This is a genomic window from Mycobacteroides sp. H001, assembly GCF_001440005.1.
GTDB lineage: Bacteria > Actinomycetota > Actinomycetes > Mycobacteriales > Mycobacteriaceae > Mycobacterium > Mycobacterium gwanakae.
Map to the genome: position 1 here is coordinate 57,672 of NZ_LJYH01000047.1, position 56,819 is coordinate 114,490.

At 63.7% G+C, this 56,819-nt stretch carries 59 protein-coding genes and 3 pseudogenes (2 of these 62 cut by a window edge); 35 read left to right on the forward strand and 27 right to left on the reverse strand.

The genetic code is table 11. The annotated features are described in order from the left end of the window. The 6 genes from AOT83_RS23635 to AOT83_RS23660 all read left to right on the forward strand — a co-directional run. On the forward strand, positions 1-489 hold the 3' portion of the coding sequence (locus AOT83_RS23635; protein ID WP_057963608.1) for a sensor domain-containing protein. The gene continues 198 nt to the left of window position 1, outside the view; the window shows 489 of its 687 coding nt (coding positions 199-687); its start codon lies beyond the left edge, outside the window; it ends in the stop codon at positions 487-489. Then, complete coding sequence (locus AOT83_RS23640; protein WP_057963609.1) at positions 489-1,169, forward strand: sensor domain-containing protein; 681 nt, start codon at positions 489-491, stop codon at positions 1,167-1,169. The genes AOT83_RS23635 and AOT83_RS23640 overlap by 1 nt, the downstream gene beginning before the upstream one ends. A 77-nt stretch (positions 1,170-1,246) precedes the next feature. Beyond that, complete coding sequence (locus tag AOT83_RS23645; protein WP_030097654.1) at positions 1,247-1,984, forward strand: glucose 1-dehydrogenase; 738 nt, start codon at positions 1,247-1,249, stop codon at positions 1,982-1,984. Then, complete coding sequence (locus AOT83_RS23650; RefSeq protein WP_057963610.1) at positions 1,981-2,646, forward strand: TetR/AcrR family transcriptional regulator; 666 nt, start codon at positions 1,981-1,983, stop codon at positions 2,644-2,646. Before AOT83_RS23645 ends, AOT83_RS23650 begins: the two co-directional genes overlap by 4 nt. Position 2,647: 1 nt before the next feature. Further along, a complete protein-coding gene (locus AOT83_RS23655) occupies positions 2,648-3,937 on the forward strand; it encodes an acyl-CoA dehydrogenase family protein (protein ID WP_046255361.1) in 1,290 nt (429 codons plus the stop codon). Continuing rightward, positions 3,937-4,986 (forward strand): phosphotransferase family protein, encoded by a 1,050-nt coding sequence (locus AOT83_RS23660; RefSeq protein WP_057963611.1) that lies wholly within the window; start codon positions 3,937-3,939, stop codon positions 4,984-4,986. Before AOT83_RS23655 ends, AOT83_RS23660 begins: the two co-directional genes overlap by 1 nt. Here the strand turns inward: AOT83_RS23660 and AOT83_RS23665 are convergent. Further along, the gene (locus tag AOT83_RS23665) at positions 4,976-6,361 is read right to left on the reverse strand and encodes an amino acid permease (protein ID WP_075908445.1); all 1,386 of its coding nucleotides are present in this window, start codon (positions 6,359-6,361) and stop codon (positions 4,976-4,978) included. The genes AOT83_RS23660 and AOT83_RS23665 overlap by 11 nt on opposite strands. A gap of 102 nt (positions 6,362-6,463) precedes the next feature. Between AOT83_RS23665 and AOT83_RS23670 the strand changes: the two genes are divergently transcribed. After that, positions 6,464-7,294 carry an LLM class F420-dependent oxidoreductase gene (locus AOT83_RS23670; protein ID WP_057963667.1) on the forward strand — a complete coding sequence of 277 codons (831 nt, stop codon included), beginning with the start codon at positions 6,464-6,466 and terminating at the stop codon, positions 7,292-7,294. A 54-nt stretch (positions 7,295-7,348) separates the two neighbouring features. Here the strand turns inward: AOT83_RS23670 and AOT83_RS23675 are convergent, their stop codons facing one another. The 5 genes from AOT83_RS23675 to AOT83_RS23695 all read right to left on the reverse strand — a co-directional run bounded on the left by AOT83_RS23675 (position 7,349) and on the right by AOT83_RS23695 (position 11,205). Then, the gene (locus tag AOT83_RS23675; RefSeq protein ID WP_030097648.1) at positions 7,349-8,440 is read right to left on the reverse strand and encodes an inositol-3-phosphate synthase; all 1,092 of its coding nucleotides are present in this window, start codon (positions 8,438-8,440) and stop codon (positions 7,349-7,351) included. A 41-nt stretch (positions 8,441-8,481) separates the two neighbouring features. Beyond that, the gene (locus AOT83_RS23680; RefSeq protein WP_030097647.1) at positions 8,482-9,027 is read right to left on the reverse strand and encodes a PadR family transcriptional regulator; all 546 of its coding nucleotides are present in this window, start codon (positions 9,025-9,027) and stop codon (positions 8,482-8,484) included. Positions 9,028-9,129: 102 nt separating this feature from the next. Beyond that, positions 9,130-9,975: a DUF1707 domain-containing protein gene (locus AOT83_RS23685; protein ID WP_057963612.1), complete on the reverse strand. Its 846-nt coding sequence runs from the start codon at positions 9,973-9,975 to the stop codon at positions 9,130-9,132. Positions 9,976-10,003: 28 nt separating this feature from the next. Further along, on the reverse strand, positions 10,004-10,789 hold the full coding sequence (locus AOT83_RS23690) for a DUF1707 domain-containing protein (protein WP_057963613.1): 786 nt from the start codon (positions 10,787-10,789) through the stop codon (positions 10,004-10,006). Positions 10,790-10,833: 44 nt separating this feature from the next. Further along, on the reverse strand, positions 10,834-11,205 hold the full coding sequence (locus AOT83_RS23695; protein ID WP_057963614.1) for a hypothetical protein: 372 nt from the start codon (positions 11,203-11,205) through the stop codon (positions 10,834-10,836). Positions 11,206-11,335: 130 nt separating this feature from the next. Between AOT83_RS23695 and AOT83_RS23700 the strand changes: the two genes are divergently transcribed. The 9 genes from AOT83_RS23700 to AOT83_RS23740 all read left to right on the forward strand — a co-directional run bounded on the left by AOT83_RS23700 (position 11,336) and on the right by AOT83_RS23740 (position 21,507). Next, positions 11,336-11,758 (forward strand): DUF5318 family protein, encoded by a 423-nt coding sequence (locus tag AOT83_RS23700; RefSeq protein ID WP_046256144.1) that lies wholly within the window; start codon positions 11,336-11,338, stop codon positions 11,756-11,758. Positions 11,759-11,777: 19 nt separating this feature from the next. Beyond that, on the forward strand, positions 11,778-14,147 hold the full coding sequence (locus tag AOT83_RS23705; RefSeq protein ID WP_057963615.1) for a transglycosylase domain-containing protein: 2,370 nt from the start codon (positions 11,778-11,780) through the stop codon (positions 14,145-14,147). Positions 14,148-14,175: 28 nt separating this feature from the next. Then, a complete protein-coding gene (locus AOT83_RS23710) occupies positions 14,176-15,768 on the forward strand; it encodes a glycosyltransferase family 87 protein (RefSeq protein WP_057963668.1) in 1,593 nt (530 codons plus the stop codon). A 112-nt stretch (positions 15,769-15,880) separates the two neighbouring features. Then, on the forward strand, positions 15,881-16,171 hold the full coding sequence (rpsF, locus tag AOT83_RS23715) for a 30S ribosomal protein S6 (protein WP_030097640.1): 291 nt from the start codon (positions 15,881-15,883) through the stop codon (positions 16,169-16,171). Between the two features lie 72 nt (positions 16,172-16,243). Next, positions 16,244-16,744 carry a single-stranded DNA-binding protein gene (locus AOT83_RS23720; protein ID WP_030097639.1) on the forward strand — a complete coding sequence of 167 codons (501 nt, stop codon included), beginning with the start codon at positions 16,244-16,246 and terminating at the stop codon, positions 16,742-16,744. A gap of 44 nt (positions 16,745-16,788) precedes the next feature. Beyond that, on the forward strand, positions 16,789-17,043 hold the full coding sequence (gene rpsR / locus AOT83_RS23725; protein WP_005064619.1) for a 30S ribosomal protein S18: 255 nt from the start codon (positions 16,789-16,791) through the stop codon (positions 17,041-17,043). Between the two features lie 17 nt (positions 17,044-17,060). Beyond that, entirely contained in the window at positions 17,061-17,516 is a 456-nt protein-coding gene (rplI, locus tag AOT83_RS23730) for a 50S ribosomal protein L9 (protein ID WP_030097638.1), read from the forward strand. A 451-nt stretch (positions 17,517-17,967) separates the two neighbouring features. Next, positions 17,968-19,344: a replicative DNA helicase gene (gene dnaB, locus AOT83_RS23735; protein ID WP_030097637.1), complete on the forward strand. Its 1,377-nt coding sequence runs from the start codon at positions 17,968-17,970 to the stop codon at positions 19,342-19,344. A gap of 321 nt (positions 19,345-19,665) precedes the next feature. Next, positions 19,666-21,507, forward strand: a complete 1,842-nt coding sequence (locus AOT83_RS23740; protein ID WP_057963616.1) for a hypothetical protein — start codon at positions 19,666-19,668, stop codon at positions 21,505-21,507. Between the two features lie 538 nt (positions 21,508-22,045). On the opposite strand, the gene AOT83_RS23745 is transcribed toward AOT83_RS23740, so the two are convergent. The 4 genes from AOT83_RS23745 to AOT83_RS23755 all read right to left on the reverse strand — a co-directional run bounded on the left by AOT83_RS23745 (position 22,046) and on the right by AOT83_RS23755 (position 24,380). Further along, complete coding sequence (locus tag AOT83_RS23745; RefSeq protein WP_057963617.1) at positions 22,046-22,648, reverse strand: hypothetical protein; 603 nt, start codon at positions 22,646-22,648, stop codon at positions 22,046-22,048. Further along, complete coding sequence (locus AOT83_RS28265) at positions 22,648-23,265, reverse strand: ATP-binding protein (RefSeq protein ID WP_234797742.1); 618 nt, start codon at positions 23,263-23,265, stop codon at positions 22,648-22,650. The genes AOT83_RS23745 and AOT83_RS28265 overlap by 1 nt, the downstream gene beginning before the upstream one ends. Positions 23,266-23,699: 434 nt before the next feature. Continuing rightward, entirely contained in the window at positions 23,700-24,047 is a 348-nt protein-coding gene (locus tag AOT83_RS28270) for a hypothetical protein (RefSeq protein WP_234797741.1), read from the reverse strand. 132 nt (positions 24,048-24,179) lie between these two features. Then, the gene (locus AOT83_RS23755) at positions 24,180-24,380 is read right to left on the reverse strand and encodes a toxin-antitoxin system (protein ID WP_234797740.1); all 201 of its coding nucleotides are present in this window, start codon (positions 24,378-24,380) and stop codon (positions 24,180-24,182) included. 341 nt (positions 24,381-24,721) lie between these two features. On the opposite strand from AOT83_RS23755, the gene AOT83_RS23760 reads away from it, so the two are divergent. From AOT83_RS23760 to AOT83_RS23770, 3 genes are read left to right on the forward strand one after another with little or no spacing between them, the layout of a single operon-like run. Continuing rightward, entirely contained in the window at positions 24,722-25,474 is a 753-nt protein-coding gene (locus AOT83_RS23760; RefSeq protein ID WP_234797739.1) for a TnsA-like heteromeric transposase endonuclease subunit, read from the forward strand. After that, positions 25,471-27,600 carry a DDE-type integrase/transposase/recombinase gene (locus tag AOT83_RS23765; protein WP_057963618.1) on the forward strand — a complete coding sequence of 710 codons (2,130 nt, stop codon included), beginning with the start codon at positions 25,471-25,473 and terminating at the stop codon, positions 27,598-27,600. The genes AOT83_RS23760 and AOT83_RS23765 overlap by 4 nt, the downstream gene beginning before the upstream one ends. Beyond that, entirely contained in the window at positions 27,597-28,667 is a 1,071-nt protein-coding gene (locus AOT83_RS23770; protein ID WP_234797738.1) for a TniB family NTP-binding protein, read from the forward strand. Before AOT83_RS23765 ends, AOT83_RS23770 begins: the two co-directional genes overlap by 4 nt. Before the next feature lie 24 nt (positions 28,668-28,691). On the opposite strand, the gene AOT83_RS23775 is transcribed toward AOT83_RS23770, so the two are convergent. Further along, positions 28,692-30,845 (reverse strand): TniQ family protein, encoded by a 2,154-nt coding sequence (locus tag AOT83_RS23775; RefSeq protein ID WP_057963620.1) that lies wholly within the window; start codon positions 30,843-30,845, stop codon positions 28,692-28,694. 80 nt (positions 30,846-30,925) lie between these two features. Between AOT83_RS23775 and AOT83_RS23780 the strand changes: the two genes are divergently transcribed. After that, entirely contained in the window at positions 30,926-31,183 is a 258-nt protein-coding gene (locus tag AOT83_RS23780; protein ID WP_057963621.1) for a helix-turn-helix transcriptional regulator, read from the forward strand. Between the two features lie 99 nt (positions 31,184-31,282). Here AOT83_RS23780 and AOT83_RS23785 read toward each other — a convergent pair whose 3' ends face one another. The 3 genes from AOT83_RS23785 to AOT83_RS23795 all read right to left on the reverse strand — a co-directional run bounded on the left by AOT83_RS23785 (position 31,283) and on the right by AOT83_RS23795 (position 33,834). Further along, positions 31,283-31,732, reverse strand: coding sequence for a hypothetical protein (locus AOT83_RS23785; RefSeq protein ID WP_057963622.1), 450 nt, complete (start codon positions 31,730-31,732; stop codon positions 31,283-31,285). Between the two features lie 103 nt (positions 31,733-31,835). Next, entirely contained in the window at positions 31,836-32,219 is a 384-nt protein-coding gene (locus AOT83_RS23790) for a helix-turn-helix transcriptional regulator (RefSeq protein WP_057963623.1), read from the reverse strand. A gap of 949 nt (positions 32,220-33,168) precedes the next feature. Further along, positions 33,169-33,834 (reverse strand): type IV toxin-antitoxin system AbiEi family antitoxin domain-containing protein, encoded by a 666-nt coding sequence (locus tag AOT83_RS23795; protein ID WP_057963624.1) that lies wholly within the window; start codon positions 33,832-33,834, stop codon positions 33,169-33,171. A 132-nt stretch (positions 33,835-33,966) separates the two neighbouring features. Here AOT83_RS23795 and AOT83_RS23800 point away from each other — a divergent pair, with 132 nt between their 5' ends. The 5 genes from AOT83_RS23800 to AOT83_RS28375 all read left to right on the forward strand — a co-directional run bounded on the left by AOT83_RS23800 (position 33,967) and on the right by AOT83_RS28375 (position 36,917). Then, entirely contained in the window at positions 33,967-35,223 is a 1,257-nt protein-coding gene (locus AOT83_RS23800) for an ATP-binding protein (protein WP_057963625.1), read from the forward strand. A gap of 140 nt (positions 35,224-35,363) precedes the next feature. Next, positions 35,364-35,546, forward strand: coding sequence for a hypothetical protein (locus AOT83_RS27680; protein WP_131727378.1), 183 nt, complete (start codon positions 35,364-35,366; stop codon positions 35,544-35,546). Further along, positions 35,539-36,255: a hypothetical protein gene (locus tag AOT83_RS23805; protein ID WP_057963626.1), complete on the forward strand. Its 717-nt coding sequence runs from the start codon at positions 35,539-35,541 to the stop codon at positions 36,253-36,255. The genes AOT83_RS27680 and AOT83_RS23805 overlap by 8 nt, the downstream gene beginning before the upstream one ends. 217 nt (positions 36,256-36,472) lie before the next feature. Next, entirely contained in the window at positions 36,473-36,778 is a 306-nt protein-coding gene (locus AOT83_RS27120; RefSeq protein ID WP_081343831.1) for a DUF2510 domain-containing protein, read from the forward strand. Positions 36,779-36,782: 4 nt separating this feature from the next. Beyond that, positions 36,783-36,917, forward strand: a complete 135-nt coding sequence (locus AOT83_RS28375; RefSeq protein WP_267888691.1) for a hypothetical protein — start codon at positions 36,783-36,785, stop codon at positions 36,915-36,917. Positions 36,918-37,191: 274 nt separating this feature from the next. On the opposite strand, the gene AOT83_RS27685 is transcribed toward AOT83_RS28375, so the two are convergent. After that, positions 37,192-37,449 (reverse strand): hypothetical protein, encoded by a 258-nt coding sequence (locus AOT83_RS27685; protein WP_131726926.1) that lies wholly within the window; start codon positions 37,447-37,449, stop codon positions 37,192-37,194. A gap of 344 nt (positions 37,450-37,793) precedes the next feature. Here AOT83_RS27685 and AOT83_RS23820 point away from each other — a divergent pair, with 344 nt between their 5' ends. After that, on the forward strand, positions 37,794-38,441 hold the full coding sequence (locus tag AOT83_RS23820; protein WP_057963629.1) for a TetR/AcrR family transcriptional regulator: 648 nt from the start codon (positions 37,794-37,796) through the stop codon (positions 38,439-38,441). Positions 38,442-38,764: 323 nt separating this feature from the next. Here the strand turns inward: AOT83_RS23820 and AOT83_RS23825 are convergent, their stop codons facing one another. From AOT83_RS23825 to AOT83_RS23850, 6 genes and pseudogenes are all read right to left on the reverse strand, one after another. Continuing rightward, on the reverse strand, positions 38,765-39,031 hold the full coding sequence (locus AOT83_RS23825) for a hypothetical protein (RefSeq protein ID WP_057963630.1): 267 nt from the start codon (positions 39,029-39,031) through the stop codon (positions 38,765-38,767). 22 nt (positions 39,032-39,053) lie between these two features. Next, the gene (locus tag AOT83_RS23830) at positions 39,054-39,890 is read right to left on the reverse strand and encodes a hypothetical protein (RefSeq protein WP_057963631.1); all 837 of its coding nucleotides are present in this window, start codon (positions 39,888-39,890) and stop codon (positions 39,054-39,056) included. After that, entirely contained in the window at positions 39,890-40,081 is a 192-nt protein-coding gene (locus tag AOT83_RS28065; protein WP_057963632.1) for a hypothetical protein, read from the reverse strand. The genes AOT83_RS23830 and AOT83_RS28065 overlap by 1 nt, the downstream gene beginning before the upstream one ends. A gap of 11 nt (positions 40,082-40,092) precedes the next feature. Beyond that, entirely contained in the window at positions 40,093-40,635 is a 543-nt protein-coding gene (locus AOT83_RS23840) for a hypothetical protein (RefSeq protein ID WP_057963633.1), read from the reverse strand. Positions 40,636-40,641: 6 nt separating this feature from the next. Then, complete coding sequence (locus tag AOT83_RS23845; RefSeq protein WP_057963634.1) at positions 40,642-41,148, reverse strand: GNAT family N-acetyltransferase; 507 nt, start codon at positions 41,146-41,148, stop codon at positions 40,642-40,644. Continuing rightward, positions 41,145-41,452 (reverse strand): annotated as a pseudogene (locus AOT83_RS23850) (DUF1778 domain-containing protein); the annotation flags it as partial. The pseudogene AOT83_RS23850 and the gene AOT83_RS23845, both read right to left, overlap by 4 nt. Before the next feature lie 145 nt (positions 41,453-41,597). On the opposite strand from AOT83_RS23850, the gene AOT83_RS23855 reads away from it, so the two are divergent. Then, positions 41,598-41,789 (forward strand): hypothetical protein, encoded by a 192-nt coding sequence (locus AOT83_RS23855; protein ID WP_057963636.1) that lies wholly within the window; start codon positions 41,598-41,600, stop codon positions 41,787-41,789. Between the two features lie 55 nt (positions 41,790-41,844). Then, on the forward strand, positions 41,845-42,102 hold the full coding sequence (locus AOT83_RS23860) for a helix-turn-helix transcriptional regulator (protein ID WP_057963637.1): 258 nt from the start codon (positions 41,845-41,847) through the stop codon (positions 42,100-42,102). 162 nt (positions 42,103-42,264) lie between these two features. On the opposite strand, the gene AOT83_RS23865 is transcribed toward AOT83_RS23860, so the two are convergent. From AOT83_RS23865 to AOT83_RS23875, 4 genes and pseudogenes are all read right to left on the reverse strand, one after another. Further along, positions 42,265-42,543 carry a hypothetical protein gene (locus AOT83_RS23865; RefSeq protein ID WP_057979757.1) on the reverse strand — a complete coding sequence of 93 codons (279 nt, stop codon included), beginning with the start codon at positions 42,541-42,543 and terminating at the stop codon, positions 42,265-42,267. Between the two features lie 393 nt (positions 42,544-42,936). Further along, positions 42,937-43,032 (reverse strand): annotated as a pseudogene (locus AOT83_RS28275) (F0F1 ATP synthase subunit C); the annotation flags it as partial. Between the two features lie 71 nt (positions 43,033-43,103). Continuing rightward, a complete protein-coding gene (locus AOT83_RS23870) occupies positions 43,104-43,442 on the reverse strand; it encodes a phospholipase D-like domain-containing protein (protein WP_157858370.1) in 339 nt (112 codons plus the stop codon). 406 nt (positions 43,443-43,848) lie between these two features. After that, entirely contained in the window at positions 43,849-44,517 is a 669-nt protein-coding gene (locus AOT83_RS23875; protein ID WP_198530387.1) for an RraA family protein, read from the reverse strand. Positions 44,518-44,787: 270 nt separating this feature from the next. Here AOT83_RS23875 and AOT83_RS23880 point away from each other — a divergent pair, with 270 nt between their 5' ends. After that, positions 44,788-46,062, forward strand: a complete 1,275-nt coding sequence (locus AOT83_RS23880; protein WP_070943285.1) for a cation:proton antiporter — start codon at positions 44,788-44,790, stop codon at positions 46,060-46,062. Between the two features lie 425 nt (positions 46,063-46,487). Here AOT83_RS23880 and AOT83_RS23885 read toward each other — a convergent pair whose 3' ends face one another. Together AOT83_RS23885 and AOT83_RS23890 are read right to left on the reverse strand one after the other, a co-directional pair. Next, the gene (locus AOT83_RS23885) at positions 46,488-46,769 is read right to left on the reverse strand and encodes a zf-HC2 domain-containing protein (RefSeq protein ID WP_198530388.1); all 282 of its coding nucleotides are present in this window, start codon (positions 46,767-46,769) and stop codon (positions 46,488-46,490) included. Then, a complete protein-coding gene (locus tag AOT83_RS23890; protein ID WP_057963639.1) occupies positions 46,766-47,392 on the reverse strand; it encodes a sigma-70 family RNA polymerase sigma factor in 627 nt (208 codons plus the stop codon). Before AOT83_RS23890 ends, AOT83_RS23885 begins: the two co-directional genes overlap by 4 nt. Positions 47,393-47,787: 395 nt before the next feature. Here AOT83_RS23890 and AOT83_RS23895 point away from each other — a divergent pair, with 395 nt between their 5' ends. From AOT83_RS23895 to pgi, 6 genes and pseudogenes are all read left to right on the forward strand, one after another. Then, positions 47,788-48,417 (forward strand): TetR/AcrR family transcriptional regulator, encoded by a 630-nt coding sequence (locus tag AOT83_RS23895; protein ID WP_057963640.1) that lies wholly within the window; start codon positions 47,788-47,790, stop codon positions 48,415-48,417. Between the two features lie 8 nt (positions 48,418-48,425). Further along, positions 48,426-49,664 (forward strand): bifunctional alpha/beta hydrolase/OsmC family protein, encoded by a 1,239-nt coding sequence (locus AOT83_RS23900; protein ID WP_057963641.1) that lies wholly within the window; start codon positions 48,426-48,428, stop codon positions 49,662-49,664. Between the two features lies 1 nt (position 49,665). Further along, positions 49,666-51,108 carry an NAD(P)/FAD-dependent oxidoreductase gene (locus tag AOT83_RS23905; RefSeq protein WP_057963642.1) on the forward strand — a complete coding sequence of 481 codons (1,443 nt, stop codon included), beginning with the start codon at positions 49,666-49,668 and terminating at the stop codon, positions 51,106-51,108. A gap of 1,422 nt (positions 51,109-52,530) precedes the next feature. Further along, the gene (locus tag AOT83_RS23915) at positions 52,531-53,142 is read left to right on the forward strand and encodes an acid phosphatase (RefSeq protein WP_057963644.1); all 612 of its coding nucleotides are present in this window, start codon (positions 52,531-52,533) and stop codon (positions 53,140-53,142) included. Between the two features lie 1,071 nt (positions 53,143-54,213). Beyond that, positions 54,214-56,112, forward strand: a pseudogene (locus AOT83_RS23920) (glycoside hydrolase family 15 protein); the annotation flags it as partial. Positions 56,113-56,573: 461 nt separating this feature from the next. Continuing rightward, positions 56,574-56,819: the start of a glucose-6-phosphate isomerase gene (pgi, locus tag AOT83_RS23925; protein ID WP_198530389.1), read on the forward strand. Its footprint extends 1,365 nt past the window's final position; the window shows 246 of its 1,611 coding nt (coding positions 1-246); the start codon lies at positions 56,574-56,576; its stop codon lies off the right edge, out of view.

Sequence of the window (56,819 nt, forward strand, 5' to 3'; positions counted from 1 at the left end):
CCGGGGCAGGCAGTGGACGCGATGTTCCGCTCGACCACCGACGCCACCGTGTGCGCGACTGGCTACTCACTGGCGGAGATTGCTTCCTATGAGAAGCACGAGGCGGCGCGCATCGAGTTGTATGTGGAGGAGAGCGAGGTCGCGCGGCTGCATACGGTGGGAAACGCGGTGGTGACCTTCTCCGACGATGCCACGGCTCGACAACAGTTCCAGCGGTTCAACGGTCTGATGGCCAGGTGCGACGCGATCACGAGCGCCACGCATACACAGCGCGATCCCTCCTCATGGAAACTGAGCATCACCAGTGCCGACACCGCCGACGAGGTGGCGTGGACGCGCAGCGTGGTCGACTCGAGCTGGACCTGCTACATGGCTGCACGACAGCGGGCCAACTTTGTGGCATCGTCGATGTTCTGCACCCACGGTTCGGATAACAAGGCGGGCAATGTGCTGGACCGATTGACGCTGAAACTCTCGGGAGCACGGTAATGCGCTGGGCACCAGCCGTTTTACTGACGGCCGCCGCGCTGTTGGCCTCCTGTACACACGCGGTTGAGGGCGACGCGGCGGCCCCCGCCAGGCCGGAGAAGTTGTATCCGGTGCTGCCGCCCAGGCAGGCCGACCTTGAAGATAGGCTTCTGTCGGCATCGGATATCCGTGCGGCAGTAGGCCTTCCGGATATCAAGACTATTCCCGCCGTCGAAACTGTGCTCTCGACGGCCAACACGGTGTCCGACTGTGCATACGGATACTCGTTGGCCACGCGGCAGCAGTACCTGAGCTTCGGTGCGGCGCGCATCCAGGCGTATTCCGAGACGGTCGGAAGGGTTCGCCAGCACACCATAGGGTCAGCGCTGATTGTCTTCGAGACCGCTACCTCGGCAAGTCAGCAGTTCGAGCAATTCGCCCAGCGCATGTCCAGATGCGATGGAGTACATGGGGTTACCTCGGTGAATGGCATCGCGGAGAATTGGACGCTCAGCATCGGGCACAGCGGTCAAGACGAGGTGAACTGGACGCGAACCACTGACCGCTCACCGTGGTCCTGCCGTCTGGTGGCGCGCCAGCGCGCGAACTACGTCGCTTCGGTGATGTTCTGCCGACTCGACCCCAACGATGACAAGACCGAGGCGATGTTCACGCTGCTGCTGGACAAGCTCGCCCGCTGATCCATGGCTGCCGCCTCTTGCGCTATCGGCATCGCTTCTTTAATGTATCGATCGCCACATTAGTCAAGGAGGACTGGATGCTGCAGGACAAGGTCGTCGTCGTCACCGGTGGTAGCCGCGGGTTGGGCCGGGCGATGGTGCAGGCGTTCGCCGCGCATGGCGCCGATGTGGTGATTGCGAGCCGCAAGATCGACTCCTGTAACGAGCTGGCCGCCCAGGTGGAGGCCGAACACGGTCGCCGTGCGCTCCCGGTGGCCTGCAATGTCAGCTCCTGGGAGCAATGCGATGAGCTGGTCGACACCGTGTACCGGGAGTTCGGGCGGGTGGACGTCCTGGTCAACAACGCCGGACTGTCCCCGCTGTACCCCAGCCTGGACCAGGTCTCGGAAGCATTGTTCGACAAGGTCATTGGGGTGAATCTGAAGGGACCGTTCCGGTTGTCGGCCCTGATCGCCACCAAAATGGCGGCAGGAGCCGGCGGTTCGATCATCAACATCAGCTCGATCGAAGCGGTGCGGCCCGACGCCACCGCGTTGCCGTACGCAGCGGCAAAGGCCGGTTTGAATGCCCTGACCCTTGGCCTTTCGCACAGCTTTGGGCCGACCGTGCGCACCAATACCATTCAATGCGGACTTTTCAACACAGATATCGCGGCGGCCTGGCCGGAAGGATTCGCCGAGGCGCTCATTCCCAGCATTCCGTTGCGCCGCGTGGGTGAACCGGAAGACATCGTCGGCGCGGCACTGTATCTGGCAAGTGATGCATCGGCCTACTGCACGGGAACGACGATTCGACTGGATGGCGGCATCCTGTGACCGAGGCCGGCGCCAAGCCGCGTCGGGGCCGTCCGCCCGCGGCCGATGGCGATGCCGCGGCGACCCGCAGGCGGATCATGGATGTGGCAACGGAACTCTTCGCCGAGAAGGGATTTCACGCGACCGGTGTTGCTGAGATCGGCGCTGCGGCCGGTGTACGGGGTGGCGCGCTGTACTACCACATCGGGTCCAAAGAGGAACTCCTCTGGGAGATCCTGCGCAGCTACATCGACGAAATGCTCACCGAGGCTGCGCACATCGCAGGCATGAACACCCCGCCCGCCAAGCGTCTGCGCACTCTCATCGGCTCCTACCTCATCCTTATCGTCAAGTACCGCAAGCAGGTTGCCATCCAGGTCCGCGACGGTTCCGCGCTGACCGGCGAGCGGGCCGCGGAGTTGCAGGGAATGCGTGACGAGTTACAGCGCTGCTGGCAACGCGTACTCGACGAGGGCTACGAAGCCGGGGTGTTTCGCACCAGCGATCACCTGATCACCAACGCGATTCTCGGGATGCTGAACATGGTGGCGGTCTGGTACCGCGCCGACGGCAAGAGCCCGGCGCAGATCGCCAAGCGCATCGCCGACATGGTGGTGGACGGCGTGCATACGGATCGTCCGCATGAACTTCCCATTGAACCCGAACCGACAGGAAGTAACTGACATGGCATGGGATTTCGAGACCGACCCCGAATACCAGGAGCTGCTGGACTGGGCCGAGGAATTCGTCCGCACCGAGGTGGAACCGCTCGATTACGTGTTCCCCAACCCGTACGACAAGTCCGATACCGAGGCCATGGACTACGTGCGACCGCTCAAGGAGGAGGTCAAGCGCCGTGGGCTGTGGGCCTGTCACCTCGGCCCCGAGCTGGGCGGTCCGGGCTTCGGGCAGCTCAAGCTCGCGCTGCTCAACGAGATTCTGGGCCGTTCGGTGTGGGCTCCCTCGATCTTCGGATGTCAGGCTCCCGACACCGGCAATGCCGAGATCCTCGCGCACTACGGCACCGAGGCGCAGAAGGCGAAGTATCTGCAGCCGCTGATGGACGGCGACATCGGGTCCTGTTATGTCATGACGGAGCCGCAGGGCGGGTCCGATCCGACGCTGTTCAAGACAACTGCCGTGCGTGACGGTGATGAGTGGATCCTCAACGGGGAGAAGTGGTTCAACTCCGAGGCGCGGCACGCCGCCTTCTGGATCGTCATGGCCGTAACCAACCCGGATGTCAGCCCGTATCAGGGAATGTCGATGTTCATCGTCGACCCGAACGCGCCGGGGGTGGAGATCGTAAGAAACATCACCGTGCATGGGTTCAGCGAGGACGAGGCCTACACCCGCTTCACCAACGCCCGGATTCCCGCCGAGAACATGCTGGGTGCCGAGGGTGCCGCGTTCGTGATCGCGCAGACTCGCCTCGGCGGTGGTCGCGTGCATCATGCGATGCGGACGGTGGCTCAGGTGCGTAAGGCATTCGACATGATGTGCGAGCGTGTCATCAGCCGGGAAGCACGCGGCGGCACCATCGCCAAGTTGCAGATGACGCAGGAGCGCATCGCCGACAGCTGGATCGAGATGGAGTCATTCCGTCTGCTGGTGCTTCGGACCGCCTGGCTGATCGACAAGCACCAGGACTACCTCAAGGTGCGCAAGGACATCGCGGCCATCAAGGCCGCCATGCCGAAGGTGATGCATGACGTCGCCCAGCGTGCGCTGCACCTGCACGGCTCGCTCGGCGTGTCCGAAGAGATGCCGTTGGCCAAGATGTTCCTGTACTCGGAGGTGATGGGTCTGGTCGACGGCCCCACCGAGGTGCACAAAGTCACCATCGCCAAGGAAGTCCTCAAGGACTACACCCCGTATGAGGGTCTGTTCCCGCCGAGTCACATCCCGGCATTGACGGAGAAGGCCAGGGCACATGTGGCGGCCCGGCTCGAGCACCGGGTGGGCAACCTGTAATGGCGGCTCCGCAGCATGTCGACCCGAAAAGCGTTGATTTCGGTGTTGTTTCGCGCTGGATGGATGAGCAGGGACTTCCGGCGGGTGAGGTGGCGGACGTCTCGGCGATCACGGGCGGCACGCAGAACATCATGGTGCGCTTCACCCGGGGCGGCCGCGAGTATGTGTTGCGTCGGCCCCCGAAGCATCTACGTGAGGCCAGTAACAATGTCATCCGCCGAGAGTCGCGATTGCTGGGAGCGCTACGCGGACAGGGAGTTCCCGCGCCCGAACTCATCGCGGCGTGCACCGACGAGACGGTGCTGGGCGGCGCGGTCTTCTATCTGATGGAGCCGGTCGACGGATTCAATGCCTCGGTCACCTTGCCGGAGCTGCATGCGAGCAGTCCGCAGATTCGGCACCAGATGGGGTTGGAGGCGGTCAGTGGTATCGCCGCCCTGGGGGCACTGGACTATCAGGCGCTGGGACTGGACGGGTACGGCAATCCCGACGGCTTCCTGGAGCGTCAGGTACCGCGTTGGCTCAAGGAGCTCGACTCGTTCAGCAAGCACGAGGGGTACCCGGGCCCGGACATCCCGGGTCTGCAATCCGTCGCCGATTGGCTTGAGCAGCATCGGCCGTCGCGGTGGAAGCCGGGGATCATGCATGGTGATTTCCACCTGGCGAACATGATGTTCCGCAATGACGGTCCTGAGCTCGCCGCCATCGTGGACTGGGAGATGTCGACGATCGGCGACCCGCTGCTGGACTTGGGCTGGCTGTTGGCGACGTGGCCCTCGGATGGCGACGATGCTTCACTGGGTGGAGCACTCGTGCAGGCCGGAGGTCTGCCCACGCCCGAGGAGCTCGTCGCGCACTACGCGGAACGCACGGACCGTGATCTCAGCGCGATCCACTGGTACACCGTGCTCGCCTGTTTCAAGTTGGGCATCATCTTGGAGGGCACGCACGCCCGCGCCTTCGCCGGGAAAGCGCCTGTGGCAGTGGGTGATTACCTGCATGGTCTCACGCTGCAGCTGTTCCGGCGGGCCGGGGCGATTACCGGGTAACCGGTTCGTCGGGCACCGGTGCGCGGCGCCGGGTCAGCCGGAGTGCCACGAAGGCGAGCAGGATCACCGCCCAGGACAGCAGGCTGGTCCACAGCTGCGAGCGGGTGCCGTCCTGAAAGCCCATCGCGACCAGAATCGCGACGATCGCGCCGGCGGTGAGGATCGTTAACACCGGATAACCCCACATCTTGACGATCAGCTTCTCCGGGGGTGTGCGGGGCCTGAGTACCAGCTGCGATATCGCAATCATGAAGTACACAAACAGGATTACCGCGCCGGAGGAGTTGAGCAGGAATAGAAAGACGGTATCTTCGGCGACGTATGCCAGCACCACGCAGACGAATCCGATGAATGAGGACGCCAAGATGGCGTGCACCGGAACACCGCGCGAGTTGACGCGCAGCCAGCTGCGCGGTGCCTCGCCCCGGCCTGCCAACACGAACAGCATGCGGGAGGCGGTGTACATCGCCGAGTTGAGACAGGACAACACGGCGGTGAGCACGACTATCCGCATGATGTTGTCGGCGTGCGGAATTCCCATGGTCTTGAATGCGGTGACGAAGGGTGAGGTGCCCAAAGTGGGGCTATCCCACGGCACGATCACCGCGATGAGGAAGATGGAGCCCACGAAGAAGAGCCCGATTCGGTAGATGACCGAGTTGGTGGCCCTGCTGATAGCCCGTGCGGGGTCCTTGGATTCGGCGGCCGCGATGGTCGCGATTTCCGGGCCGACCATCGAAAACACCACGACCACGATGGCGGAGAAGATCGCACCGGTGCCATTGGGAGCGAACCCGCTCTTGGTGAGGTTGGAGAAGTCCATGTGCTTACCCGGCCACCAGCCCAGTACGAACATCGTGCCGAGGACGAGAAACGCAATGATGGCAAGTACTTTCACACTGGCGAACCAGTATTCGAACTCGCCGTAGGACCGCACCGAGAAGAGGTTGGTGGCGGTCATGGCCACCATGAGGACAAGAGCGATCAGCCACAACGGAAAGTGCGGCCACCAATCTTGGACGATCTTGCCGCCGGCGACTGCCTCGAACCCCACGACGATTACCCAGAAGTACCAGTAGAGCCAGCCGACAGAGAATCCTGCCCAGTCGCCGAGGGCGCGGCGGCTGTAGTCGGCGAAGGAGCCGGTCGACGGATTCGCCACGGCCATTTCGCCGAGCATGCGCATCACCAGCACGATGAGCACACCGGTGATGGCATAGGTGAGGAAGGCCGCCGGGCCAGCCGCCTTGATCGTCGCACCGGACCCCACGAACAGGCCGGCGCCGATGACGCCACCGATCGCGATCATCGTCAGGTGGCGCTTCTGCAACGAATGCTGCAGGCCGCCCTCGCTGGACGATTCCGTGGTCGCCATGGATTCTCCTTACAGCCGGGTAGGTCGATGTTGCACCCCGCAATCGGATCGTGCAGCGCGTTGCCAGGAATTTCGGTGGCACGCGGGTGGTTCCTGGAGGTCATGACCGGCTTCGGTATCTCTACCTCATCGGCCGACGGATACGTGGCCCCCGACGTGCTCGCGCGCGCTGTCGAGGAGCGCGGCTTCGACTGGCTGCTCTTCGACGACCATTCCTACTTCCCGGTCGACACGCCCGATGACATCGATCCGGAGTTCCGGGCGCGGCTTCCGTTGATACGAGACCTTCCGGTGGTGCTCGCCTATGCCGCGGCGGCCACCGAGCATTTGGTGATCGGGTCCGGCGTCGCCCTGTTACCCCAGCGCGATGTGTTGCACACCGCCAAGGCCTGGGCGACGCTGTCAACACTGTCGGGCGGCCGAGCCGTGCTGGGAGTCGGCGTTGGGTGGAATCTGGGCGAGCTACGCAACCACGGCGCCGACCCGACGCTGCGCGGTGCGAAACTCGACGAACAGCTGGTCGCCCTCAAACAGCTGTGGACCGAGGACGTGGCGGAATTCCATGGCAAGCACCTCGATTTCGGGCCCGTCGCCGCGAGCCCGCGTCCACGGACGGCCATTCCGTTGTACGTGGGTGGTCCGAGCCGGGCCGCTCAGTCACGTGCGGTGCGGTTAGGTGATGGGTGGTTGCCGTACGCGGCGACGTCTACCCCCGAGGATGTGCGGGTGGCGCGCCGCCGGTTCGCCGAGCAGGGACGTGCGGATCTGCCGGTCGGTGTGAGTGGCGTGTCCGGGGAGCGGGCTGCCGCTGCATATCTGGATGCCGGCGTGGAGCGGGTGCTCCTTCATCTGGATCCGTTGGGCGAGGACGAGACCCTTGCCGTGCTCGACCAGCTAGCCGCAGTCGCGAATCGGTTGCGGGCCAACAAATAACACCGAGGGCACACCTGACGGTGTGCCCTCGGTGGGTAGAACGAAGAAACAGGCTCAGCCTTCGATGAACTGCTCCAGCTGGGTGCGCGCGATGTCGTCGGCGAGTTGCTTCGGCGGGCTCTTCATCAGGTAGGCCGAGGCTGGAAGAATCGGGCCACCGAGTCCGCGGTCGAGTGCGATCTTCGCCGCACGTACCGCGTCGATGATGATGCCGGCCGAGTTGGGGGAGTCCCAGACCTCGAGCTTGTATTCGAGGTTCAGCGGCACATCGCCAAAGGCGCGGCCTTCCAGGCGCACGTAAGCCCATTTGCGGTCATCGAGCCAGGCGACGTAGTCGGACGGGCCGATGTGCACGTTCTTGTCGTACACCTTGTCGGCCAGTGATCCGTTGAGGTTCGACGTGACGGCCTGAGTCTTGGAGACCTTCTTGGACTCCAGACGCTCACGCTCGAGCATGTTCTTGAAGTCCATGTTGCCGCCGACGTTGAGCTGGTAGGTGCGGTCCAGGGTGACACCGCGGTCCTCGAACAGCTTGGCCATCACCCGGTGGGTGATGGTGGCGCCCACCTGGCTCTTGATGTCGTCGCCCACGATCGGCACACCGGCATCTTCGAATTTCTTGGCCCACACCGGATCCGAGGCGATGAACACCGGTAGCGCGTTGACGAACGCCACCTTGGCGTCGATGGCGCACTGGGCATAGAACTTGTCGGCCTCTTCAGAACCCACCGGAAGGTAGGACACGAGGACGTCAACGTTGTTGTCTTTCAGCACCTTCACGACGTCGACCGGATCGGTGTCGGACACCTCGATGGTGTCGGCGTAGTACTTGCCTATGCCGTCCAGGGTCGGCCCGCGCTGCACGATGACATCGGTGGGCGGCACGTCGGCGATCTTGATGGTGTTGTTCTCCGACGCCGAGATCGCCTCGGAGAGGTCGAAGCCGACCTTCTTGGCGTCCACGTCGAACGCGGCGACGAACTTCACGTCGCGCACGTGGTACGGGCCGAACTTGACGTGCATCAGGCCCGGAACAGTGGAGTTCTCGTCCGCATCCTGGTAGTACTGCACGCCCTGAACCAGCGAGGATGCGCAGTTGCCGACGCCGACGATGGCGACTCGCACCTCAGATGATGTGTTGGACATGGACGGTTCTCCTTTACCGATGGTCGTGCGCTGTGTCACGTCTAACGCTCCTCGACTCGTGCCTGCGCGGTGCGCTCGGCGGCGATCAAGTCGTTGAGCCACTTCACTTCTCGTTCACTGGATTCCAGGCCAAGCTGGTGCAGCTGCTTGGTGTACCGGTCGAACGAACTGCTTGCCCGGGTGATGGCCTCGCGCAGGCCCTCCCGGCGCTCTTCTACCTGACGGCGGCGGCCTTCGAGGATGCGCATCCGGGCCTCGGCCGGGGTGCGGTTGAAGAACGCCAGGTGCACACCGAAGCCGTCGTCGGTGTAATTCTGCGGACCGGTGTCCGCGACCAGCTCGCTGAAGCGTGCGCGGCCGGCGGCGGTCATCTGATAGACCCGCTTGCCGCGAAGCAGCACTGTGGTGCCCGCGGGCGCGGAGTCTTCGGCGATTAGCCCATCGGCCTGCATGCGGCGCAAGGCCGGGTACAGCGAGCCGTAAGAGAACGCCCGGAATGCTCCGAGTAATCCGGTCAGGCGCTTGCGCAGCTCGTAGCCGTGCATGGGTGACTCAAGCAGCAAGCCGAGGATGGCCAGTTCCAACATGAAGTCACCTCCTCACACCGTGTATGACGCCGGAGCATCTTTCGTGCACCGATCGGGACATAGTATCGCCGCGATATATGCGGGCGCCACACGGGGGAAGATCTAACTGCCGGAGGGGTACGTGGTCCGGATGGGGGTGCCGTCCGGATTGACGTAGATCGACCCGTTCTGGAATTCACCGCTGATCGAGATGTCGATCTGAACGGTGTCCGGTGGTGCGGTCTTGTCCTCGCTCGGTTTGATGAACAGGTACGTGTTCTTGACCTCGCTCTGTTTGATGCCGAGGGTTTCGGGTGCGCCGCGCATGATGCCGATGATGGTTTTGACGTCGAACTTGGCGAGGTCAACCGTGCGGTCGGCGTGACTGCCCGACGAGTCGTCGGGATGGTCCCATCCGCCCTGATAGGTGTAGCGCAGCGTGCGGCGAGGTTCGCGGGGATCGGGGCGGGTCAGAATCGCGTAGTCCCCGTAGATATTCAGCTCGTACCCGGTGGTGTCACCGAATTTTTGGCGCATCTGCTCAAAGAGACCTGTCAGGCCGCCGAGCGACATCAGCTGACGTGGGGGCGTCATCACAATGGGCGCCACACCGTCGGGCTTGGCACCGGGATCGGTGGTGAAGTCCATCGGAGAGCTGGTGTTTCCGTAGGCGCCCCAACCGATGAGCACACCGACCAGGACCAGGGCGGCGGCCACACCGGCGGGCGCGTACCACCGTCGCCACCAGGGGCGCTGCGGACCCTTCAGCACGGGCATGTGGGCGGCCGCTTTGGCGTTCTGCAGATCCGAGACCAGCGAGCTGAGCTGTCCCAGTGTCGAGGCGGTGGTGGCCGAGGCAACGCGTTCGCGGTGCTCCTCCATGGACAGCTGTCCGTCGCTCAGTGCGTCGTCGAGCAGCTTGCAGGTGTCGTTGCGGTCGCTGTCCTTGGCCCGGGTGCCTGTCGCCATGCGAGGAATCGTAGAGCGATCTTGATGGTCAGGATGCGGGCACGACCTCTTTGGGCTCGCCGTTACCCGCGACGACCATTCGGCCGGTGCGGTCCCGCTCCGAGACGGTGATGGTGATATCGACCCCCTCGTCGTTGGGCTTGATCACCATGACGGTTCCGCCCTCGCCGGCGGCGGGCACATTCAGGGTTTCGGGTGCTCCGCGCAGGACCCCGATGATCTTGGCCGGATCGAATCGGCTCAGGTCTCCGATCCGAACGTTGCGCCAGGTACCGGGCATCGCTCCGCCGTCACGGAACCCGCCCTGATACGGGTAGGTGATGGGCAGGTTCGGATCGGTGGATTCGATGCGGACCAGCGCCGCGTTGTTGGAGCGGACGGTCAGTTCGATGCCGACGGTGTCGCCGAATTTTGCGCGCATCTGGTCCAGCAGGCCGGAAAGGCCCGGAACGGAGAACAACTTCGTCGGGGCGATCACGACGGGCGCGATGCCGTCGGCGGCCGCGCCCGGATCCGGTGGCACCGGCCGTGTGACATAGGCACTCACCCCGGCTCCGAGAGCGGCAGCGACGACGGCGGTGACGACGATCGCCGGCCAGCGGCGCCGCGGCGGCCGGGGGATGGGTACCTGGGCCGGGAGGGCGGCGATCTGCAGATCGGAGACCACGCCGTTGAGCTCGCCGAGAGTCTGCGCACTGGTGGCGATGGCGATCCGCTGACGGTGCTCCTCCGATGAGAGCTGGCCGTCGCCGAAGGCGGCGTCGAGCGCCTTGCACGTGACGTCTCGGTCGGAATCCTTGGCACGGGTCGCCATGCGAGGAATCGTAGAGCGGCTCGGTCCCTCAGGGCCCGGGTGCGTCAGCCCCAGTACGCGAACTCGCAGACCGGATTCGGCTCACTCTTGAACGACACCAGCATGTCGCCCATGGTGATCGTGCAGCCGGTGGCGCCGGCCCCGTTGGCCCGAACTTCGGAGTTCGCCTCTTCGACGACGTCGATGGTGTGCTCCCAGGGCAGCGCGACATCCTTCTCGACGTGGGCCGCGCCGCCGTTCTCTTTCCAGGTGACGGTCGCCGTCCCGCCGCCGATCACCTTCAGGACCGCCGTTCCTACGACCTTTCCGGTGCCAACCGGTGGGGACGCGGTCGCCGCGGGATTGATGGCCGCGGAGGCGATGACGGTCAAGGCCGCAAAGCCGCCGAGCACCGGTGATAGTCGACGGAATGTCATATGTCCCCCTCTTCCTGACAGCCGCCCCATCGTAACGAGCGGAACGCGGACAGAGATCGGCTTCGCAAAGTACGTGCTGTCTGTGTGGCCCGGGCTCGGCCAGCGCGTAATCGGACGTACTCTGGTTACCGTGCGATTGCAGAGACAGGTGGTGGATTACGCGCTCAAGCGGCGATCCCTGCTGGCTGAGGTCTATTCCGGGCGTACCGGCGTGGCCGAAGTCTGCGACGCGAACCCGTATCTGCTCCGTGCAGCCAAGTTCCACGGCAAATCGAGTGCGGTGGTGTGCCCGATCTGCCGCAAGGAGCAACTGACGTTGGTGTCGTGGGTTTTCGGCGAGCATCTGGGCGCGGTATCCGGTTCGGCCCGTACGGCTGAGGAACTGGTGTTGCTGGCCACTCGGTACTCGGAGTTCGCCGTGCACGTTGTCGAGGTATGCCGGACCTGCAGTTGGAATCATTTGGTGAAGTCGTATGTCATGGGCGCCCTCCCGGCGCCGAAGGGGACCACCCCACGTCAGCGAACAACTCGTGCCCGGACGGCCAGTGAATAGGCCACAGGGTGAGGGCGGCGTGGTTGGCGGACAGAATCCGGTAGCTTCCGGCGGCCCGGATTCACCGCGCACCCCCAGCATGGACGATCGGCCGACGTCGATCCTCGACCCTGTCGAGGATCTGCCGCTGTACCGGCGCGATGAGGATGCCGTGGCCGCGGCTCGCGCGGCGCTGGAACGTGATGACGAGGGCAACGGACATGAGCCGCCGCCCCCCTCCAGCCGGCCGGGTGGTTCGTCGCGTCCGCCGCAGCGTCGCCGTAGACGAAAGAGCAACGGCTGGAAAATCTTCCGTCGCGTGATGATCGCCCTGGTGCTGTTGGCCCTCGTCATCCCGCTGGCGACGTTCGCACTGGCGTATTCGGTGGTAGACATCCCGAAGCCGGGCGATATCCGTACCAGCCAGGTGTCCACCATCTTGGCCAGCGACGGCACCACCGAACTCGCCAAAGTCGTTCCACCGGACGGAAACCGGGTCGACATCAAGATCGACCAGGTGCCCCAGCATGTGCGCGCGGCCGTGATGGCCGCCGAGGACCGCGATTTCTACGGCAACCCAGGCTTCTCCTTCTCGGGTCTGCTGCGCGCGGTCAAGAACAACATGTTCGGCGGCGATACCCAGGGTGGTTCCACGATCACCCAGCAGTACGTGAAGAACGCGATGGTGGGTGCGCAGCGCGCCGGCCTCGGCGGTCTGACCCGTAAGGCCAAGGAGATCGTCATCTCCACGAAGATGTCGCAGTCCTGGTCCAAGGATCAGGTGCTGGAGGCGTACCTCAACATCATCTATTTCGGACGTGGCGCGTACGGCATCTCGGCGGCGTCGAAGGCCTACTTCGACAAGCCCGTGGAACAGCTCACGGTGTCCGAGGGCGCGTTGTTGGCCGCACTGATCCAGCGGCCGTCGCGCCTGGATCCCGCCGTTGATCTGCCGGAGTCGACGAACCGGTGGAACTGGGTGCTCGACGGCATGGTCACCATAGGTGCACTGTCCGCGCAGGATCGTGCCGGGCAGGTGTACCCCGCAACGGTGCCGCCTGAGCAGGCTGCTGCCCAGAACGCGACCACCGGTCCCAACGGACTTATCAAGCGTCAGGTGATGGCGGAGCTCACCGATCTGTTCAACATCGACGAGCAGACGTTGAATACCGAGGGCCTGCAGATCACGACGACCATCGACACCAAGGCGCAGCAGGCCGCCGAGAACGCGGTCAACAGCACCTTGCAGGGCGAGAACGCGGACCTGCGAACGGCGGTGGTGTCCGTGGACCCGCGCACAGGTGCGGTCAAGGCGTACTACGGCGGCTCCAACGCCCAGGGTCTGGACTACGCGCAGCAGGGTCTGCAGACCGGTTCGTCGTTCAAGGTGTTCGCCTTGGTGGCGGCGCTGCAGCAGGGAATCGGACTGGGCTACCAGCTGGACAGCTCGGAGCTGACCTATCAGGGCATCACCATCAAGAACAGCGAGGACGCTTCGTGCGGAACGTGTTCGGTGGCCGAGGCGCTGAAGCGCTCGCTGAACACCAGCTTCTACCGGCTCATGCTGAAGCTGAAGAACGGGCCCGACGATGTGGCTACCGCCGCGCATGCCGCCGGTATCGCCGAGAACTTCCCCGGTGTCTCGCACACGTTGTCCGAGGACGGTCAGGGCGGTCCGCCGAATAACGGTGTGGTGCTGGGCCAGTACCAGACCCGGGTGATCGACATGGCCTCGGCGTACGCGACCTTGGCGGCGTCCGGGACCTACCGCAAGCCGCATTTCATCCAGAAGGTTGTGAACGCGGACGGCCAGGTGCTTTTCGACGCGGGTTCTTCCGATAACACGGGCGAGAAGCGTTTCTCTGATGATGTTGCGAACAACGCGATCTCGGCGATGAAACCGATCGCGGCCTACTCCCGCGGGCATGGCCTGGCGGGTGGACGAGAGTCTGCCGCCAAGACCGGTACCGCGCAGCTGGGCGACACCAAGGACAACAAGGACGCCTGGATGGTCGGCTTCACCCCGTCGCTCTCGACCGCGGTGTGGATAGGGACCGACGACGGCAAGCCGATCAGAAACAGTTGGGGTGGACCGATTTACGGTTCCGGTCTGCCGTCGGATATCTGGCAGAAGACCATGAATGGCGCGTTGGACGGCTCCACCAAGGAGACCTTCCCCAAGCCGGGCGCCATCGGCGGATACGCCGGTGTGCCGGTCTACGTGCCTCCGCCGCCGGCTCCGAACGGTCCTCCGGCCCCCGCGCCGGGCGGTGGCGGCGAGGTGACGGTCATCCAGCCGACCATCGAGATCGCACCGGGTATCACCATTCCGGTGGGACCCCCGACAACGATTCCGGTGGGCCCGGCGGCGCCACCGGCGGGTGACGTGCCGCCGCCTCCGGGGCAGTAGGCAGGTGCCGGCCGAATCCCGTGCGACGGTGTCTCCCGAGAAGCTCGCCGATGACCTGCGCAGTGCCGACGATCGCGACTTCCCCAGTCGCACCGATGCGATGGGCGCCGAGCTATCCGAGGTGATCGGTGGGCCGTTGGGCGTGCACGCCCTGGTCGGGCGCCAGCCGTTCTGGACACCATTGCGGGTGGTGTTCATCATCGCGCTGGGATTCCTCATCTTGGGGTGGACCAGTAAGGCACCCTGCTTGCAGCAGAGTGGTTCCGGCAATGGTGCTCAGCGCGTGGCTAATTGGGACAACAACCGGGCCTACTACCAGTTGTGCTACTCAGACACCGTGCCGCTCTATGGCGCGGAGCTGTTGAATCAGGGGCGCTTCCCCTACAAGTCCAGCTGGCTGGAGACGGACTCGGGCGGCCATCAGAAGATTCAGTACGACGGCACTCCGGCGGTCCGGTACATGGAGTATCCGGTGGTGACTGGGGTGTATCAGTACACCGCGATGGCCCTGGCCAAGACGTACACCCAGGCCAGCGATCTACTGGGGCTGCCCATCGTCGCCGAAGTGGTGATGTTCTTCAACATCGTGGCTTTCGGATTGGCGCTCGCGTGGCTGGTAACCATCTGGGCCAGCGCGGGATTGAGCCCGCGCACCCGCCCGTGGGATGTGGTGATGATCGCGGCGTCCCCGATCGTGATCTTCCAGATCTTCACGAATTTCGATGCTCTTGCAACGGCTTTCAGCATGACGGCACTGTGGGCGTGGGCTCGCAGGAAACCGTGGCTGGCGGGTGTGCTGATAGGGCTGGGCGTGGCCGCCAAGCTCTATCCGGTGCTGCTGCTGTTTCCACTGCTGTTGGTGAGTCTGCGCGGCGGCAAGATGCATGAGTTCTCCAAGACCGCCGCGGCCGCACTGGCCAGTTGGGTTGTGGTGAATGCTCCGGTGGCGATGCTCTTCCCGCGCGGATGGGGGGAGTTCTTCCGGCTCAACACCCGCCGCGGCGACGACATGGACTCGCTGTACAACGTCTTCAAATCCTTCACCGGGTGGCAGGGTTTCGACGGCCCGCTGGGTTTCTGGGAGCCCCCGGTCGTGCTCAACGCGATATCGGCCGTTCTGTTCGGGATCTGCTGTCTGGGCATCGGATATGTAGCGCTGACGGCTCCGCGGCGCCCGCGTGTGGCGCAGTTGGCCTTCCTGGTGGTGGCGGTATTCCTGCTCACCAACAAGGTGTGGAGCCCGCAGTTCTCGCTGTGGCTGGTGCCACTTGCCGTGGTGGCGTTGCCGCATCGCCGAATCCTGTTGGCGTGGATGACCGTCGACGCGTTGGTCTGGGTTCCGCGGATGTACTACCTGCTGGGTTTGGAGAACAAGGGGTTGCCCGAGCAATGGTTCACCGGCACGGTGCTGGTGCGCGATATCGCGGTGATCGGGTTGTGCGCCTTGGTGCTGCGCCAGATCTATCACCCCAGTGAGGACCTGGTGCGCGGACACAGTGATGACACGGACGATCCGGCGGGCGGGCCGTGCGACGGGGTTGCCGACGATCCTCCGGCCTGGCTGCCGTCGTGGCTGCGCGCGCGTAAGCCCACACCGCATATCGCCCGCGCGTCTGTCTGATTTCGCCGGTCAGGGGGCTGTGCGGTAGCCTTGGCCGGTTGCCGACGCAGGCGACTCTCCTGCCACGGATACGCCGTGGCCGCACTAGACCACAGGAGGTGATGAGTTTCTCATGCGTCAGTACGAAATCATGGTCATTCTCGACCCCACTCTTGACGAGCGCACCGTAGCTCCATCGCTGGATACGTTTCTGAACGTCATCCGCGGTGACGGTGGAACCGTCTCGAAGGTGGAGGTTTGGGGTAAGCGCCGTCTTGCCTACGAGATCGCCAAGCATGCCGAGGGCATCTACGCGGTGATCGACGTGGTCGCGGAGCCCGCCACCGTCTCGGAGCTGGATCGCCAGCTGGGCCTCAACGAGTCCGTGCTGCGGACCAAGGTCCTGCGTACCGGAGCCCGCTGAGGTCCTACGGAAGTCAGTTGACTTCCGTAGGCTGCCGTTAACCACGCCAGCTGACAGACACGAGGAGGAACCGTGGCAGGTGACACCACCATCACGGTCGTCGGAAACTTGACCGCCGATCCAGAACTGCGCTTCACACCGTCCGGGGCTGCCGTCGCCAACTTCACTGTGGCGTCGACTCCCCGCATCTTCGACCGACAGAGTTCGGAGTGGAAGGACGGAGAGGCGCTGTTCCTGCGGTGCAATATCTGGCGTGAGGCCGCCGAGAACGTGGCCGAGAGCCTGACCCGTGGGTCCCGTGTCATTGTCACTGGCCGGCTCAAGCAGCGCTCCTTCGAAACCCGCGAGGGCGAGAAGCGCACCGTCATGGAGGTTGAGGTCGACGAGATCGGCCCGTCTCTGCGGTACGCGACCGCCAAGGTCAACAAGGCCTCGCGCGGTGGTGGCGGCGGTGGAGGTTTCGGCGGCGGCGGTGGCGGCGGGGGTTCCCGCTCCAACGAGCCTGCCGACGATCCGTGGGGCAGTGCCCCGGCCTCCGGTTCCACCGCGGCCGACGACGAACCGCCCTTCTGATCTGGGCGATACAACTTATCTAGCTAGAAAGAAAGAGATTCACCATGGCCAAGACGACTAAGCGCCGTCCTGCCCCGGAAAAGCCGGTCAAGACACGTAAGTGCGCGTTCTGCACTAAGAAGGCGCTGAACATCGATTACAAGGACACCAACCTGCTGCGCACGTACATCAGTGAGCGCGGCAAGATTCGTGCCCGCCGGGTCACCGGAAACTGCGTTCAGCATCAGCGCGACATCGCGATCGCGGTGAAGAACGCTCGCGAGGTAGCCCTGCTGCCGTTCAGTTCGGCGACGCGGTAGGACCGGAGGGACATCTGATGAAGCTGATTCTGACGACCGAGGTCGAGCACCTCGGCACTGCCGGTGACACCGTCGAGGTTCGGGATGGTTACGGACGTAACTACCTGCTGCCGCGCGGACTGGCGATTGTTGCCACCCGCGGTGCGGAGCGCCAGGCGACCGACATCCGTCGCGCCCGTGAGGCCAAGGAGATCCGTGGTGTCGAGCACGCCCACGAGATCAAGCAGGCTATCGAGGGCCTGGGTGCCGTTCAGCTGACGGTGAAGACCGCCGGCGAAGGCAAGCTGTTCGGCTCGGTGACCGCCGCTGACGTGGTGGGCGCCATCAAGGCCGCCGGTGGACCCAACCTGGACAAGCGCACCGTCACCCTGCCGAAGGCACACATCAAGCAGATCGGTTCGTACGCACTGGATGTGCACCTGCACGCCGGTGTGGCGACCAAGATCACCGTGGATGTAGTCGCCGCAGGCTGACCGATCGGAAGTACTGCCGGGTCAACGGCGTCGCGGGTTTCCGCGGCGCCGTTGCCGTATCTGTTGGCGAACGTATTGTACGCGTGTGCCACTCCAGCGAAGCTACCTCTAGTTAACCTAGAGGGTTGAGAGGGGTAACAGAACACGCCCGAGCCCGCAACCTGATGCGACACGCCGGGCGGATTCCCATCCACAGTCCTGTCAATTAGTTCACCGGCTGCCAACTGGGAAAAGTGCAGGAATGTAGGTAGCTATCCCCAGGTTGTCCCCAACCCCCTAACACCGGGTTGGACAGTAGTCCACACCCCATGCCCAGGCTCATCCACAGGGGCGCTTGGCAGGGCCGCCAGCAACATCTAACGTCTACCGCGGCGCGCGGGCTGAACTGTACTTGTCAGACCTCGCCGCGATCATGTGTTCGACTTGATGTGATTAGGAGGACCAGCGCGCCGTGGCGATAGTCGACGATCTGGGCCAGTCCGGCCCAGTTGCCCCTCCCGAGGAGGAGTTCGGCCGTCAACCACCCCAGGATGTGGCTGCCGAGCAGTCCGTGCTGGGCGGGATGCTGCTGTCCAAGGACGCCATCGCCGACGTGCTGGAGAAGCTGCGGCCGCACGACTTCTATCGGCCTAACCACCAGAGCGTGTACGAGGCCATCCTCGACCTGTACGGCAGGGGAGAGCCCGCTGACGCCGTGACGGTGGCCGCCGAGCTGGACCGGCGCGGGCAGCTGCGCCGGGTGGGCGGTGCGCCGTATCTGCACACGCTGATCTCCACCGTGCCGACCGCCGCCAACGCCGGGTTCTATGCCGGGATCGTGGCCGAGAAGGCGCTGTTGCGCCGTCTCGTGGAGGCCGGGACCCGCGTGGTGCAGTACGGGTACGCCGGGGCCGAGGGCGCCGATGTCGCCGAGGTGGTGGACCGCGCACAGGCCGAGGTCTACGACGTCACCGACCGGCGGATGTCGGAAGACTACGTGCCCCTCGAAGAGCTGCTGCAGCCCACGATGGATGAGATCGATGCGATCGCGTCGGCCGGCGGTATGTCCAAGGGCGTGCCGACGGGCTTCACCGATCTGGACGAGATCACCAATGGGCTGCATCCGGGTCAGATGATCATCGTGGCGGCCCGGCCGGGTGTGGGTAAATCGACCCTCGGACTGGATTTCATGCGGTCGTGTTCGATCAAACACCAGCTGCCCAGCGTGATTTTTTCGCTGGAAATGAGCAAGACCGAGATCGTCATGCGACTGCTCTCGGCCGAAGCGAAGATCAAACTGGGCGATATGCGCTCGGGCCGGATGAGCGATGACGACTGGACCCGGCTGGCACGGCGGATGAGTGAGATCAGTGAGGCGCCGCTCTACATCGACGACTCCCCGAACCTGACCATGATGGAGATCCGCGCCAAGGCACGACGGCTCAACCAGAAGGCCGGGCTCAAGCTGGTGGTGGTCGACTACCTGCAGCTGATGACCTCCGGTAAGAAGCACGAATCCCGTCAGCAGGAAGTCTCGGAATTCTCCCGAAACCTGAAGCTATTGGCCAAGGAGCTTGAGGTTCCGGTCATCGCGATCAGTCAGCTGAACCGTGGTCCCGAGCAGCGCACCGACAAGCGTCCACAGGTCTCGGATCTTCGTGAATCCGGGTCGCTGGAACAGGATGCCGACATGGTGATCCTGCTGCACCGCCCGGATGCGTTCGAGCGTGACGATCCGCGCGGTGGTGAGGCCGACCTGATTCTCGGCAAGCACCGTAACGGTCCGACGGCCACCATCACCGTGGCGCACCAGCTGCACCTGTCGCGCTTTACCAACATGGCGCGGTAGCTACATTCGGTTGTGGCTTCTCAAGTTTTATGTCCAATTCTCAAGTGAAATGTCCACCTGGTGTCCAATTGGACATGAAAGTGAGATTTTTAGGTGCCGCAGGTGCGCTAGCAGACGCCCTTGAGAATCTTCGACTGAGGCCCGACGGGGGTGACAAGAATTGGCGGCGGCTGAGCCGAATTTGTACTTTGCGCGTTGCACGAAAGCAACTGGTCACCAAGAGGGGCGAGCTCCCTACGACCGGAGCACGCGAAGATGGCGGTCGTGCAGTTAGCCGCAGCGAAGGGCGCTCGATAAACCGGCAGTATGAGGAGATGACGCGTGGCCGAGCAACTGGAAGAAGACGGGGACGCGTCTGGGTTCACTTCGGTAGATATTGAGACGGTGGCGCGCGCCATCGACAGCGCAGCCGAGGGCGAGGATCAAGCCCACTTCGATCTTCCGAGTGAAGCGATGGCCCAGCTCGATGGTGAAGCTGTACCTGCAACGCTTCGGAAGTTAGTCTCTAACACCTTCTTCCGATCCCTGCGGCTTGAGATTGTTGATCCAACAAGAGTTTCCGTGGCGCCGAACGGTGAATTTGCGCAGGAGATATCAGATGGCGAAGTAGCCGTATGGCGCGCCCTAGTCGCGAACCTCGAGCACCCGATGCCTAAGAGCTTGGTACACGATCTTCTGTTCCTGCAGAGAGACGGCAATATGGGACAGCATGCCCGTGAAGCAATCAGTCTCTACCAGGTCACCGCGGCGACATCGACAGTAAGCCGCCACGTGAGGGTCCACAGTGCACTGCGGGCACTCACGTTGATGAAGCTGACGAACTCTGTTGACGAGCTCCCACGCGCACTACAGTTGATTCGCAGCATGGTTGATGAAGATCTCGCCGACACTACCCAGCAACCGGGCCTTACCCTGCCGATGGTGGCAGCACTCGTCGAAGCCGGAAACTCGGAACAGTCTGGCCAGCTGGATAATTCACCTCTCCTAGAGGCGGTAATTGAGCGCTATGGCACTGCCGATCACATCGATTACATTGCGGAGCTTTTTCGGAGCTCCAAGTATGTGAGCGCTCCTCGCAAGGAGAGTGTCCGAAGGAGCCGGGTCACGACCCGGCTAGACAGAGCGCGGAACGCCTCTGCAGCGGAACTCAAGATGTTTCACCTTGATGATGCGGCAAAAGAGGCCAGGAAATTGGGCTTCTCAGATCTCCATGATGAAGCGGTCGCAGAGCTCCAACGGGTCGACTCTAGTGCGATGAACTGGACCAAGGTCAGTTCCGAAGTGGAATACCCCGCAGACTTCATCGCCTCCTATCTAGGTAGTTTCACCCATCATGGAGATTGGAGGCGCGGCCTTCGCCAATGGCTCGCCACCGAGCCCCCGTCTGGTTTCTACGCCGACAACGAAGCACTTGCACGAAAAACGCTGGAAGGTTCGTTGATACAACAGCTGTTTACCCGCGTGCGAATCGGTAGCCATGGGATGCCGGAACGAAGGGGCGCGGTTGACGACAGCCTGGACAGCGCGATCCGAGAGACAGAATTCCGCCGCGCGATGCTGCAAGGGCTGCCCTTGTTTCATGCGCTGAAGGCGGTCGGTCAACTCGCAGAAGGAGTTTCGGAGGACGAGCTGACCGCACTTATCCTCGAGAGATATCGGTGCCCAGGCGTCAATGCGCGCATCCTCGCCAAAGGGTTAAGGCTGTTCTGGCACTCTGAGTACCATGTGTGCGCATACTTTGTCACACCATTTATCGAAGCGGGAGCGAGAACTCTTCTGCTGACCCTGAACGAGCCGATCTATCGGGTCGAAAGTGGAAAAACTAAGGGTCAGTTCGCTCAACTGGGCGCGCTCTTGCCGCGGCTGGAGGAGGAAGACTTTGACCGCGACTGGATGCGCTATCTACAGACGCTGACCTCAGCCGATGGGCAGAACTACCGTAACGATATCGCTCACGGATTCCTAAGACAGATGGATCCCGTTGTCTGCACGCTGTTGTTACGCGCCAGTGCACTGTTTCTGATTATGCCGCTACAGGATTCAACAGCTGAGGATCTCCGTCAGCTGGCACGCCGCCCGGTACCTCAGGGCCCGAAGCGGAACCTCGGAAGAAAACTCAAGGACGCCTACTCTGCGGCCCGGCGCACATTTCGGCAACCATAGGTCTATTGGGCGACCGCTTGAATGATCCACTCCGCTGGCAGGTCGGTCTAGGTGCTTGTTCGTTGACCAGATGTGCGGTGAACTTTTCGTGTTCGGCTCGTTTGTCTGTGGAGATCGGGTGCAGAAACCTCGAAGACCGGATCGAGATTCCCGCGTGGGCCGAGGCCCCGATCCGCTGCAAAGTTGTGGATGGCAGGCGAGTCAGCTTTGGGAACACTGCTCGGCGGCAAGTCAGGCAACGGAATTTCTGCCGAACTGTCGGCCAGATGTGCTTGGAATCCAACGATTTCGACGCCAGCAGCTGCGCGTCACGGGTTTCGCCGAAGTCGGCGTCGTCGAGGACGCAGCCTTCGTCTTCGATGAGTGAGGCGGCCCAGGGCCGCGAAGCGGGAAAAAGACGCAGTACGGCCTTGAACTGGGTGGTGGAGATCGCGAAGCGGTCTTGGAGCAGTCGCTCAAGTTCGGAATCGTTCGTCATGCAGCGCTTCCCACTATGTGGCCGCCCACCGAAGCTCCGATGTCCGCCGCTGTCGTCGAGCTATACAAGGTCTGGCGGCGGCGCCGGTGCGTATCCGAGCGGGTCGGCGCAGGAGTGGCACAGGGTTTTGGCCCAGTACCGGGTTCTCTGCAGCACTCCTGGTACGCCGCAGCGTTCGCAGATGACCGCAGAAGCCCGTTGGGCGTCGTCGGTGATGGCGTCCATCGCGTCGAGCAGTTCCGGGCTCACGTCGTCGCTGCTTGGCCAGTAGTAGTAACGCAGCGTGCCGAACTTCTCCTTGATCTGATGAACACGGTATGCGGCATCGAGCGCGGCGAGGCGCTGGTCGGTGGCGATGACCAGGGGGTACCAGCCGGCGTCGACGCTGATCCAGCGCCCCCAGCCGTCCGGGATGCGCCGCAGGATCGTCTCGATCGCCCCGGCGTGGGGCCCGGCATCCGCGGGGATGTGCAAGGCGTTGCGACGCTTCTGGGGGTCGACGTCCAAGGACATGAACCGGGCGAACGCACCCTCGACGTCCTCGGGTGTGGCGGTGCCGTTACGCAGCGCATCACCCATGGCGGCGAAGTCCGATTCCGTTGCCTGAATGCGGATTCGCTCCGACTCAGTCAACTCGGGGATGCCGTCGTCACTCTCGCTCATCAGAGGTACATGCCGTTCGGGATGGTGGCGCGGTAGCGTCCGCTGCCCACCTCGGCGAGCAGTGCCGCGCTGGACAGTTGACCCGTCTCGTCGGCGGACAGGACGGCCCGACGAACGATTTCGCGCAGGTCGCTGCCGCTGGTCTGCTCCGGCACCGCAGCAGCCACGGCGCGGGTGTCCACGCTGTCGGCGCCGGGCAGGCCGGTGATCAATGCAGTTAGGATGCGGGCCGCGTCGAGGCGGGTGGGGTAGCCGACCCCGACGATGGCGTCAAAGCGTCCGGTGCGGATCGCGGCCTCGTCCAGGGTGGCGGCGTCGTTGGTGGAGGCCAGGGTGAGGATGCGGGCCTCAGCGGCGATGTCCATGGCCGCCAACAACTCCGAGAGCCCGCCACCGTATCCGCTGTGGCGGCTGCGGCACCACAGATCGACGTCCTCCAGGACGAGCAGGACGGGCCCGCCGAGACGTTGAGCTTCTTCCACGACCGCGGTCAACAGGTGCTCGCCAGCTTTGGCTTCGACGTAGATGACGGTGAACGCGCCGACCACCTCGGCGGCGACCACCGCGGAGACCGCGGACTTCCCGGTGCCCGGCGGCCCGCAGAGCAGCACCCCCACGCCGGGCGTCCAAACCGTGGGCGTTGAGCAGCTCGTGGCGATCGCGCACCGCGGTCACGCCGAGGTCGATCTCCCGCCAGACCTCGTCGTCGACGATGACCGTATCGCGGGTGAGCGTCGACGGTAGATCGATGACGTGCAAGTGCAACCCGTTGCTCAGCGAGGCCCGGACCGCATTCCCGCGGCAGGGATTCAGATCGGTGGCACGTGCGGCCAGGCGATCCAGGACCTGGCGGGCGCCGTCCTGGTGCTCGGGGGTGACGTAGGCGCTGACTCTCGGTGATTCCAAGGGACTGCTGCGCGCGTCGATGCTGATCACGCACCCGGTGTCGGCGAGAACCGTTCCCGCCGGGAAGTGCACCCGCAGGCACTGGGGGTGGCGGAACGTTCGGCCGCCGACCTCGGTTTGGGTCCACGCGGGTGGAAGCGCGTATTCACCCGGGCCCGACCTCGACGACGTTGGCGTGGAACGTGATCCACTCCGCCAAGGCGGCCGCGGTGGTCGACCGCGACACCGGATCCACCTCGCGTTCTTCGTCGATCAGCTCCGCGGCGATGAAGACACCCAGGGTGCGGGCGGTGAACCGGTCGGCGGTCTCGGCCCGCAGCGGCCGGTGGGTCACCCCGACCAGCAACTCGCCAAGCGTGCGCAACCCCTCGCGGGCGTGGTCGGGCAGGGTGTCGAGGTAGGCCTGCACGTCGTCGATCGGCTGGCGGCCCGGGTCAACACTGCCGCCGGTGTCGGCAGGCGGGGCGGTCGGTTCGTCGTTGGTGAGAGTCATCGCTTCACTCGGAGTGGGCGGTATGGAGCACAGCCGCGCGGAATCGTCACGGACCCGGTGGCGGTGAGCAAGCATCTGAGGCCCTTTTAGTCGCCGGCTAAGCGTCCAAGTCAACGGCTGTCCGGCCAGTCGTCAGCGGCAGTCGTACGGCCGCGGCTTGTCCTGCCCGCGCACGAGATCGGGACGGCCGACGTGCTGGGCCAGAAGGTCGGCGACGTACTGGCTGACCGACACGCCAGCTTCACTCGCCGCGATGCGCACGGCGTACCACACCTCACGCGCGGGTCGGGATTGCAGCAGTACGCGGTCGCCTTTGTGCGGTCTACCCACCATGCCGTCAGCATTCCGCCGAAGGCCGATTCCTTTTGTACGACACGCCGAGCGCGGTGATTTAAGTGCGATCGGCCCTGACCATTTAGCGAGGTCGATAGTTAAAGTTACAGCGCAGCAACGTTTTACACGTGGTGGAAAACTTATCGCGGACGAAAACGTCCCCTCAGTTAGTGACATTGTCTGAATCGGCAAATATGTTGGAATTGAGGGAAATTCGCGTCTCTGACAAGTTGTGATTTGGTCACGCACATGTGTCGATCGCCAATTGCCCTAGCTGACAATCACATTGCGACTCCACCATCGACCTACCCAATCCCGCAGATGAACGGAGCGATAGGCCGATGCCCACCAAACTTAAATGCCGTTTGGCAGCCCCGGACGATGACGTCCACTTGGACATCCGACTCGACAACGAAGACGTCACCCGCGTCGCGATGTCGCAGGCGGAGGCGGAGATGTTCGACGACGCCATTCCGTGGCGAACGTTCCGCATGATCTTCGGACAGACCCACTACTCGGGAGCGTACTGGTCGGCCACCGAAGAGGGCCACGTGATCTACGAATCCCGATTGGAGCTGAGTCGCCTACTGCTCGCCGACTTCGATCTGGACGTGACACACATTGTCGCGCAACCCTTCCTGATGCGGGCCGTAGTCGATGGAGTCCGACGCCGACACATCCCCGACTACCTCTTGGTCACGACCCGGGGCCCGGTTGTCGTCGACGTCAAACCACGAGCCAAGCTCGACGATCCCAAGGTCGTCGACACCTTCGCCTGGGTTGGTGCAGCCCTGGAGACCAAGGGTTGGAAATTCGAAGTCGCGAGCGAACCTCCGCCCATCCTCTTGGAGAACGTCCGATTCCTCGCCGGATACCGACGACGGCCGTACGTGTCGCCGCTGGCGCTGGACGAGCTGAGAGGTCTCGACCTGGAAGGAAGCACCTTCGATGATGCGCTTCGGCGGGTCACGGCTGCACCACCACCATCAGCGCGGGCTGCGCTGCTGCACATGTTGTGGAGTCACGAGGTGTCGACCAACCTCGACGAAGTCATCACCGCGGAAAGCATTCTGACCAAGGGGACGACGCGATGACCGATCACGCCAGCATTCGGATTGGTCGAGGGACCCGCGTCATGTACGACGGTGAAATACACACCGTCACCGAATGGCTAGCCACCGCGAACGGGACTGACGTCGTCCTGACATCGGCCAAGTCCATCGTCAGAATGTCGGTCGTGACGTTGCTCGAAGGGGTCCGGGCGCGACTCATCCCCACCAACGATGGTCCCAATCCGACAGACGACATCGACCCCGCTTCAGTCGTACTCGCCTCGTTGACGAAGGCGCAGACGCGCGAGATTCAACGCCGGTCTGAGCACATTCGCGAGATGTTCACCGGATATCGCTCCGGCAGCACCGAAGTGGCACTCCCCGACGAGCCCCGACCCCAGTACGCCACGGATCAGTCGCTGCTCAGCCGATACGCTGCGAAAGCCCAGGAGTTGGGTTTGAGTGTGCGCCACGTGCGACGGATGGCAAAGGACTACCAACGCCACGGCGAAGCGGGCCTGGCGTCGGCGCGTTGGCAGGGCAGCGGTCACACTGACCCACGGTGGCTCCAGACTGCGCTACAGATCATGGTGGAACACACCAATGAGTCCAAGCCCTCCCGCAAGGCGATCATCCTGCAGACGGCTAAGAGGCTGGAGTTGTGGTTCGGCACCAATGCGGTCGAATTACCCTCTCGCGCAACGGCGTACCGCGAACTGGAATGGTTGGAAAAACAGCACCGAATATTCGGCGGGACGACGAAGCGCAACCGCGATATCGCGGCACGGCCGAAGCGGGCCTACGGCAAGCTACGGCCGACGCGGCCGGGTGAGTATCTCTTGCTGGACACCACGGCGTTGGATGTCTTCGCACTCGATCCGAAGACGCTGAGGTGGGTGCGTGTCGAGTTGACCGTGGCGATGGACTGGTACACCCGGTGCGTCGTCGCCGCTCGCATGACTCCGGTGTCGACGAAGGCCGTCGACGCGGCCGCGATCCTCTATCGCACGCTTCGCCCCAAGCCGGCAGGGGAGCGCTGGCCGTCGTATGCGGTGTGGCCTGAACACGGCCTGCCCCGTGAAGTGCTCATCGACCCAGACCAGTTCGACCGCACGGGCAAGGGCGCCTCGGGCCCGGCGCTCAACCCGGAGACCATCATCACCGACCACGGCAAGATCTACGTGTCCGAACACGTCAACAGCGTCTGCCAACGGCTGGGGATCTCTACCCAGCCGGCGCGTGTCCGGGTGGGCCGCGACAAGGGTCCGTTGGAACGGTTCTTCGGCACCGTCCGCGAGGGACTATTGCAGTACCTGCCCGGTTACAAGGGGCCCGACGTCAACTCCCGCGGCCTAGACGTCGAGGACCACGCCTGCCTCTACATCGATCAGCTCGAAACGATCTTCAACGAGTGGGTCGCGACGGTGTATCACCACCGCAAACACGACGGGCTCATCGATCCCGGATTGCCGTCCGCGCGACTGACACCGGCGCAGATGTTCTCCCAGGGCGTCGCGCGTGCCGGCTACGTCGAGGCGCCGCGCGATCCGCAGTTGGCCTACGAGTTCCTCAAGGTGGAGCCCCACGTGATTCAGCACTTCGGCATCAAACGCGGAACGTTGAAGTATGGCGACAACGGCGAGGGAATCCTCAACAAGCTGGCCGCCATGCGGAGCCCGTACCGCGGGAAGTTCGAGAACAAGTGGCCGATCCACGTCGACCCCGACGACGTGTCCCGCGTCTACATCAAAGACCCCGACACCCGTCAGTGGCACACCCTCACCTGGGAGCACCACACCAAGTATCCGATGCCATTCAGCGACGAGGCACTTCAGTTCACCCGCAGAACCGTGCGGCGGCGTGATGGGTTCGTCGACGAGCAGGGCGCGTTGGACGAACTGCTCACGCGGTGGAACATCCGCCTCGGCGACAGCCCCGCAGACCGTCGCATCGCGCTGCGGATGGCCCGTCACGACGCCGACCTCAGCCGCCAAGCCGAATCCGATGCCGAGGTGGTGGCCGCGCTGACCTCACTGCCCCATGAAGGAGATTCCACGGATTCCGTTGGTGCGGAGGAACCCTCACGGCGCACGCCCGAACTCAGTGATGACGACGATGACGGCGACATCGTAGAGGACTACCTCGACGACGATCTGGAATGGGCATGACGGACCTGCAGAACCTCAGCATCGGGACCAAGGAAGGCTGGCGCAAGGTCGTCCACGCCGATCCGATGCCGCGACCACGAATGCTCAGCGACCGAGAACACAAGGCGCTGAGCGGGTCCGAACTCACGGCTTACAACAAGGAGCGACGATTGTGGCACGCCAACATGGGCACCCTGAGGACACCACAATTGACGAGACTTCACGACCACCTGTGGGACGACATCGGCAGCAACCTGCAGGACGGCGCTCGCGCCAAAGGCGCGGTCGCCGTGGAAGGGGACTCCAACCTGGGCAAGAGCACTGCGGTCGAACTGTTCGCCAAGGCGTTCCATCTGCGTGAAATCGAGGAGAACGGTGGCCTCACCGACGACGGGCACGAACGGCACTCGGTCGCCCGTGTGACCCTCAGCGGCAACCCCACCATCCGTGATCTCAATGGATCGCTGTTGCACTACTTCGCCCACCCTGGTCGCTACCGGGGAACCGCTGGCGAATTCTCCCGGCGGGCGCTCGACCTGTTCCTCGCCTGCGAGGTTCGCCTGCTCATCGTCGACGACCTGCACTTCCTGCGGTGGGAATCCGCCGATGGATCGAAGGTCAGCAACCAGTTGAAGCACCTGTCGAACGACTTCCCGATCACGTTGCTGCTGGTGGGCGTCGGGCTGACCGACCTCGGTCTCTACCGGCGGGGTCGCACCTTTGGCAAGGCGGTGCTCGGTCCCACCGCCCGGCGCACCACCGGTTACAAGCTGGAGGCGTTCAAGTGCACGACGGCTGAGGAACGCCGAGAGTGGCGCACCGTCGTCAAGGCCATCGAACGCAATCTCGTACTGAGGCACCACCAGGACGGAATGCTGTCCCGCACGCTGAGCGACTACCTGTTCGAGCGGAGCACCGGCTACATGGGTTCGCTGATGAACTTGATCCTTCGAGGGTGCGCGCGGGCGATCCGGACAGGAGTCGAGGCGCTCAACGAGGAGTTGCTCGAGCAAGTTCAGATCGACGTGGCAGCTGAGACGGCCCGCAAGAACACCGCACGGCTGTTGCGGGAGTGCTATGCAGCGTAGGGGCCAGTTGCTCGGGTCGCAGTATCACTCGTCGGTACCGATTGTGTGGCGGTGGCTGGGCGCGGCTGACGGCCGCAGCGGGATGTCGTATTCGCGGGCAAGGTGGCCAACGGTTTGTTTCGACACGCCGACGGTCTCGCCGATGGCTCTCAGGGTGAGCCGCTGCCGCAGATAAAGATCGGCAAGGAGTTCCGGTGTCAGCTGCACACGGGCGTCGGCGATGACGGCACCGGTGGCGCGGCGCTGCGCGATGGTCAGTGTCGGTCGCGGGGCGGGCGCGTCGTTGAGCGCCTCGCGGATTAATTCGATCGAAGTGCCCAGATGCGTGGCGATCGTTCCGAGGTAGGAGTCCCGCGGTAGGACCAGTTCGTGCAACTTGTCAATGTCTATCGCCTCGTTCAGCGGTTTGCGGCTCAGCCAGTTGGGAGCGGCGTCCTTCGGTGGTGACCATCGCAACGGCTCGTCTGCTAGTCCGTTGTCGTCGAGGAACCGTCGACCCGCGTCGTCAAGAGCGGAGACCAGTTCCGGGTTGAGAGTGCGGGGAAGGTCAGCGAGTTTGGCGCGGAACTCACCGGTGGTGCGTCCGTGCCCGCAGCGTCGCCCGGGTGAGCCCGTCAATCTCTCGTAGAGCCAGCAGCGGACGAGACGAATCTTCACCTGATTACCAGGGAGCATCCCGAGGTTCCGACACATGCGAAGCCACTCCGATTGCGGCAGCAGGTCCTGCGTGTCGAGGTGGCGTCGACGAACGTAGTCGATGGGTGATGGGTGCTGGGTGAGATAGTCGGCCAGGGTGGCCAGCATGACCGCCGTGGCCGCCCAGTCCGGTCGTGCCGACAATTCCCCCAGTACCCGCGACACCGACGTGGACGCGGTAGCCCTCCCCAGGGACGAACACGCTTGCGCCACGGTGAGACGCCCGTCGGCGAGAACTACAGCGACACTGAGCGCCATCCGGACCTGCTCGAACCCTACGGAGGTGTCGCATACGGGCAGCATCCAGTGAAACCAGAGCATCGCGGGCAACGATCGGGACACCACCGGTTCGTCCTGGATGGGTCGTCTGGGGTGATCGGTCAAGCAGCGGTAACGAATCTGGTCGACCTGTCCCAGGAAGGGTGTGAGCGCGCTCAGCTGGGCCCCCGTCAGCGCGGTGCTGATCCGGCCGCCCCAGCCGATATTGGTTGCCGACACGGCGAAGCCGCGATGGCGGGCGGAGGCAACCAACCACCGGAGCCGGTCGCCGGCGGCGGCTGCCGATGTCGCCGACAGCACTGGAACGGCAGCGCACGCCGCGACGGCCGTCGTCACTACCGAGGTCGGGAAGTGGTTGTAGTAACTCGGCCGGTTGGCTCGGGCGAGCCCGTCGAGGTCCTCAACAGTGTCGTCGCCGTCACCGACATAAGAGGCGGCACTGAGCAAGTCGTTCTTAGATCCGTAGCGAACCGCTCGCGTGCCCACGGCCATCAGATCGCGAAGGTACTGCGCGGTCGGTACCGGACCTGCGTGATAGATGCCATCGGACACGGTCCCGGCGTGCACCGCCCGCAGGATAGCGTCCTGGGCTGCCAGTGCCGGATGATGCGCCGGTAGCTCTAGAGCCGGTGCATCGGATAGATCGGCACCGCACCTTCGTGAGCGACCGCCGACACTCACACAGTGACCTGGGACGGGAATGGCCTTCGTCGACAAGGAGTGTTCGCGGAGAGCGCCACCGCATCGCGGACAGAGGTCGGCGAGCAGGCAGCGATGCGTCGGGCAGGCGAACGCATAGCGCAGTTTCCACCACAACAACCACCGACCGCCGTTCTGGTTGAGGCAGGCCGGACAGAATCGCGAACCGGGAAGTAACAACGCTCGCGGCCCCACGACGGGGACGCCTGCCTCCGGCACCACGGCGTCCAACGCCATCGCCTTGATCGCCTGAGCGGGGACCCCGGTGGCCGTGGCGATGGAGACGATCGCGCTGGACGTCGAGTCGATAACGGGGTAGCGCAGCAGTGAGCGGCCATGTCCTGGCCCCTTCAACCCGACCGCAATGAGCAGGTCACCCCAGGTCGTGTGGGATCGCGCGGCAAGGGTTTCGAGCCACGAGTCCATGGCCTCCCCGGGTAGCGGCGCGACCCGGATGGGCAGGGTCCGTACCTGTTGTGACAGTGGAAGCTGGCCTGTGGTCATGTCATCTCCCCGCTACCAATAGGGCCAATGTTGAACTAGTGCTACAGACTTTCGCCCGCTCATGGCTGCTTCTTGTGTAGGTGCCCACCCGACCTAGAGAAAACGATCCGCGCCGCGTCGAGCAGTGGAAGCGACGCCGCCGATCGGTCGGGGAAGCGATCCGGAGGGTGCGGACCGAACGTGGGCTGACCCAGGAGTCGTTAGCCGAGAAGAGCGGTGTGGACCGTACGCTTCTCATAGCGATGGAGTACGGCCGCCGGGGCCTGCTCTACGAGCGGCTCTTCGACATCGCGGATGCGTTGGACGTGCCGGTGGTCGAACTGCTGCGCGACGCCTAGGCGCGTAGCTCCTGAGCAGATCCGGGCGCTTGCCGTCGAGGTGGATGGCCCACGCCGCGTCGACGTCGAGGTGACAACATCGGCTGGGGCGCAGGGCGTTCACCACAGCGGGCCTCGCATCGACCGTGGCGGATGGGGTTGATAGAAGCTTCCACCCGCTGCAGCGAGCTCCATGGCGCAGGCCCTGCAAATCGTTTTGTATCTCGGACCGTCGTGGTCGTCACACACCGACAGCCGAGCGAGTTGGCCGCACAGCTCGCACATCGTCTTCGAAAGTCGTTCGGCGACCTCGATGAGAGCCGAAAATCGTTCCTGAACAAGGGGATCATTGCTCGACGTGCCGCCGCGATACCGCAGCGCGGCGAACCTCTCCTTGACCTGAAGCACGACGTAGTTGGGGTCCAGATCGAGCAGGTGATCGTGCAACTCTGCGATGAGGGGGAACCACCCCGGCGCGCAGGCGATCCATCGGTCCGCATGTGAGGGGATCCGGAGAAGCAGCGCTTCCAGCACTTCGCGATATTGTTCGCTACCGGGGTCGAGTGCCATACCCCTGGACCATCGGGCTCCGTGTAATCCCCTGCCTCCTAGTTCAATTCGATACCCGTCGTCGGGTACGGCGGCGCTCGGGATCACAGGCGCGTCCACGACGTCATTGCCTGGCTCCCTCATTGGAGTCGTAGGAGGAGTCGTTGCCGTCCCCGTCCGGCAGAAGGAAGTAGTGGGGCGACACTGCGAACAGTTCGGCGATGTCGACGAGCACCTCAAGGCTCGGGCTCTTCACGCCGTTCACATACCTGTAGCACTGGGACAGCGACTTGCCGTTCATCGACTTTCCCGTGGCCTTGGCTCGCGCGGTCAGCATTTCGTGTAGGCGTTTGCCATTCTTGCCCCCTACGGTAAGCGCAGTTTTCCCCTTGCGGGGACAGCGACGGAGTAGCCCATGAAGCTGCGCCACGAAATACTCGGTGGCTGGGCCAATCGCCAGCGCGAAACCACTCGACGGAGGCATTCGTTCGAGGACGAAATCCGACATTCACCACGCCCCTTTCGCGGACAGTAATGGCATCAACGCCTAAATCAATGATGCCTGATCGAGGTTAGCTGCAATGTTGGACTGCTGCAACAGTGTGTACTGCAGGGGGTGACATGTCGCGCGCCCCGTACGCCGCCCGTGCGAACCCGGTAGACGACTGCGGGCCTCTCAAAAGGGCTTTTAGAAGCCGTATTTCGACGTGAAAAGCGGCCCTGGCGCCAACATGATCGACACTGTCGGTTGCTGATGTCTGCAGATCGTGACTTGCCAGCGTTGACAACGTGCGTGGAGCGCGTTTGCTAGAAATCAATTAGTATTAACACACTAATTGCGCCTGCGGCGCATGGTCGCTCGATTATGCGATCCAATAGTCATTGCGACTCAACCATTCTGCGCCTAAAGCTGTGAATCGATTTGTCTGCTTGTGAGAAAAATGGACGGTATTCAAAGCGATATCCGTACGATGACGCCGAGTCGTGAATCCGCTGGCAGATGGTCGACAATCGTCCTGACTGGATGACCCGCGAGGTGGGAAACGCACGTAAAGGTCGTGATGTGCGCCGTCCACTCTTGACGCCGGTGATCCTGGCCAGGAAGGGCTGTCGCCGCAATCCGATCAGCGGCGCTAACCGGGCAGGCTTTCGCCGTCTGGTGTTTTGCAATGTTGCGGCTCGGCGGCTTGGCCTCTTTGCGATGAACCAAGGCACGGGGGGAGGTCACCGTGGAGGGAGAACCCACGTCACGTCCACGGCCTTCACCGCGTCAAACGTGGCAGCGGGTGGAAGCGCTTCGCACCCTCTTCGCCAGTGCCGTCGAGTAGCGACGATGCAGCAGTGTGGATCGACCGCACACGCGGTGCCAGCCGGCGGGGAACTACGCCACTCGGCGCATCAACACGTGCACGACCACCACCGCTGAGCTGTGGGCTCGGTGGCCCACAGGATGAGCACTACGCCCGCAGTCGCGCCGGCCGCCCCGCCGCCACCAAGAACCGGTGCGCCAACGACACTCCATCTGCCTCGTCCCACTGATGGACGTACGGATCCAGTCGTGCACCCACGTCGTCGAGCGTCATCAGACCCGCCTCCAGGACATCGGCGATGACGGTGCCCTGATGGGCTCCGTCGAGGTGATCGCGAGCCAGGTCGGCGATGATCCGCCCGGGCATCGCCACGGGTAGGCCCTCGACGATGTCCCAATCCGCTCCGGCGTCACCGATGTCGCGGCGGTAGGTGTGCACCCGTGCCGACCGCGTGTTGATGCGCCGCGGCGCGGTCAGAAACAGTCCCCGCGCGACGACGGCCCCCAGTTCGCGGATCACCGCAGCGCTGTCGTGGCTCACGATGCAATCTGGCTCGGTGCGACGCAACTCGACGTCCGTACTGGGGCGCAGCGCCAACCACTGCGCCGCCCAATCCTCGAAAGCGAACATGTCAGCGGAATCCTCGCTGAACCCATACACACCGTGGTGAGCCCGGAACAGGTCACCGGCAGCGATCCGTCGAGTGAGCTCGTAGCGAGCCACCCCTCTCTGGCGGGCCTGAGCTGCAGTGAATAGACCGAACTGGTCGGCGGCCAAGGCGTGCAATTGACACCACACCACCGCGTCGACCATCCCCCGATGGTAATAAGCCGGAGACGTCGTCGCGCCGGATCCCGCGGGTACCCTAGCTCGATGCCCGCCCGGGTCGGCTCGTAACGCGCAGACGAAGCGCCCCGACGGCGGCGTTTGCCTAGGTTGTTTCTCATGACTTTCACCGCGCTACACCGTGCGCTGGGGCTGCCGCCCGGTCCTCTTACTGATGCGATGCTCGATGAGGCTGTGGCCACCGGCGTAGTCGAAACCGACGACCTGGACTGGAAGTCGGAACTGCCGCCCGCCAGCAATCTCTCTCAAACCGATGTGCCCAAGGACATCGCCGCGATGGCCAACAGCGGCGGCGGCATGATCGTGTACGGCATCGAGGAGGAGCAGAAGGCCGCGACCGAGCGAAAAGACACCGGTGAGTTCACCGAGAACCATGAGCGGACCTATCGCAAAGTCGCGGTCACGGCGATCACGCCGCCAGTGTTTGGGCTGCAGGTGCACCACCTCGGCACCAACCCGCGGGCGGCGGCGGTGATCGTCCCGGCCAGTGTCGACGGCCCACACCTGATCTACCGCAACGACTACTTCGGCGCCCCACGCCGCAACAACGCCGACACCGAGTGGATGAAGGAACGCGAGATCGAGGCGGCCTACCGCGCCCGCTTCGATGAGCGACGAAGGTCCACCGAAGCGCTCGACTCGCTGTACGTGGAGACAGCGGCGGGACGAGACACCGACCAACGCGCATGGCTGATCGCAGTAGCGCATCCCCGCGTTCCCGGTGTCCTCACCCGACCATCCCACGACGACGCTCGAAAGATCTTCGAGATAGCCGGCAACATCGCGCTCAGCTACTCCCAGCGCCGGGCGACGCACCCCCTGGAAAACCTCGAACTGCACAACCCACGCCCAGGGCTCCAACGGTGGACCGCGCCACCCTCGTCGATGCACAAGAGCTGGTACTGGAAACAGGCGTGGGCAAGTGTGCACCACGACGGTTCTGCGGCCCTGGCGGCGGCCATTGGCGCACACCCCACCGGCCCCTCATCACAGTTCGAGGGCCATGAAGTCGCCGCACGCACCATCGAGGCGGCAGTCGCAGACTTCACGGCGTTGATTCGCGCTATCGCCCAAACCCAAGGTCACTCCGAGTACGAAGTCTCCGTCGGCATCGAGTGGACCGGCCCCCGTGCCCTCATGATCCTGACCGTCGATAACTCTGACCAAACCTACGATGGGAATTCCACCCCACTCGGGACGTTCACCAGGGTGCAGCTCACGATGAACGCCGCGGTCGCCGACGACGCCTTCCACCGCCAGGTGTACGAGCTTGCCGAGTACTGCATCAACCAAGGCGGCATCACCCACCTGCACGAAATCAAGAAACCAGATGACGACCCAGATTCGACGAAATGACCCCGCGCGCCGGACACGCCAGTCAGACGAGTGTGTCCAGCATTCCGGACGTCCGGTTCGTCGTACCCTCGGAAGCAGCAGGTGGCGCAAATCGGCACCGCCCAGTGCAAGACGAACTCGTCATGAAAGCGAGGCTCGGGATGGCTGATGACCAGCAGGCCCCACCTGAGACTCCACCCCCACCACCGCCACCGGGCCGGCCCCCACCCACACCCATCGTGTGGGAAACCGAGCTGAGCACCCGCAGCGAAGACCCTGCGTCGCTGAGGACGGCCGCACTCGACGTCGTGCGAACCGTCGTCCGCGGCGACCAGAGTGACTGACCCCCAGCCACCCGCAGCGGATGATCCGCCCGACCCCGACCAGGGTCGCGAATGGGTCGAATTCATCGGCAAAGAACTCGACCGCGAATACACCCGCCGCGACACCATCAACACCCGCTCCGCGGCCTCCATCACCAGCGCCACAGCCCTGGTCACCATCTCCCTGGCCGTCATCGCGGTGATCAGAGGTGAGCACTACACCGTCGGCCTCGCAGCCTGGACGGTGTGGCTCCTGGGCGGCGCCCTGGTGTGTCTGGCTGCCCGCCTCCGGCGAGACGGTGCCGCACCCGTCGGCGCGCTAGCCGTCTTCGAAGAAGCTGGCCGCGGTGTCGCGGATATGATTGAGGCGCTTGTAGATTGGGCTGCGGTTGCGGACAAGCCCACCGTGAGACGATTTCGACCAAGATTCTTTGTCACAGGTCTACAGGACCCCATGACTGACCCCGCCGACCCTCACTACTTCGCGCGCAGAGCAGCTGAGTCAGAAGCCAAGCGTCGAAGAATCGTCGCCGAGGTGGCCCGCGCCGCCGGCCCAAATGACGACATCGACTACCTAACCAAGCGCGAGCTGTACAGAGCCGGCCTCATCAGCGCGTCCGAGCTGCACGCCACAGGCTCCCCTGAACTCATGCCTCGCGTAGTGCTGGTACCAGCACTACGTCGAAGCGATAGACGAGTACTGCCCCACTCGCGTCTTCTCACTAGCTGAAGCCGGCCCCGATGCCGCCGACCTGTATGACCGCGGCTACCGGTGGATGGTCGTGTTCAGCGAACGAACCGGGCCAAGCGGCGACCACACATTCATCGACGTCCGCAGCTTCGCCGCCGCCGCAATGACCGATCAGAACTCCCTGACAGAACAGGCCGCGCTCTCACAAATCGTCCACATGGGCTACCACATCACCGACCTACCCAACGACATCTTCATGACCCCACCTGCGACCATCCCGCAGCAACCCACCCCACTACCCGGGCCGGGTTGGTACCCCGATCCCACCTCCCGCTTCCACCACCGGTGGTGGGACGGGCAACGCTGGACCCACATGGTCGCCCTCCACGGACAAACCCACACCGATCTAGACTCGGGGCCGAGGGCAAGACTGGGGCGGGAGATCGCTGTCGAGCTGGACCGATCGAGGATGCTAGCTAGCAGAGCTAGTCGTGCTAGGTGCCTCACGGTCAGGATGCTCGGGTGGCCACCAGGATTTGAAAGAGACGGGTCTAATGGATGATCGGATGCGTTTCCGCAGTGCCAACGCGCGGATCGATCAGCTCGTCAACGACCCGCTCATCGCCAAAGACGTGCAGCGCTACGCCGAGCAGCGGTCCGTAGATCATCGGGCCCGCGACGACGAATCGGAGCGTTCCTAGGAGTCCGCGAGCTTGGCGACACGGGGGTCGACCGCGCGGCCACTCTTCTTGCAAAACGCCACGGCGGTCTTCGCGGCGAGTTTGGGCACCGCCAGGCTGGCCCAGGCGGTCCTTGGTCGACGGCCTATCGGCAGACGTTGTGCTGCTCGGTCAGCCCGTTCGGAGGTGCTCTTGGGAAGTCATCGCAGGACAAAACGAAAAAAACGAACGGCGCTGGTGGTCATTTGACCCACCAGCGCCGTCGTGAGGACAACTCCTAAGCGTGAATCGAAGCCTAGAAGGACACTGAGCCGTCTCCGCATGTCCACTGGTTCGACCCCTCCCAGGCCGTAGCAGGAAGGCCGGCCATGTACTTGTTGCACCAGCCTTGGACATCGAGACCCCCGAGCCGCTGACCGCCTCCAAAGTTGATGCCGGCCGAGACACCGGGACCGCCCCTATCGACGTTGGCACCCGCGCTGTAACTGTCCAGGTACGGAAGAACGCACTCGTAGGAGTACGCGTCGTTGTTGCCGTCCACTTGCTGGACCACCGCGGCCGGTTGATTGTATTGGTTTTTGCAAACCTGAGTTAGGTCGATGTAATCCTGCGCGTGTGCAGGACCGGCGGTCGCAAGACCCAGAACGCTCCCCAACCCCCACAAGCCAGCAAGCAGGGCCGTTGCCGGGCGTTTCCTTGCGCCCCGATTGATCAGGGTTTTCATCGGTATGTCTCTCCTTCGGTACGCCAACATGTTCATCGTGTTCTCCATTTGTCGTCGTGCCGACCCACCTCAATATGGCATATACCCCACTTGGCGTCAACGCCCAGTGGGAGGGTATACCGAGTGGGGGTCTACAGCGTTTGGCGCGCGTTGGCGCGCTATCCTTAGGATCTATGAGCGAGCAGCGAACGCTTGATCGGTCTGCCATAGCGCGGCAGAAGGCGGCGCAGACCAAGAATCGCCGGACGCAAGCCCGGCTGTTCGAGAGCGCTATGCACCATGTCACCGCGCCGCGGCGGGCTCAGCAGCAGATCACCGTCGCATCGATCTGCAAGGAGGCCGGGGTCAGCTCGACCGCCTTTTACTACCAGTTCGAGCACGGGGTTGCCGAGCTGTTGGGCGAGGTTCTAGATCGGTCGATGCGTCGTGTACGCCGACAAATTGCGAGGGACATCGAGCGGGAGCTTTCTTCCCCGGATTACCGGGTGGCGATTGCGGTCTACCGCGTGGTTGAGGAACTATTCCGGTACCCGAACTTGTTCGAGGTGGAGACGGTCCCGCGGCGGTGGGTGCAGTTGATCGCACAGCCATTAGCAGAGGCCATCGTCAGTGACGACCGCGACTTAGAAGACCATCCGGGCATGGTCATAGCCGAGTACCACGCCAACGCCATCATCGGCCTGCTAGGTCGGGACTACACGCCGAGCTTCGAATTCTTCTCGAAATTAGTTGTCTCGCAGATAATCCCAGTGCTCGGCATGGCCGACCCCGAATTCGGTGACCGCTGGCAGCAGCTCGTCCACAGCCTGCCACCGATATAGGCCACGATCCGCAGCCTGGCGTCGCTGCCAGCGGCGTTCATCTGGATGGTGACGTGCTCGGGGGCTGATCGGGGTGTCGGGTCGGACCACGGCGCGGAACATGAACGCTCCCGACATGTTCAGCAGCCGCGGGTACCGCTCCGGGCTTGGCCATCTCGTCGTCGGAATGCAACAGCACCTCGTAGTGATCCACACCCGTGAGCGCGTGACGGGTCGATACCGTCATCTGGGTCCGGCATCATGGTCGTAGAACCCGCCGTCGTCGTGATCGTCATGTCTTGGTGACGACAGTTTCCCCTGGTTCGTTCGCGCCCGGTTCACATTCACGGGCGATCACCGTGTCGAGCCGGATGCACCGCGCCCATCAACGCCAACGACCCCCGGGGAGCACCCGGGGGGTCGTTTCGCGGGTCGCCTCTGCACAAGACCTCCGAGACCACTCGGTGGCTCTCCACGGAGATCTGTTCGCCGCCATCGCGATCAGTTGATACTTCGAACCGGTAGCGGTAGGTCGGCCCTGCGGGTTCGACCTTCACCCACTCGGCTGCGCTGGAGTTCTCGATCAGGTCCCGTAGTTGGTAGAGGTTCACTCCTCGGCTCCATCCCTTTTCGTCATGTGTTCTCACAGTCGCGTTTATGCGCCGAAAGTAGATATGTGACGGCCTCGACAACATCGGGTCCGATCTCGTTCATCGCGTCGCCGACGACCAACCAGTTCTCGGCGCCGTCTTGGTTGACGTACCGGAAGACCTGTTCGAACGCGAAGACTGGTCGCAGCGTGATCGACGTCTTGCCCGGACCCTTGGGCCTGGCGAACTCGACCCGGGCCAGTACCGATCCCTTCGCGACGACCCCCTGGTTGACGGTGGAGACCACCCCGCCGGGGGGCTCCGGAACAATGCTGACACCGCCCAGGTCGACCTGGTTGTTGGCCACGATGTTGAGCAGCTGGTGCTTGTCGGTGTTGGACAGGAACTGCAAGATGTGCAGCGGATGCAGCTTCCCGGTGCCGACCGCGTTGAACGGCTGATTGCTTCTGAACGACTCGAAAACCGTTGGCCCGTACCAGTCCTCGCGCTTCTTCGCCCACGCGGTGTAACGCTTCTCGGTCGAGTGCAGCGGAAACGCCACCTCGGTCGGTCTGGTCTGTTGGATGTGGGCCGGGGTGATCGCCCACACGGCGTGATCCAGCGCGGCGCGCAGATTGTGGATGAAGTCCCCCATGAGCAGGGCCGACTCGGTGTAATTGAGATCTGACTCCAACACCCACTCCGCCCAGACCGTGCGCGAGGTGTACTCACTGCTGTTGTCGCGCCGGCGGTACCGCCGCTCGATCGCCTGTTGCTCGGCGAGCACGTCACGCAGCCGGTCTCGGATCGCGAACCCATGCGTGAGCTTGTGGAAGGCCGACGACCCGACCAGCTCTGGGTCCCATGTGACGTCCGCCATCAGATCCCCCCGCCGCGCTCGACGTCGCGGGCATCGGCCATCTCCGCCGCAACCTGCTCGACGACGCCGACAATGCCCTGCATCGCCTCGACGGAGGTGGGAGCCAGCCAGGACAGCGAGGGGAACTCGGCGACGAGCCCGACGAATTCGTTGTCCTCGGGCGACCATTCAACCCGGTAGGCGTAGTCCATGCTGGAAGTCCCTAGGAGAGTCGGTGATTGAGTTCCGCCGAGCGTTCGGCAACCATCCTGGCGATCTCGGCGACCCGCTTGCGCCGCAGATGATCCCGGATGGTGGTGACGATGAACGCCGCGCGCTCCCGCGGATTGGCGCCATAGCCCGGGGCCGCGATCGTGCCGGTGGCGATGACGTCGCCCTCGATGACCTCGTGCTGCCGGTAGCGGGTGGTGCCGACGTCGTGGGTGCCGTCCGCGACCCGCATGGACCCACTCGGGCGGAGATCGATCTCGATGTCCCACTCGGTGTCGCGCTCACGGAAGTAGAAGCTGTGCCCGTCGACCACGCCGTTCCACTGCTCGGGTGCGTAGCCGCCGTGGTCGTGCACCACGACACCCGGCTGATCAGCCAGCCACGCCTGCAGGTCGGCCTCCTCGGCCTGCTGGGCAGCTTGGAGCCGCTGGCCCTCGGGGGTCTGCCAGAACTCGTTCATGTGGTCGAGAAGCTCCCGGAATGTGGCACCTGAACGCCATTGGCCGGGGTGGGGTGCATCCGCGTCGTCGGGCATCGGCGGTCACCTCTGCGGGTCGAGCAGGGCGCGGGCGTCTTTGATCAGCAGCAGCAGGTGCAGCGGGTCGGTCGGTGAGGGCTCGAGGTCGAAGTGGGCGTAGAACGCGCGGGCCTGCTCATGCAGGGCGTGCATCAGCAGCGCCCGCACGCCGATGATCTCCGCGGCCGCCACGGCGCGGGTGATCGCGTCGCGCAGCAGCTGCGCACCGAGGCCCTGGCTCTGGTGCTTGGCGTCGATCGCCAGCCGCGACAACAGGATCACCGGCACCGGGTCGGGCATGTTGCGGCGCACCCGTCCCGGCGTATCCGCACGCTCCACCGCCGCTGAGGCCAGCGCGTAGAACCCGACCACGCGGCCCTCGCAGCAGGTGACGAAGCACCGTGAGGCGCCCTCGACGTGGTTGGCCAGCGCCCGCCCGCGCAGGTAGTCGTCCAGGCTGGGCTCGCCGCTGTCGAAGTCGGCGACCTCATCGCCGCCGGTGATCGGCCGCGGCGCGCTGTAGCCGCTCACTCGTCGAAGATCGAGGGCTCCGCGAACAGCTTCTCCAGCCGCGGCTTGTGCGACACCGGCCGGTCCAGCACCGAGACAAACTCCGACCAGGCCGGAGCGTCGAGCATGAACAGCCGGCGATCGGCGAGCACGTCACGGGCGTGAGCCAGCGTCGCGGTCACCGTGAAGTTGGTCAGATCGGTCCCCTCCACCTCCGCAGCACGACGAATCAGCGCGTCCTGCTCAGCAGTCAGGCGCACCGCGAAACGTTCGGTCTTGATAGCCATCCACCCATTGTGTGCCTATTGGGCATACAAGTCAATGCGGTATTGATCACCGCTCTGAGCAGCCCATACGTGGTTCGCACCTGTGAAACGCCCTCCAGCAAGCGGGAAGAGTTACCGGGCCAGTCGGGCCGCGGCGGAGACGACCACGGTCGTCTTGCTCTTCAACCCCTGTGAGGGGGAAGCATGTCTTCTCGTCTGCTGACCGCGCTCAACCGTCTGCTGGCCACATTGGTGGTCATCGTCCTGGCCTGGCTGGGGGTGTGCGTCGTGGCGATGCTCACCGGCCACACCGACGCTCTGCTCGACATCGGTGCGGTCCTCGTCGACCTGATCGACAGGTTGGTCACCCAGCCGGTGCACGACCTGGCCAGCTGATCGTCACGTGCTACGGGGAGTTGTGGAGATCGCAGCTCCCCGTAGCGTCGTAACCATGAAGGGCCAGGAAGGCATCGCGCAACGCGTCGCCGACAGCATCACCGCGGACACCCGCACCCAAGCCCAGGTCGCCGCGCAGATCGGCTTGACCGACGAGGAACTCTCCGAATCGGTGCGCGACCGCCGACCCTTCTCCTCCGTCGAACTCGTCCGTCTCGCCGAGGTCCTCGACGTCGACGCTCACTGGCTCATCACCGGCCGCCCCGACCCGTACCGCCTTACCATCACCGCCCGCCATGACTTGGACCCCTGAGCGGACCCACGGTCGAGTCTCACGTCCCGTACACCCGGCCACGTCCATGCCGCACGTTGCTTGGCAAAACGCCACCTCACCGACCTATGTCGCACTTTATGTGCCCCAAAGTGCGGCATAGATCGGGGCCAGGGGCGGCGGGATGGCCCGGGAAATCGGCGGTCAGTCGTGGATCCGGATGTCCTCGATGACTTTGACGGTCATGGTGCGCCCGAGGCGGCCGCCCCAATCCGGGAGCACCTGCACGGTGATTGCGTCGAGTAGGTCACGCTGGGTCGCGGTGCCCTCGGTGGTGTAGGCGGTCACGAACACCGCGGCGTCCCGTCCGTGGCTGCGCAACTGACCACGCGATCGCCCCTGCGCACACCGTGAGGCACGCTGATGATCGAGGGTCTCCTCGGATCCCGCGGCGCCGCGGGGCGCCCTCGATGACCATGACACCGTTGTCCTGCTGGGGCGCTGGTCGCGACGGGTCGGGTGAGGGGCGCTGAGCGGGTCCTTCGCCGAGTTGCTCTGCCAGAGTGTTGAGCGTCCGGCGGGCGGTGTCGATGAACAGCAGCGCGCACTGGGTGCAGTAGTGGAACTTGTCGCGGTCGACCTTGACGACGAGCATGGTGTCGCCGTTGAGCAGGACGTGGGAGTCGTCGGAGCGGCAGGAGTGTCTGCGACCCGCCGTGCTGACCGAGACCGTTCTAAGCAGTGACCTTTGTCTAGCCATGACGTAGCTGCTCCTCGGCGTGGGCGACGATCTCAGACAGGTGAGCGATGAGGCACTCGTAGTCGTCGATGGCTCACCGACACCGGGTGCGTGATCGGCATCGACACCCGCCGCGGCGGCATGGATTCCACGAACAGGGCCATGAACGCGACGTTGATGAAGAAGGTGGCTTCGACGAGGCTGAAGGTGATGAACAACGGTGTGTAGAGGCGAGTGCTTCGGGTTGGCGTGCGACTCCGACTACCACCTCACCCGGTACGCGGAGCTGACGCGGCCCTTTGGCTCATACCTCCTGATAGTCGGCCGGCTGGACTTTGACAAAGCCTCCGCCACTGATGGACTGCGGCGTCACGACGTCTCGTCGGGTCGCTCGGGGTAACGCCTGGAACGCGACGTTCCAATCGGTTTCGAAGATCCCCTGGAAGTACTTCGCCACCTTGGCTTGCGCGATCCACAGCCCTGCCTCACGGTTCTTGGTGACGGCCGAGTCCGACCAGTTCTGCGAGCTAACCAAGACGCGCTTACCGTCGACGACGATCATCTTGTTGTGACAGTGGACGAGCACATCGGTGCTGATGAAGCGGATGTTCTCCCCTTGCAGCAGGCGGTACTTATCTCGCAACGCATAGAGGGTCAAGAAGAGCCGTCGACGCTGACCTACCAACCTGGACGCTTACGAACGGCGCGCGGGAAGGGGGCGCCCGGTGTTGAGCCGAACGTCGGATACGCCTACCAAAAGTGTCCAGATTCGATTGGCCGCCACACCCTCTACGGCACAAGGCTCGTCGGCGTTCGCCCACTTTGGCGGCCCGCGCCTGCTTCCGGGTTACTTCACTTCGGTAGGCCATGCGACCATTCGACCTGCATCGTCCGCGGCGCAGACAGGCGTTCTGGCAAGGGATTCCCGTCATCCGGCGGCGAAAGAGAGAGTCACCCGCGCGGCCGCTCCACTATGTCAGTCGGGACAAGACTCGGGGCGAACACCACAGTTACGAAAGGCCCATACCGGTGTAATCGTTTAGGACTTTTCAGATTGCGCCGTAACGGGCGATCGCTTCCTGAAGAGACATGCCATCTTTGAGGCCCTGCCGGATTCCCCGCTCCCGAAGGGTCACCGCCTCGGCGCGTTCAAGGACAGGCAAAACGTGTGCCGCTGGCACTACCACGACGCCATCAATGTCGCCGAGGATAAAATCTCCGGGACCGACCTCGACAGTGCGACAAGTTGCGCCAGGTAGCAAGACAGATTGAGCCCAACTCTGCACCTGCCACCGACCGATCGACTGAACCGGCGTGCGGTAGGTGGAAAACGTCGCGAAGCCGGCCTGTTCGAGCCATGCGAGATCACGCACACCGCCGTCGATCAAAGCGCCTCGACAGCCCAGCCCCTGCAGGCCCAAGGCTATGAGTTCCCCGAAAAAACAAGCACCATTTCCGTTTCCGGCCCAAACGGTTATGTCTCCGTCCTGTACCTCGCTGCAAGCCTGCACCTTTGCCAAGTCGGTAGGCGGGCCGCCAGCAACGGAATCGCCGCTGATCGTAAAAGCCCAGCCTGCTAGCTGCGAGCCTGAACGAGGCGCAAAGTCGGCTGACAAAGCCTGGCCTGGAAATCCGAACTCATCGAGTACGTCGCTGACGTTGGGAGTTTCAACACTGAGATAGCGCGCTCGAATACTGTTTCGGTCCTGTGATGACACGCTATAACCTTTCGCTGGATGTTAGCGATCAGACCACCACCGACGCACCATCGAGCCTTGACTGCTGAACGGGTACGTATGGCGGAGGCGTTCCGAAGAACTGTACGCTGCGGTACAGTGATCGACTATCTGAGTCAGCTGACATCTACCAATCGACTGCACGCGGAAGCCAAGACGATGAGCTGAGCATCTTAACTAGCCCTGACTCAACATGCGCAGTCGTCGGCTCATTACGCATGGAACAGCCAGAGAGGATCCCTCATCGTCTCGTTGACTGCGGTAGCGCTCGTCTCGGTCGTCGCGTTGGTGTCGCCGCTCAGCGTCAGGTTGCTCCGATTGCCTTTGCCAGCGATCGTGCTTGAGATTCTTCTCGGCGTCATCGTCGGTCCACAGATTCTGGGCTGGGTGCACATGGACGCCGCGCTCCAGGTGTTGTCGACGATCGGTTTGAGTTTCCTCCTGTTGCTCGCCGGGCTGGAGATCGACGTCCGCCAGCTGAGAGGGCCTGTGCTGCGGCGCGCCTCGGGCGCCTTCGTGGTGTCGTTCGTCCTCGCGGTGGCCGTGGGTGCAGGCCTGGGAATTTTGGGTCTCGCTCGGTCGCCGGTGCTGATGGCCGTGATCCTCTCGGCAACCGGACTCGGCATCATCCTTCCGGTCCTGAAGGACGCGGGAATCGTCGAGACCCGGGCAGGGCAAGTCATCGTGGCCGGTGCGTCGATTGCCGAGATCGTGCCCATTATTCTTCTCTCCCTATTGTTCTCCGAAGACACGTCGGCAGGGTTGGGGGTTAAGCTGACGCTGCTGGCGGCGTTTCTCGGCTTCACCGGTGCCGTCATCGTCGTCGTTCTCGGCCTGGAGCGTGCCCACACCGTCTGCAAGACGCTACTCGACCTGCAGGACACCACCGCCGAGATTCGAGTCCGCGGAACCGTCGCGCTGCTATTGGTCTTCGCCTCTCTCGCAACGGCATTCGGCCTCGAGTCAATCCTGGGGGCGTTCCTCGCCGGGGCGGCGTTGACTCTGCTCGATCGCGATGACGACATGACCCACACCCAGTTCTATACCAAGCTGCATGCGGTCGGATTTGGTGTCTTCATCCCGTTCTTCTTCGTCGCCACCGGGGTGTCACTCGACGTTCGGGCCCTCGTTGACCAGGTTTCGTCCTTGGCCAAGATCCCTGTCTTCCTCGTCGCCCTTCTGGTCGTGCGAGCCTTACCGGCCATCTTCTACCGTCCGCTGCTCGGCCATCGCCGCGACGTTGTGGCCGTAGGTCTGCTGCAGGCCACCTCGCTGAGCATTCCGGTGGTGGCCGGGGGGATCGGCGTGGAACTGGGCCTGATGCAACCGGCCAACTACGCAGCGTTAGTCGCCGCGGGGTTGTTGTCAGTCATCGCCTTTCCACGACTGGCCGTCCTGCTGCTGGCACGGGGTGCGAAGGAAACAGAACTGCCGGGCGTCCGTGCAAGCGATAGCCTCACGGGCGGTCGCTGCCCGCCCGTGGAGCCAAGTCGCGAAGGCGATGACCGTCCGCATCCCGGCCCGTGACAACGTGTGAAAGACTCCCCGGCGTCTCCGGACGCGTTGCCGGCGAGAGATCTGAAATCAGGTCCGTTAGCTACTAGCGAATTCGGCACAGAACGTGGAGTGACCACATTTACGGCGGCATCGCGGATCGCGACCAACGGCAGCGATTCTCGTCTATCTCATGTGAAGTGGCGTCGGCCGGCGGCGACCAATCGACGCCGCGGTCGCCTTCGCCATCTTCGTGGGCTGCAATGCGTCGATTCAGAACGGAAACGACCGCATCTTGCTCGTGCTGGTCTTGTGCGCCCCATTGCAGCGGCGGTGAGGCACTTCCGCGCGAGGCCGCAGTTCCGTCGCGTCACGAGATCGGGCTCCTCGAACGACGAGAAGAAACCACCATCATACCGGGCACTGAACGTTCGCAGCGGCGAGCAGAATCTAAGCGGTCACGTGTCGGGTTGCAGACGGTCGTGTTCGTCCCCGGGGGAAGCCGTCCATCCGCGGAACGTGTCGAGCAGGCGTTCTCGGAAGCTCTCGTCGAATTGATCGGGCGGAATGCGCCCCAGGGTGCTGATCGTCGACCGGAACTGTTCGAGGTAGTTGGTGCAGCCGTCACATTCCATTAGGTGTACGTCGAACCGAGCGGCGACGACGGGATCGAGCACACCATCGAGGTAGTCGGTCACCAGTTCGACGAGTTGTTCGCAGATGATCTCGTCGGTGTTCATGCCATCGTCCCAAGGTAGTTTTCCAGCTCCTGGCGGACTACGGCTCTGCCGCGGTGCAACAGGACCCTCTGGTTGACGGCGCTGATGTCCAACATCTGGCATACCTCCTCGGAAGTGAACCCCTGTACGTCCCGCAGAGTGACCACCTCACGCTGGCGCGTCGGCAACTGGCGCAGAGCCGCGGTCGCGACTCGTGTGAGTTCCCCGCTGAGCAGCGATCCCTCGGGCGTGTCCGGGAACGGGGCGGGTGGTTCCTTCCAGTGACCGGGCAGGGGATCGCCGGCGTCGCGGAATCGGTCCGGGTCAACGGTGCCGCCGGTCATGACGCGCACGGCGGTGTCGGTGTGACGGCGCTCAGCCAGGCCGTGCTTCTTGGCGACGTTGATCAGGATGGTGAAGATCCACGTCCGTAGCGACGCTCGGCCCTCGAATTTGTCGATGCCCCTGAAGACTGCGATCCACGTCTCCTGTACGACGTCCTCGGCCAGCTCGCGGCTGGACACGTATCCGCGCGCTACCCGTTGCATTGAGGACCCGTAGAGGTCGAGCAGCTTGCTGAAGGCTTCCGGATCGCCGTTGCGCAGTTGGTCGGCCAAAGATGCTGCGCCCACCGGTTCCTGCATGTCGGCATCCCCTCGTCGGCGGCGAGTGAGCGACCGCGTGCCCCGGTCGTCGCGCCCTGGCCACCACGTCGCCAGTGCACAGCACAGTAGTTGGCATATGTCGGGACGTATGCCTGATGGTCATGAATAGGGACGAGGCTTGCCGCTGGCCGGGTCATACAGATGTGTGTCGAGCCACCCGCAACTCGTTACAGGCACCGGGTTGCGGAATATGCTTCGGACTCGCCGCCTCCCTGGCGAGGTGGTGCTTTCCGAATGTACGGCTAAGTACAGCGTGCTGTGAAGCGATCGCATGGCACCACTCGCTGGACCGGCGACGAGTTCACACGGACTCCAGACCGGTGCTGTCGTTCGACGAGTGAAGTCCGACTGGCCGAGACGCTATCGTGGGACAGATGGCAGCAACGCGGGCGCCCGAGAAGGCGGCAAGGGGCGAGAGCCCAAAGCCGTCGCTGTCCCCGCGAGGGCTGCGCAGCCGTGCAGCTATCGTCGACGCAGCCGCGACCATGATGCGTCAAAGTGGTGTGGCGTCGACCAGCCTCGATGACGTTCTGGCGGCCGCGGGCTGCGGTAAGTCGCAGCTGTACCACTACTTCGACGACAGGGCCGACCTCATTCGGGCGGTCATCGACCGCCAGGTCGAACTCATCTTGACCGCCCAACCGGCGATTCATCACGCCAACTCCTGGGCCGGTCTGAAGCGGTGGGCTGATCAGGTGGTGGAGAGCCATCGTGTCCTTGATGGGCCGTTCGCCTGCCCGCTCGGGACGATGGCCGCTGAATTGAAGAACGATCCCGCATATCTTCCACACCTGGACGCCGCCTTCCGGCGATGGGAGGAGCCGCTGGCGCGCGGCCTGGAAGTCATGCGCGAGAGGGGTCAGCTGGCACGGCAATCAGATCCTGAGAGATTGGCCCAATCACTGGTCGCCGCCGTACAGGGCGGATTGATGATGGCCCAAATACCGGACTGTAGGCACAATGTCCTGTGTAGTACAGTTCATCCGCAATCGTTGCATGCCTAGGGAGGCGCATGAGCACCTCAACCAAAATGGTCTTCCGTGGCAGTAGCGGAGAGCTAGCCGGCAAGCTAGAGATGCCGATTGGCGCCCCGAAAGCCTGGGCTCTGTTCGCGCACTGCTTCACCTGCGGCAAGGACAACGTTGCAGCAGGCCGGATCTCGCGTGCGCTGGCGCGTCAGGGTATCGCGGTACTGCGATTCGACTTCACCGGTTTGGGAGAGTCCGAAGGCGACTTCGCGGCGACCAGCTTCAGTTCCAACGTCGAGGACTTGGTCTGCGCCGCCGAACATCTCCGAGACCGGTTCAGTGCCCCAGCGGTGCTGATCGGGCATTCGCTGGGCGGAGCGGCAGTGTTGGCAGCCGCACCGCAGATCCCCGACGTTCGCGGAGTCGTCACCATCGGTGCACCGGCTGACCCCTTCCACGTCATCGGATTGCTGGGCGACGTGACACCCGTCGTCGAAGAGGGCGAAGCCACGGTGTCGCTTGGGGGTCGACTGTTTCAGGTGCGTCGCCAATTTCTCGACGACATCGCGATGCAACCTCAGTGCGAGCGGATCTCCGCTCTCGATGCCGCGCTGCTGGTCATGCATTCCCCGAGCGACGAAGTGGTGTCTGTGAACAACGCGCGGATCATCTTCGACACTGCGCGGCATCCGAAGTCGTTCATTGCGCTCGACGGCGCCGATCACCTTCTCGGCAATCGAGCTGACGCTGACTACGCGGCGAACGTCCTTGCCGCCTGGTCGAGTAAGTACGTAACGGCTTACACGACGACCGCCGACCTGAACGCCGATGACGCGGCTGAGGATGCGGTGCGAGTCGCTGAGAGCGGACCCGGCAGACTCACCCAGCAGATCAGTGCGCGCCGGCATCGGCTGACGGCAGACGAACCGCACCCCGTCGGCGACGACGCCGGCCCGACGCCGTATGACTTGCTCCTGGCCGCGCTCGGCGCCTGTACGTCGATGACGGTGCGGATGTACGCCGATCGGAAGCAGTGGCCGCTCGAAGGCATCGTCGTCGATTCGCACCACTCCCGCATCCACGCCGAGGATTGCGCCGAATGCGAGACCGCCACGGGGATGATCGACCGGATCGAACGCGACATCACCCTCATCGGCCCGCTCGACGCTGACCAACGCGCCAAGCTGCTCGCCATCGCCGACCGATGCCCGGTGCATCGCACCCTGCGTTCCGAAGTGTCCATTCATACCGCTGAAGCACGAGCAGACGAAGACAAAGGCTGACATGACTCAAGATTCAGAATTCGACGTAGTGGTCATCGGCGGTGGCCCCGGCGGCTCCTCGGCGGCGCAATACCTCGTATCCGAAGGGCTCGAGGTGGCACTCGTGGAGGAACGCCTCATCGGCGGCGAGTGCCACTACTGGGCTTGCAATCCGACCAAGGCGCTTCTGCGTCCGATCGAGGTGCTGGCCCTGGCGAAGGCTGTTCCCGGCGTACGGGAAGCCGTGGGGTCGGGCCAGCTCGACGCCGCCGCCGTCTTCGCCAAGCGCGATGCCATCGTCGACCATCTCAACGATGGGGGCGTGACCGCTGAGCTGCAGCAGAGTGGCCTCACGGTAATCCACGCCCACGGCCGACTCGGCGGCCCCCGTGAGGTCACTGTCACCCACCCCGACAACCGCGAGGAAACCGTCCGAGCGCGTCAGGCGGTCGTGCTCGCCACCGGTACCCGCCCCACCATCCCGGACGTCCCGGGACTCGCTGAGGCGCGCCCCTGGACCAACCGCGATCTCGCGAACATGACGCACGTGCCACCACGAACCCTGATCCTCGGCGGCGGCGTCGTCGGTGTCGAGTTCGCCACCATACTGGCCGGCCTGGGCTCCAATGTCACCCTGCTCGCACGCGGCGACACCTTGCTGCGCAATTCCGAGACCGTCGCCAGCGAGATGGTGACCGAGTCGTTGCGGCGCAAAGGCGTAGACCTTCGCTTCCAAGCTCAGCTTTCGAGCGTGACCCGACCCGTAGCGGGCGGCACCGTCAGTGCCACCGTCGGCGACCAGGACATCAAGGTCGACGAGATCGTCGTAGCCGCCGGACGGATCGTCAACACCGATGACCTTGGCTTGGAAACCGTTGGGTTGCGTCCCGGGGAGTTTGTAGCCGTGGACGACCATTTGCACGCACTCGGAGTGGACGACACCTGGCTGTACGCGATGGGCGACACCACCGGGCGCGCACTCTTATCGCACCTGTCGCAATACCACGCAGTCGTCGTCGCCGACATCATCGCCGCCCGCGCGCGAGGCCGCCAACTCGGCGCCGACGAACTCATCGCACGCGACCCACACAACCTTCCCCAGGTCGTCTACACCGACCCCCAGGTCGTCGAAGTGGGCCGCACTGAAAACCAAGCGCGCGCAGACGGCTTCGCGGTCACGACGACCGTCGCGCGTTACCCGGAAGCCGTACCCGACCTCGCCATCTTCCGCGACGGCTTCGACGCCTGGGCGAAACTGGTCATCGACGCCGACACCGATACCCTGCTCGGCGCAACCTTCGTCGGACCCGAGTTCGCCGAACTCGCCCAAGCGGCCACACTCGCTGTCGTCGCCAAAGTGCCGATCGAGACACTCCGCCACGTCGTTGCGCCACACCCGTCGGTCAACCAGGTATGGAACCCCCTTCTTGCCCGACGACGGTCCGGTTCACATGGTCCGCCGTGAACGCGAAGCACCTGATGGAAAGCGGATTCGGTAACCGTCGCGGCGACAGCGACTCACGGTTGCCGCCGGGCCAGACGCTCGTCGACGACTGGCCGGCCCTGACGGCCGGCCTGACCCCGATATCGGGGCGCCCGATCTTGTTCGACCCGACGCAAACGACGGATCGTTTTGAGAGCCAAGCCGGAGCACCAGAGCCACTTGATCACCTACCCAACGGCTACACGTGCGACTTTATGCGCCCGCATTGGGTTCTCCCGAGGCGATTGAGGGGGAGGCACCGGCCTAGCGGCGGCAGATGCGTCGCGTGCGCGGCTTCGACTGCGCAATCGACACGAAATACTCAGGCGAACGGAACCTTCGGGGACAGACTGTACGGACGTAAAGCACGAGGACGCGGTGCGGCTGATAAAGGGAAGAGACGATATTCAATGAAGATAGTAAGCGGATTGGTCGGCATCGTTGCTGGCACACTGTTCGCTGCCGTGGTCGGTCTTGCTGGACCAGCACAGGCTGACGATCGCGGTGTCGGTAACAGTGGACGCGACAGAGACTCGAACTATTACGGCCGTGACCGCAGCAACAACCCGTGGATCAACCAATTGGTTCCGACGGTGAAGGTCCCACAGGTTGATACGCGTGTGCGCAACTGATCAGCAGATTCATCCTGGGGTCGCTACACTGCGCGTGCCGTCGTGTAGCCAACTCAACCGAGTTAACCGGCGGCGGTTGAGATAGTAATGAAACGTTCCTCTTCACGCTCAGCACGCGCGGCCACGCACTAGATCATCAGCCGGGCCACCTCGGCAGGGTCGCGACGCGACTATGGATTGCTCCGAATCACTGGCCTGAGTTGTGGCGCAACATAATCGGCTAGAGTCCGCCCCACAGCAGATACCTGCTGGCCACCGAAAACATTCTAGAAACCAACCCCCCGCACCTCACCTGGGTCGGCCGATGGGTCGAGGCTCGGGCAAAAGATAGCCCTCATGTTGCTCAAACCGTACCGGGCAGTACACTTTGATGCGTGCCTGCGTTTGAATATGCCAGACCCTCAGTGAGATTCGTCGAACCGCACTGGGGCGGCACGGTGAATATCGACTTGGCGGTGAAGGGGCGCGATCGACGCGGGCCAGCATTTCCGACACACCGACGTAGTCGACGCCCAGGCTCTGGACGTTCCGCGCCTTCACGGAGTGACCGCGATGCGTGGCTTATTCGTCACCGAGATCCGCAACGCAGCGACGATGCACTCGAATCACGTTCCGCTAGTTCATCTGCAACATGCCACTCTGAGCACAAATGTCGGAGGCGGCTGCTCACTCGCATGTCACGACCCGCTGCCGGAGGTCCGCTGACACGACATCATCGTGTAACGAAAGCCCAATTCGCGCGTACGAGTGAACCGCACACCGGAGTCGTGGCGTGACCATCGAACGGCACCGATTGTTCCTACTGCGCCACGGCGAGACCGAGTGGTCGGCCAACGGGCGGCACACCGGGACCACTGACCTCGAACTCACCGACGTCGGCCGAGATCAGGCTCGGCTGGCCACCGAAGCGCTCGCCGCTCTACAGCTGACGGACCCGCTGGTACTTAGCAGCCCAAGACGTCGGGCGCTAGTAACCGCTGAGCTGGCGGGGTTGACAGTCAGCAAGATCACCCCCCTTCTCGCCGAGTGGGACTACGGCGATTACGAGGGGCTGACGACGCCGCAGATCCGCGAGACCGTTTCCGGCTGGACGGTGTGGACGCATGGCAGCCCCGGCGGGGAAAGCGTCTCCGACGTAACGGTGCGCGCCGACCGCGCCGTCGCACTGGCCCTGTCGCATATCGGCTCCCGCGATATCGTGTTCGTCGGCCACGGTCACTTTTCCCGCTCGATACTGATGCGGTGGATGGAGATGCCAGTCAGCGATGGGATTCGCGTGTCGATGGCTCCCGCGTCGATCGCGGTGTGCGGTTTCGAGCACGGCATGCGCCAGATCGCAGCCCTGGGGCTGACTGGTCACCCGAATCCGTGTCTGCCGGAGTGACGGGCGCGGGCGTGCAAGCGTCGAGATGATCTCGCCAGCCGGAACTATCAACCCCCGAACCCTGCCTGTCTACGGCTACGACCTGTTCGCATCCTGCCGGCCCGGCCAATGTGCTGTCGATGACTGGACAGGAGAATTGACGATAGGAAGCAGCATCCCGCTATCGCAATTGTACGTTTTCCGAGAATTCTCACTTGCACAGCATTTGGGCGACGGCTTCTGTCATGCGGAGGCGCACAACCGCAACAAAGTTGATAGTGCACGACGACACACGTCGGTTCGGTCGCGGCCCGGGACCATATGCGCGAGCGTACAGCCGCCCACCGCCCCAATCCGGTTTCCCCGCAGAACGGCGTCTGCCAGTGGGCGCATCCGTCGATGCCCCTCGACCGAGCCATCGAGTCGCTACGAATCCTGTAATGCGGCGACGAGGACATCGGTTCGCATTATAAGTCCGCACGACGTACTGTACTGTTCAGTACAGCCCGCGAACGTACTGCGTGGTACGGTTTGGCTGCATTGGCATCAATCTTGAATGTGCACCGCCACAAACTTCATCGCTAGATCGGGACTTGTTGTCACAGTGCTTGAGTGGAGGCAGTTTGGTGAGCATCAGAAGCGTCACACGGTGACGCGCATGCTCAGCCCGGCCCCATCGAGCATTTGCTGGACGCGGCCATACAAGCCGCATGACCTCTCGTCGACGCTTTGGAGGACCCTGAACCGACGCCCTGCTGGTCAGTCTGCGTGTCCGCCGTCTGTTGCCCTTCACCACCCCGGCTGTCGGTGAGTCGGCCGTCGCGTTCCATTTCGGCGGCGGTCTGGGAAAGTTTCGTGTCAAAGCCATTGCGCCGCTGGTTCTTCCTTCTGGTGACCCGCCAACTTGAGACAGGTCGGGTCGCATTCCTCAGACCGATAGAGTCAAATTGCCTACAGTCGTTAGGATTCGATGACCACGCTCGATGAGCCTGATATCTCTTGACCCGGCCAAAAAGCGCGACGGACACAGGGGTCGACCCATCGCAGATGCTGGACACCAATACGGTTCCTGAAATCGCTACAGTTACTAGCCGAAATCCGTTCCCGCCCATCGCCGACTACGCCTTCCTGTCGGACTGCGAGACCACGTGTCTGATCTCATCCACCGGGTCGGTGGAATGGCTGTGCGTGCCTAGACCGGACTCACCTAGCGTATTCGGCGCACTCCTTGACCGATCTGCCGGCCATTTCAGGGTCGGCCCCAAAGGGGTATCGGTTCCGGCTGCACGCCGCTATCTGCCGGGCAGCCTCATCCTGGAAACCACCTGGCAGACCCACACAGGATGGCTCATCGTGCGCGACGCGCTGGTGATGGGTCCCTGGCATGACGTGGGCTCGCGGTCACCCACCCACCGCCGCACCCCGATGGACTGGGACGCCGAGCACACCCTGCTGCGCACCGTGCGATGCGTCAGCGGCACCGTCGACCTGGTGGTGAACTGCGCCCCGTCATTCGACTACCACCGGGTCGGCGCCCGCTGGGAATACTGCGGGCCCGCTTACGGCGAGGCAATCGCTTCGGCCCAAGATGATCCCGACACGCACCCGAGGCTCAGGCTCACGACCAATCTGCGGTTGGGTATTGAGGGCCGCGAAGCCCACGCGCGTACCCGAATGAAAGAGGGCGACAACGTGTTTGTCGCATTGTCCTGGTCGGAACCGCCGCCCCCGCCACGTTATGAGCAAGCCGCCGACAAAATGTGGAAGACCGGCGACATGTGGCGGGAATGGATCAATTCGGGGAACTTTCCGGATCACCCGTGGCGGACATATCTACAACGCAGCGCGCTGACGCTGAAAGGGCTGACGTACGCCCCCACCGGCGCGCTGCTGGCGGCGAGCACCACGTCATTACCAGAAACGCCACGCGGCGAACGCAATTGGGACTATCGCTACGCGTGGGTGCGCGATTCGACGTTCGCGCTGTGGGGTCTGTACACGCTGGGCCTGGACCGGGAGGCGGACGACTTCTTCTCGTTCATCGCCGAGGTGTCCTGCGCGAACGGCGATGAACACCGTCCCTTGCAAGTGATGTACGGCGTCGGCGGGGAGCGGGCACTGGTCGAGGAGGAGCTCACTCATCTGACGGGATATGACGGGGCTCGCCCGGTGCGGGTCGGCAACGGCGCCTACAACCAGGACCAGCATGACATCTGGGGCACGATCCTCGACTCGGTGTATCTGCATGCCAAGTCACGCGATGACATACCAGAAACATTGTGGCTCATGCTCATACAACAGGTCGAGGAGGCAATAAAGCACTGGCGCGACCCGGACCGCGGCATCTGGGAAGTCCGCGGCGAACCCCAGCACTTCACGTCGTCGAAGATCATGTGCTGGGTCGCGCTGGACCGTGGGGCGAAACTGGCCGAGATTCGCGGTGAACAGGCCTACGTGCAGAAATGGCGCCCGATCGCCGAGGAAGTCCGGGCCGACGTCTTGAAGAACGGCGTCGATTCCCGAGGTGTGCTCGTTCAGCGCTACGGCTCCGACGCGCTAGACGCGGCGCTGCTGCTGGCCGTGCTGCTCCGCTTCCTGCCCGCCGACGACCCGAGGATGCGTGCCACCGTGCTGGCGATCGCCGATGAGCTCACCGAAGACGGCCTGGTGCTGCGCTACCGCGTCGAGGAGACCGACGATGGATTGCACGGTGAGGAAGGCGCATTCGTCATCTGCTCGTTCTGGTTGGTCTCGGCGCTGGTGGAGATTGGTGAGATCACCCGCGCCAGGCAGCTGTGTGAACGGCTGCTGTCGTTTGCCAGTCCGCTCAACCTCTACGCCGAGGAGATCCAGCCGCGCACCGGCCGGCATCTGGGCAACTTCCCCCAAGCGTTCACGCACCTGGCATTGATCAACGCCGTAGTGCACGTCATCCGGTCCCAAGAAGCATCAGACAGCGCCGGAGTATTCCTCCCCGCCGCACCGACCTAGACGACTCATCACCACCGCCGGGCCGACCACGCTACAGACCACGGAGTGAAGAAAAGAGACCAATGAGCACCCCAGGTGAACACGGACCCCAACGGACCACTCCTCGAGCTCTCTCAGTGGTTGATCTGGTGGGTGTTAACACTTCTGTTGGTGCACAGTCTAATTCATGTGGACCCGACGTTGATACCGTCATGATCAACATGATTCGGGCGTCGCGCAGCCATCCTGAATGCCGACGACAAAGGGCGTGGAGGCCGACTTCCATGCCCCCGCCACTGTCTACAACAGTTTCGCCTCGAGCATTACCGCCCGCGGCGACCAGCCCCTGCGGGCGTGGGACACGACGTTCGAGGGCCACCGCAAGGCCTTCCCCGACCTGACCCGTGAGGAACTGCACGCCGACGAGCCACCGACCCACCGACGCCGACCCACGAAGAGGACTTCATATGCCAGATTCACCGTTGCGTGTTCGCCCCGCTTATGCCGCTCTCGCCGAACACCACGCCAGGATCGGGAACCGCCATCTACGTGACCTGTTCGCCGACGACCCCGATCGCGGCGAATGGTTCAACGCCGAGGCGGCTGGGCTCTATCTGGACTATTCCAAGAACCGCATCACCGATGAAACCGTCGATCTTCTAGTGGAGTTGGCCCAGCAGTGCGGTCTCGAGGAGCGTCGCGACTCGATGTTCGCCGGGATGCCGATC

Coding starts and splice junctions, on each gene's coding strand:
- AOT83_RS23640 (WP_057963609.1), top strand. CDS start 489: ATGCGCTGGGCACCAGCCGTTTTACTGACGGCCGCCGCGCTGTTGGCC.
- AOT83_RS23645 (WP_030097654.1), top strand. CDS start 1,247: ATGCTGCAGGACAAGGTCGTCGTCGTCACCGGTGGTAGCCGCGGGTTG.
- AOT83_RS23655 (WP_046255361.1), top strand. CDS start 2,648: ATGGCATGGGATTTCGAGACCGACCCCGAATACCAGGAGCTGCTGGAC.
- AOT83_RS23660 (WP_057963611.1), top strand. CDS start 3,937: ATGGCGGCTCCGCAGCATGTCGACCCGAAAAGCGTTGATTTCGGTGTT.
- AOT83_RS23665 (WP_075908445.1), bottom strand. CDS start 6,361: ATGGCGACCACGGAATCGTCCAGCGAGGGCGGCCTGCAGCATTCGTTG.
- AOT83_RS23670 (WP_057963667.1), top strand. CDS start 6,464: ATGACCGGCTTCGGTATCTCTACCTCATCGGCCGACGGATACGTGGCC.
- AOT83_RS23675 (WP_030097648.1), bottom strand. CDS start 8,440: ATGTCCAACACATCATCTGAGGTGCGAGTCGCCATCGTCGGCGTCGGC.
- AOT83_RS23680 (WP_030097647.1), bottom strand. CDS start 9,027: ATGTTGGAACTGGCCATCCTCGGCTTGCTGCTTGAGTCACCCATGCAC.
- AOT83_RS23685 (WP_057963612.1), bottom strand. CDS start 9,975: ATGGCGACAGGCACCCGGGCCAAGGACAGCGACCGCAACGACACCTGC.
- AOT83_RS23690 (WP_057963613.1), bottom strand. CDS start 10,789: ATGGCGACCCGTGCCAAGGATTCCGACCGAGACGTCACGTGCAAGGCG.
- AOT83_RS23695 (WP_057963614.1), bottom strand. CDS start 11,205: ATGACATTCCGTCGACTATCACCGGTGCTCGGCGGCTTTGCGGCCTTG.
- rpsF (WP_030097640.1), top strand. CDS start 15,881: ATGCGTCAGTACGAAATCATGGTCATTCTCGACCCCACTCTTGACGAG.
- rpsR (WP_005064619.1), top strand. CDS start 16,789: ATGGCCAAGACGACTAAGCGCCGTCCTGCCCCGGAAAAGCCGGTCAAG.
- rplI (WP_030097638.1), top strand. CDS start 17,061: ATGAAGCTGATTCTGACGACCGAGGTCGAGCACCTCGGCACTGCCGGT.
- AOT83_RS23745 (WP_057963617.1), bottom strand. CDS start 22,648: ATGAGCGAGAGTGACGACGGCATCCCCGAGTTGACTGAGTCGGAGCGA.
- AOT83_RS28270 (WP_234797741.1), bottom strand. CDS start 24,047: ATGACTCTCACCAACGACGAACCGACCGCCCCGCCTGCCGACACCGGC.
- AOT83_RS23755 (WP_234797740.1), bottom strand. CDS start 24,380: ATGGTGGGTAGACCGCACAAAGGCGACCGCGTACTGCTGCAATCCCGA.
- AOT83_RS23760 (WP_234797739.1), top strand. CDS start 24,722: ATGCCCACCAAACTTAAATGCCGTTTGGCAGCCCCGGACGATGACGTC.
- AOT83_RS23765 (WP_057963618.1), top strand. CDS start 25,471: ATGACCGATCACGCCAGCATTCGGATTGGTCGAGGGACCCGCGTCATG.
- AOT83_RS23770 (WP_234797738.1), top strand. CDS start 27,597: ATGACGGACCTGCAGAACCTCAGCATCGGGACCAAGGAAGGCTGGCGC.
- AOT83_RS23775 (WP_057963620.1), bottom strand. CDS start 30,845: ATGACCACAGGCCAGCTTCCACTGTCACAACAGGTACGGACCCTGCCC.
- AOT83_RS23785 (WP_057963622.1), bottom strand. CDS start 31,732: ATGGCACTCGACCCCGGTAGCGAACAATATCGCGAAGTGCTGGAAGCG.
- AOT83_RS23790 (WP_057963623.1), bottom strand. CDS start 32,219: ATGTCGGATTTCGTCCTCGAACGAATGCCTCCGTCGAGTGGTTTCGCG.
- AOT83_RS23795 (WP_057963624.1), bottom strand. CDS start 33,834: ATGGTCGACGCGGTGGTGTGGTGTCAATTGCACGCCTTGGCCGCCGAC.
- AOT83_RS23800 (WP_057963625.1), top strand. CDS start 33,967: ATGACTTTCACCGCGCTACACCGTGCGCTGGGGCTGCCGCCCGGTCCT.
- AOT83_RS27680 (WP_131727378.1), top strand. CDS start 35,364: ATGGCTGATGACCAGCAGGCCCCACCTGAGACTCCACCCCCACCACCG.
- AOT83_RS27120 (WP_081343831.1), top strand. CDS start 36,473: ATGACCCCACCTGCGACCATCCCGCAGCAACCCACCCCACTACCCGGG.
- AOT83_RS28375 (WP_267888691.1), top strand. CDS start 36,783: ATGCGTTTCCGCAGTGCCAACGCGCGGATCGATCAGCTCGTCAACGAC.
- AOT83_RS23820 (WP_057963629.1), top strand. CDS start 37,794: ATGAGCGAGCAGCGAACGCTTGATCGGTCTGCCATAGCGCGGCAGAAG.
- AOT83_RS23830 (WP_057963631.1), bottom strand. CDS start 39,890: ATGGCGGACGTCACATGGGACCCAGAGCTGGTCGGGTCGTCGGCCTTC.
- AOT83_RS28065 (WP_057963632.1), bottom strand. CDS start 40,081: ATGGACTACGCCTACCGGGTTGAATGGTCGCCCGAGGACAACGAATTC.
- AOT83_RS23840 (WP_057963633.1), bottom strand. CDS start 40,635: ATGCCCGACGACGCGGATGCACCCCACCCCGGCCAATGGCGTTCAGGT.
- AOT83_RS23855 (WP_057963636.1), top strand. CDS start 41,598: ATGTCTTCTCGTCTGCTGACCGCGCTCAACCGTCTGCTGGCCACATTG.
- AOT83_RS23860 (WP_057963637.1), top strand. CDS start 41,845: ATGAAGGGCCAGGAAGGCATCGCGCAACGCGTCGCCGACAGCATCACC.
- AOT83_RS23885 (WP_198530388.1), bottom strand. CDS start 46,769: ATGAACACCGACGAGATCATCTGCGAACAACTCGTCGAACTGGTGACC.
- AOT83_RS23890 (WP_057963639.1), bottom strand. CDS start 47,392: ATGCAGGAACCGGTGGGCGCAGCATCTTTGGCCGACCAACTGCGCAAC.
- AOT83_RS23895 (WP_057963640.1), top strand. CDS start 47,788: ATGGCAGCAACGCGGGCGCCCGAGAAGGCGGCAAGGGGCGAGAGCCCA.
- AOT83_RS23900 (WP_057963641.1), top strand. CDS start 48,426: ATGAGCACCTCAACCAAAATGGTCTTCCGTGGCAGTAGCGGAGAGCTA.
- AOT83_RS23905 (WP_057963642.1), top strand. CDS start 49,666: ATGACTCAAGATTCAGAATTCGACGTAGTGGTCATCGGCGGTGGCCCC.